This window comes from Ornithinibacillus liuyingii, from assembly GCF_055550225.1.
In genome coordinates this window covers 287,658-345,328 of record NZ_JBPWOS010000001.1, presented here as the reverse complement: position 1 = coordinate 345,328, position 57,671 = coordinate 287,658, and the positions used below count along the sequence as shown (strand labels likewise).

Annotated in this window: 51 protein-coding genes and 1 other annotated feature (2 of these 52 cut by a window edge); of the genes, 2 read left to right on the top strand and 49 right to left on the bottom strand. The window is 36.9% G+C overall.

The window, feature by feature from the left end; translation table 11 throughout:
* From pknB to ACSKT4_RS01670, 11 genes are all read right to left on the bottom strand, one after another.
* Positions 1-793: the 5' end (the start) of a Stk1 family PASTA domain-containing Ser/Thr kinase gene (gene pknB, locus ACSKT4_RS01720; protein WP_186868627.1), read on the bottom strand. The gene continues 1,229 nt to the left of window position 1, outside the view; 793 of the gene's 2,022 nt are visible here — the first part of the coding sequence; the start codon lies at positions 791-793; the stop codon falls past the left edge of the window.
* A complete protein-coding gene (locus ACSKT4_RS01715; RefSeq protein WP_186868626.1) occupies positions 787-1,548 on the bottom strand; it encodes a Stp1/IreP family PP2C-type Ser/Thr phosphatase in 762 nt (253 codons plus the stop codon). The genes pknB and ACSKT4_RS01715 overlap by 7 nt, the downstream gene beginning before the upstream one ends.
* A 121-nt stretch (positions 1,549-1,669) precedes the next feature.
* Entirely contained in the window at positions 1,670-3,019 is a 1,350-nt protein-coding gene (gene rsmB / locus ACSKT4_RS01710) for a 16S rRNA (cytosine(967)-C(5))-methyltransferase RsmB (protein WP_186868625.1), read from the bottom strand.
* A 1-nt stretch (position 3,020) separates the two neighbouring features.
* Positions 3,021-3,962, bottom strand: a complete 942-nt coding sequence (gene fmt, locus ACSKT4_RS01705) for a methionyl-tRNA formyltransferase (protein ID WP_465822725.1) — start codon at positions 3,960-3,962, stop codon at positions 3,021-3,023.
* 14 nt (positions 3,963-3,976) lie between these two features.
* Positions 3,977-6,385, bottom strand: a complete 2,409-nt coding sequence (gene priA, locus ACSKT4_RS01700; protein WP_465822724.1) for a primosomal protein N' — start codon at positions 6,383-6,385, stop codon at positions 3,977-3,979.
* Positions 6,382-7,593 (bottom strand): bifunctional phosphopantothenoylcysteine decarboxylase/phosphopantothenate--cysteine ligase CoaBC, encoded by a 1,212-nt coding sequence (gene coaBC, locus ACSKT4_RS01695; RefSeq protein WP_186868622.1) that lies wholly within the window; start codon positions 7,591-7,593, stop codon positions 6,382-6,384. Before coaBC ends, priA begins: the two co-directional genes overlap by 4 nt.
* Before the next feature lie 107 nt (positions 7,594-7,700).
* Complete coding sequence (gene rpoZ, locus ACSKT4_RS01690; RefSeq protein ID WP_186868621.1) at positions 7,701-7,901, bottom strand: DNA-directed RNA polymerase subunit omega; 201 nt, start codon at positions 7,899-7,901, stop codon at positions 7,701-7,703.
* On the bottom strand, positions 7,898-8,518 hold the full coding sequence (gmk, locus tag ACSKT4_RS01685; protein WP_186868620.1) for a guanylate kinase: 621 nt from the start codon (positions 8,516-8,518) through the stop codon (positions 7,898-7,900). The genes rpoZ and gmk overlap by 4 nt, the downstream gene beginning before the upstream one ends.
* Positions 8,519-8,543: 25 nt before the next feature.
* On the bottom strand, positions 8,544-8,804 hold the full coding sequence (remA, locus tag ACSKT4_RS01680) for an extracellular matrix/biofilm regulator RemA (RefSeq protein WP_186868619.1): 261 nt from the start codon (positions 8,802-8,804) through the stop codon (positions 8,544-8,546).
* A 73-nt stretch (positions 8,805-8,877) separates the two neighbouring features.
* Entirely contained in the window at positions 8,878-9,747 is an 870-nt protein-coding gene (locus tag ACSKT4_RS01675; RefSeq protein ID WP_465822776.1) for a YicC/YloC family endoribonuclease, read from the bottom strand.
* Between the two features lie 581 nt (positions 9,748-10,328).
* Positions 10,329-12,986: a calcium-translocating P-type ATPase, SERCA-type gene (locus ACSKT4_RS01670; RefSeq protein ID WP_465822723.1), complete on the bottom strand. Its 2,658-nt coding sequence runs from the start codon at positions 12,984-12,986 to the stop codon at positions 10,329-10,331.
* A 114-nt stretch (positions 12,987-13,100) separates the two neighbouring features.
* On the opposite strand from ACSKT4_RS01670, the gene ACSKT4_RS01665 reads away from it, so the two are divergent.
* Positions 13,101-14,804: an Rqc2 family fibronectin-binding protein gene (locus ACSKT4_RS01665; RefSeq protein WP_465822722.1), complete on the top strand. Its 1,704-nt coding sequence runs from the start codon at positions 13,101-13,103 to the stop codon at positions 14,802-14,804.
* 225 nt (positions 14,805-15,029) lie between these two features.
* On the opposite strand, the gene ACSKT4_RS01660 is transcribed toward ACSKT4_RS01665, so the two are convergent.
* The 38 genes from ACSKT4_RS01660 to ACSKT4_RS01475 form a co-directional block, all read right to left on the bottom strand.
* Positions 15,030-15,890, bottom strand: a complete 861-nt coding sequence (locus ACSKT4_RS01660) for a LysR family transcriptional regulator (protein WP_465822720.1) — start codon at positions 15,888-15,890, stop codon at positions 15,030-15,032.
* 77 nt (positions 15,891-15,967) lie between these two features.
* Positions 15,968-16,588, bottom strand: a complete 621-nt coding sequence (gene pyrE, locus ACSKT4_RS01655; RefSeq protein WP_465822719.1) for an orotate phosphoribosyltransferase — start codon at positions 16,586-16,588, stop codon at positions 15,968-15,970.
* The gene (pyrF, locus tag ACSKT4_RS01650; RefSeq protein WP_465822718.1) at positions 16,579-17,292 is read right to left on the bottom strand and encodes an orotidine-5'-phosphate decarboxylase; all 714 of its coding nucleotides are present in this window, start codon (positions 17,290-17,292) and stop codon (positions 16,579-16,581) included. Before pyrF ends, pyrE begins: the two co-directional genes overlap by 10 nt.
* Positions 17,289-18,203, bottom strand: coding sequence for a dihydroorotate dehydrogenase (locus ACSKT4_RS01645; RefSeq protein WP_465822717.1), 915 nt, complete (start codon positions 18,201-18,203; stop codon positions 17,289-17,291). Before ACSKT4_RS01645 ends, pyrF begins: the two co-directional genes overlap by 4 nt.
* Entirely contained in the window at positions 18,200-18,955 is a 756-nt protein-coding gene (locus ACSKT4_RS01640; RefSeq protein ID WP_465822716.1) for a dihydroorotate dehydrogenase electron transfer subunit, read from the bottom strand. The genes ACSKT4_RS01645 and ACSKT4_RS01640 overlap by 4 nt, the downstream gene beginning before the upstream one ends.
* Positions 18,952-22,152 carry a carbamoyl-phosphate synthase large subunit gene (carB, locus tag ACSKT4_RS01635; RefSeq protein WP_465822715.1) on the bottom strand — a complete coding sequence of 1,067 codons (3,201 nt, stop codon included), beginning with the start codon at positions 22,150-22,152 and terminating at the stop codon, positions 18,952-18,954. Before carB ends, ACSKT4_RS01640 begins: the two co-directional genes overlap by 4 nt.
* Positions 22,145-23,248, bottom strand: a complete 1,104-nt coding sequence (carA, locus tag ACSKT4_RS01630) for a glutamine-hydrolyzing carbamoyl-phosphate synthase small subunit (RefSeq protein ID WP_465822713.1) — start codon at positions 23,246-23,248, stop codon at positions 22,145-22,147. The genes carB and carA overlap by 8 nt, the downstream gene beginning before the upstream one ends.
* Positions 23,235-24,527 carry a dihydroorotase gene (locus ACSKT4_RS01625; protein ID WP_465822712.1) on the bottom strand — a complete coding sequence of 431 codons (1,293 nt, stop codon included), beginning with the start codon at positions 24,525-24,527 and terminating at the stop codon, positions 23,235-23,237. Before ACSKT4_RS01625 ends, carA begins: the two co-directional genes overlap by 14 nt.
* Positions 24,502-25,404, bottom strand: coding sequence for an aspartate carbamoyltransferase catalytic subunit (locus ACSKT4_RS01620; protein WP_211741523.1), 903 nt, complete (start codon positions 25,402-25,404; stop codon positions 24,502-24,504). The genes ACSKT4_RS01625 and ACSKT4_RS01620 overlap by 26 nt, the downstream gene beginning before the upstream one ends.
* A gap of 152 nt (positions 25,405-25,556) precedes the next feature.
* Positions 25,557-26,096 carry a bifunctional pyr operon transcriptional regulator/uracil phosphoribosyltransferase PyrR gene (gene pyrR, locus ACSKT4_RS01615; protein WP_339217989.1) on the bottom strand — a complete coding sequence of 180 codons (540 nt, stop codon included), beginning with the start codon at positions 26,094-26,096 and terminating at the stop codon, positions 25,557-25,559.
* A gap of 171 nt (positions 26,097-26,267) precedes the next feature.
* Positions 26,268-27,173 (bottom strand): RluA family pseudouridine synthase, encoded by a 906-nt coding sequence (locus tag ACSKT4_RS01610; RefSeq protein WP_465822710.1) that lies wholly within the window; start codon positions 27,171-27,173, stop codon positions 26,268-26,270.
* The gene (gene lspA, locus ACSKT4_RS01605) at positions 27,170-27,640 is read right to left on the bottom strand and encodes a signal peptidase II (RefSeq protein WP_186868604.1); all 471 of its coding nucleotides are present in this window, start codon (positions 27,638-27,640) and stop codon (positions 27,170-27,172) included. The genes ACSKT4_RS01610 and lspA overlap by 4 nt, the downstream gene beginning before the upstream one ends.
* 241 nt (positions 27,641-27,881) lie before the next feature.
* Positions 27,882-30,638 carry an isoleucine--tRNA ligase gene (gene ileS, locus ACSKT4_RS01600; protein WP_186868603.1) on the bottom strand — a complete coding sequence of 919 codons (2,757 nt, stop codon included), beginning with the start codon at positions 30,636-30,638 and terminating at the stop codon, positions 27,882-27,884.
* A gap of 155 nt (positions 30,639-30,793) precedes the next feature.
* Positions 30,794-31,021: a binding site (T-box leader), on the bottom strand.
* A gap of 58 nt (positions 31,022-31,079) precedes the next feature.
* Positions 31,080-31,583: a DivIVA domain-containing protein gene (locus ACSKT4_RS01595; protein WP_186868602.1), complete on the bottom strand. Its 504-nt coding sequence runs from the start codon at positions 31,581-31,583 to the stop codon at positions 31,080-31,082.
* Positions 31,584-31,746: 163 nt separating this feature from the next.
* The gene (locus ACSKT4_RS01590) at positions 31,747-32,526 is read right to left on the bottom strand and encodes a YlmH family RNA-binding protein (protein ID WP_186868601.1); all 780 of its coding nucleotides are present in this window, start codon (positions 32,524-32,526) and stop codon (positions 31,747-31,749) included.
* A gap of 10 nt (positions 32,527-32,536) precedes the next feature.
* Entirely contained in the window at positions 32,537-32,821 is a 285-nt protein-coding gene (locus tag ACSKT4_RS01585; protein WP_186868600.1) for a YggT family protein, read from the bottom strand.
* Positions 32,822-32,829: 8 nt separating this feature from the next.
* A complete protein-coding gene (locus tag ACSKT4_RS01580) occupies positions 32,830-33,252 on the bottom strand; it encodes a cell division protein SepF (RefSeq protein WP_186868599.1) in 423 nt (140 codons plus the stop codon).
* 10 nt (positions 33,253-33,262) lie between these two features.
* Positions 33,263-33,940: a YggS family pyridoxal phosphate-dependent enzyme gene (locus tag ACSKT4_RS01575; protein WP_186868598.1), complete on the bottom strand. Its 678-nt coding sequence runs from the start codon at positions 33,938-33,940 to the stop codon at positions 33,263-33,265.
* A 24-nt stretch (positions 33,941-33,964) separates the two neighbouring features.
* A complete protein-coding gene (pgeF, locus tag ACSKT4_RS01570; protein WP_246521360.1) occupies positions 33,965-34,774 on the bottom strand; it encodes a peptidoglycan editing factor PgeF in 810 nt (269 codons plus the stop codon).
* A 23-nt stretch (positions 34,775-34,797) separates the two neighbouring features.
* Complete coding sequence (locus ACSKT4_RS01565) at positions 34,798-35,055, bottom strand: YlmC/YmxH family sporulation protein (protein ID WP_186868597.1); 258 nt, start codon at positions 35,053-35,055, stop codon at positions 34,798-34,800.
* 472 nt (positions 35,056-35,527) lie between these two features.
* Positions 35,528-36,307 (bottom strand): RNA polymerase sporulation sigma factor SigG, encoded by a 780-nt coding sequence (gene sigG, locus ACSKT4_RS01560; protein ID WP_186868596.1) that lies wholly within the window; start codon positions 36,305-36,307, stop codon positions 35,528-35,530.
* Between the two features lie 120 nt (positions 36,308-36,427).
* Positions 36,428-37,147, bottom strand: coding sequence for an RNA polymerase sporulation sigma factor SigE (sigE, locus tag ACSKT4_RS01555; protein ID WP_186868595.1), 720 nt, complete (start codon positions 37,145-37,147; stop codon positions 36,428-36,430).
* Positions 37,148-37,163: 16 nt separating this feature from the next.
* The gene (gene spoIIGA / locus ACSKT4_RS01550) at positions 37,164-38,084 is read right to left on the bottom strand and encodes a sigma-E processing peptidase SpoIIGA (RefSeq protein ID WP_186868594.1); all 921 of its coding nucleotides are present in this window, start codon (positions 38,082-38,084) and stop codon (positions 37,164-37,166) included.
* A gap of 570 nt (positions 38,085-38,654) precedes the next feature.
* Positions 38,655-39,782, bottom strand: a complete 1,128-nt coding sequence (ftsZ, locus tag ACSKT4_RS01545) for a cell division protein FtsZ (RefSeq protein WP_186868593.1) — start codon at positions 39,780-39,782, stop codon at positions 38,655-38,657.
* 66 nt (positions 39,783-39,848) lie between these two features.
* Complete coding sequence (ftsA, locus tag ACSKT4_RS01540; RefSeq protein ID WP_186868592.1) at positions 39,849-41,138, bottom strand: cell division protein FtsA; 1,290 nt, start codon at positions 41,136-41,138, stop codon at positions 39,849-39,851.
* A 208-nt stretch (positions 41,139-41,346) separates the two neighbouring features.
* Positions 41,347-42,138: a cell division protein FtsQ/DivIB gene (locus ACSKT4_RS01535; RefSeq protein WP_186868591.1), complete on the bottom strand. Its 792-nt coding sequence runs from the start codon at positions 42,136-42,138 to the stop codon at positions 41,347-41,349.
* A gap of 153 nt (positions 42,139-42,291) precedes the next feature.
* A complete protein-coding gene (gene spoVE / locus ACSKT4_RS01530) occupies positions 42,292-43,389 on the bottom strand; it encodes a stage V sporulation protein E (RefSeq protein WP_186868818.1) in 1,098 nt (365 codons plus the stop codon).
* 107 nt (positions 43,390-43,496) lie between these two features.
* On the bottom strand, positions 43,497-44,846 hold the full coding sequence (gene murD / locus ACSKT4_RS01525) for a UDP-N-acetylmuramoyl-L-alanine--D-glutamate ligase (protein ID WP_186868590.1): 1,350 nt from the start codon (positions 44,844-44,846) through the stop codon (positions 43,497-43,499).
* Positions 44,843-45,823, bottom strand: a complete 981-nt coding sequence (gene mraY / locus ACSKT4_RS01520) for a phospho-N-acetylmuramoyl-pentapeptide-transferase (RefSeq protein ID WP_425516478.1) — start codon at positions 45,821-45,823, stop codon at positions 44,843-44,845. The genes murD and mraY overlap by 4 nt, the downstream gene beginning before the upstream one ends.
* A 50-nt stretch (positions 45,824-45,873) precedes the next feature.
* Entirely contained in the window at positions 45,874-47,232 is a 1,359-nt protein-coding gene (locus tag ACSKT4_RS01515; RefSeq protein WP_186868589.1) for a UDP-N-acetylmuramoyl-tripeptide--D-alanyl-D-alanine ligase, read from the bottom strand.
* 3 nt (positions 47,233-47,235) lie between these two features.
* A complete protein-coding gene (locus tag ACSKT4_RS01510; protein ID WP_186868588.1) occupies positions 47,236-48,711 on the bottom strand; it encodes a UDP-N-acetylmuramoyl-L-alanyl-D-glutamate--2,6-diaminopimelate ligase in 1,476 nt (491 codons plus the stop codon).
* Between the two features lie 165 nt (positions 48,712-48,876).
* Entirely contained in the window at positions 48,877-50,829 is a 1,953-nt protein-coding gene (locus tag ACSKT4_RS01505) for a stage V sporulation protein D (RefSeq protein WP_465822707.1), read from the bottom strand.
* 102 nt (positions 50,830-50,931) lie between these two features.
* Positions 50,932-53,208 (bottom strand): penicillin-binding protein, encoded by a 2,277-nt coding sequence (locus ACSKT4_RS01500; RefSeq protein WP_465822706.1) that lies wholly within the window; start codon positions 53,206-53,208, stop codon positions 50,932-50,934.
* Positions 53,209-53,221: 13 nt separating this feature from the next.
* Positions 53,222-53,590 (bottom strand): cell division protein FtsL, encoded by a 369-nt coding sequence (gene ftsL / locus ACSKT4_RS01495; protein WP_186868585.1) that lies wholly within the window; start codon positions 53,588-53,590, stop codon positions 53,222-53,224.
* The gene (gene rsmH, locus ACSKT4_RS01490) at positions 53,590-54,567 is read right to left on the bottom strand and encodes a 16S rRNA (cytosine(1402)-N(4))-methyltransferase RsmH (protein ID WP_186868584.1); all 978 of its coding nucleotides are present in this window, start codon (positions 54,565-54,567) and stop codon (positions 53,590-53,592) included. The genes ftsL and rsmH overlap by 1 nt, the downstream gene beginning before the upstream one ends.
* Before the next feature lie 27 nt (positions 54,568-54,594).
* Positions 54,595-55,026, bottom strand: a complete 432-nt coding sequence (gene mraZ, locus ACSKT4_RS01485) for a division/cell wall cluster transcriptional repressor MraZ (protein ID WP_186868583.1) — start codon at positions 55,024-55,026, stop codon at positions 54,595-54,597.
* A 228-nt stretch (positions 55,027-55,254) separates the two neighbouring features.
* A complete protein-coding gene (gene bshC, locus ACSKT4_RS01480; protein WP_211741530.1) occupies positions 55,255-56,868 on the bottom strand; it encodes a bacillithiol biosynthesis cysteine-adding enzyme BshC in 1,614 nt (537 codons plus the stop codon).
* Between the two features lie 113 nt (positions 56,869-56,981).
* On the bottom strand, positions 56,982-57,362 hold the full coding sequence (locus ACSKT4_RS01475) for a DUF3397 family protein (protein WP_186868581.1): 381 nt from the start codon (positions 57,360-57,362) through the stop codon (positions 56,982-56,984).
* A gap of 184 nt (positions 57,363-57,546) precedes the next feature.
* Here ACSKT4_RS01475 and ACSKT4_RS01470 point away from each other — a divergent pair, with 184 nt between their 5' ends.
* On the top strand, positions 57,547-57,671 hold the 5' end (the start) of the coding sequence (locus ACSKT4_RS01470; RefSeq protein ID WP_343221434.1) for an N-acetyltransferase. It continues 355 nt past the right edge of the window; only the first 125 of its 480 coding nucleotides appear in the window; its start codon is at positions 57,547-57,549; its stop codon lies beyond the right edge, outside the window.

The following is a 57,671-nucleotide window of genomic DNA, read 5'->3' as shown; positions in this document are numbered from 1 at the left end:
CTTCCATATCATAAACGGTTTCAAATCGATGAAAAGGATCCTTCGCTGTCGCTTTTAGTACGATATTCTCGACACTTTGTGGAACCTCAGGGCTAAATCTACGAACGGATGGTGTTTCACTTTGTAAATGTTTCAGTGCAATAGAAACCGGGGATTGTCCAGAAAAAGGCAATCTACCGGTAAGCATTTCAAAAAATACGATTCCTAATGAGTAGATGTCTGATTTTTTCGTAGCCATTCCGCCTCTTGCCTGTTCAGGAGATAAATAGTGTACAGAACCTAAGACAGAATTAGTTTGCGTTAGTGATGTTGCACTTAACGCCATCGCAATACCAAAGTCTGTTACTTTAATATGACCATATGTATCAATTAAAATATTTTGCGGTTTTATGTCACGATGAACAATCCCATTCTCATGTGCGTGGGATATGGCTGCTGTGATTTGCTTCATAATTTCGATTGCTTCTGGTACATCAATCGGACCATACCGCTGAATAAATTCTTTTAATGTCATCCCGTCAACGTATTCCATCACCATATATAAAATTTGGTCCTCTTCACCAACATCATAAATGGTTACGACATTCGGATGTGATAGGCTCGTGGCAGACTGTGCTTCACGATCAAATCTAGCAATAAATTCTTCATCATTGGCATATTCCAATCGCAGCACTTTAATAGCTACTTTTCGATCTAATATGATGTCGTCGGCTAGATAGACATCTGCCATTCCGCCTCCGCCAATTTTTACTTTTATTTGATAACGCTCACTTAGCAAACGACCATTTAGCATGGTGGTTCACCTTCTTCCAACGATGTTTCATGCTGTAAGATGATAAGAGAAACATTATCCTCCCCACCACGTTCATTTGCTAAATCAACTAATCGTTTGCCAACCTCTCCAATATCATCAGTAGACTTTAAATAATCAGCAAGCTCTCCGTCATGTACTTTATCTGTTAAGCCATCCGAGCACAGTAATAGTCTGTCTCCGGCTTCCCAATTAATGGTTTGGATATCAGGTTCAACTAATTCATTCGTTCCTAAAGCTCTAAGAACGACATTTTTTCTCGGGTGGTACATCGCATCATCCTTTGAAATTTGTCCCGATTGAACAAGTGCATTGACTAACGAGTGGTCTTCTGTGATTTGTTTAAAACTAAAATCATTGAATAAGTAGCATCTACTATCACCAATATGAGCAACCGTAATAAATTCCCCTGTACAGACAGCAACAACAACGGTAGTACCCATACCTTGGCATTCTTCCTTTTCTAGTGATAGTTGATATATAGACGTATTTGCATCCAGTAGAGATTGTTGTAACCATTCTTCTACTTCCTCTGGGGAATCAAAGCCTTTGATTTCTTTCCATTTATTCTCCAAAATCGTCGTCGCCATATCACTTGCAACATCTCCTGCTTGATGGCCACCCATACCATCAGCAATAATTGCCAGATATTGTCCGTGACTGTTTGAGAATATTCCACCAGAGTCTTCATTATGTGCTCTCACTTGACCACGATCAGTCAAAAAATGTCCTTCCATTTCTACCACCCCTTTTCCTTAGCATCATTCTACTTTTGTACATAAGTATTACACACTTTTCAAATTAAGAATATCCTTTTCTAGTACTTTATACTGTCAGCTTATCCATTCTAAATATTTTTTAGGATTTTCTAACCATTCTAGTTAAGAAAAAACCGTCTGTTTGATAGGTTTGCGGAAAAATCTGTAACCCATATTGTGTGATACCTGGTGAAGCGTTCAATTCAGTAGGCAAATCCTCATAAAACCCCTCATCGATTTGGAAATTATTATTTTCTCTTAGAAAATCTTTCACTACTTCTTCATTTTCTCCAGGATCCACCGTACAAGTACTATATACTAATAGCCCACCAGTTTTTAGCAATGGAGCAACGGTTGATAAAATATCCTTTTGAATGATAGCAAGTCTTTCAATATCTTCCTCGCTTTTATTATACTTTATATCTGGTTTTCCTCTCATAACACCTAAACCGGAGCACGGCGCATCTACTAATATACGATCGAAGGTTTCTGGTTTATATCGTTCTGCTAATTTCCGAGCATCTAGTTGTTCAGCTTTGATATTGGTCAGATTTAATACTTGTGCCTTCTCTTCTATAAGCTTTATTTTTTTCTTATGCAAATCATGGGCATACACAACGCCATTATTCTGCATCTTTTCCGCTATATGAGTGGCCTTCCCACCAGGAGCACTACAGGCATCCAGTACTGTTTGACCTGGCATAGCCTGAATCATTTCACCAACTAGCATCGAACTTTGGTCTTGAATCGTAGCCATTCCTTCCATAAACAAGGAAGATTTTAAAACATTTCCTTTTTGTACGATAATTCCTTGTTCAGAAAACGGTGAAGTTGAAACAACATAGCCCTCATCCACTAATTGTTTCATTGCTTCGACTCTTGAAATTTTCATTGGCTGAATCCGTATCGAAATGGGCTTATGTTGTAAATTCGCTTCACACATTTCTTTTGTCGTCTCATAGCCATAATGATCTATCCAGCGTTTGACCAACCATTCTGGATGACTTGTAGCAATACTAAGACGCTTTGTAGGATCCTCTATGTTTTCGATTTTTGGGACACCATTCCGTTGTATATTCCGAAGAACAGCATTGACTAAGGAGGCTATTCCTTTGTGGCCTCTTTGCTTGGCTATTTCAACCGCCTCATGAATAATGGCATGGTCTGGAACTTTATCTAAATACACCATTTGGTAAATAGACATCCTTAACAGCATACGAACCCATAGTGATAGCTTCTTCTTTTTATCAATAAAAGAATCGATATAAAAGTCCAATGTCATTTTATACTGAATGGTTCCGTAAACAAGCTCCGTTAATAAACCCTCATCCTTTGGAGATATATGCTTGGCATTAATCTCATGACCTATTAATAAATGACTATAACCACTATCTTGTTCAATTCTGATTAATAACTCTATTGCTGTATTTCTAAGAAGATATTTTTCCATATTATTCACCCATTTTAGTACCGATTTGGATACGATCACTGGAGCCTTGTAAATAATCTTTTACAGTCATTCGTTTCTTCCCAGCTGGCTGTATTTCGGTAATTCGTATTCCTTTATGATTTCCACACACAACAATAAAAGCTTCATCATTCTCTTTCGCCACAATCTCACCTGGCTCCCCATTAAGAACCTGCTCTACTGGTTCACCCCACCATATTTTCATGGTTTGATTAGTATAAGTTGTAAAGGCTACTGGCCATGGATGAAGACCACGTATTTGATTATAAATTTCTGTATGTGATTGATGCCAGTCAATCTTTTCTTGTTCACGTTTTATATTAGATGCAAAACTAGCCTTGGAGTCATCTTGTTTAATTGGTTGAATTTGCCCTGCAAACAATTTAGGCAAGGTTTCCATTAATAATTGTGCACCAACAACGGAAAGCTTATCATGTAGTGAGCCTACATGGTCATTTGTTTCAATGGGAATACTACTTTGTGAAAGGATATCGCCAGCATCTAATTTTTCAGCCATATACATGATGGTGATCCCTGTCTCCTTCTTTCCTTGAATAATGGCATAATGTATAGGTGCACCACCACGTAATTCAGGAAGTAAGGAGGCATGGACATTAATACAGCCATATTGTGGCCCTTCCAAAAGCTCATTCGGTAAAATTTGACCATATGCAGCAGTCACAATAATATCCGGATTTACATCTAAGATTGGTTGATAATCATGGCGAATTTTCTCCGGTTGAAATACAGGGATACCATGTGCTTCTGCTTCTACTTTTAAAGGTGGAGGAGTTATAACCTTTTTTCTCCCTTTTGGTCGATCTGGTTGCGTTACGACAAGAACGACTTCATATTCCGATTGAACAAGTTCTCTTAATATAGGGACAGAAAAATCTGGTGTTCCCATAAAAACGATTCGTTTCATAACATTACCTCTTTCTACATCAGGTGATATGGTTGCATATCGATTGTAATTAATAAGTCCTCTTTGCGAGCTTCATCAGCAAATTGGTCGATTATCTTTTTTAAATACTTTCTTAAATTAGGTTCATTTCTGTATTTTATCATGCATTGATAGCGATATCTATCTTTGATCCTAGTTATTGGTGAAGCGGTCGGCCCGAGTACAACGGTATCCTCATTTACAACTTTTAGAAGTAATTGAACAATTCGTTGTGTAATTTTTACCACTTTCACGTGATTAGGATGGGAAACAGTTACCAATGCTAGATATACATATGGAGGATAGCGAAATGTCTTTCTTATTTGCATTTCTCGTAAAAAGAATTGATTAAAATCATATTCACTTGCGAGTTGAATACTATAATGATCTGGTGTATAGGATTGTACGATTACTTGTCCAGGAAGCTCATGTCTACCAGCTCTACCACTAACCTGGGTTAATAGTTGAAATGTCTTTTCACTTGAACGAAAGTCCGGTAAATGCAGCATAGAATCTGCGGTTAACACACCCACTAACGTCACATTGGCAAAATCTAACCCTTTGGCAATCATTTGTGTTCCTAATAATATATCTGCTTCTTTATTGGCAAAGCTTTTAAGCAGTCTTTCATGAGCTCCTTTTTTTCTCGTAGTATCCACGTCCATCCGAATAACTCTAGCATGGGGCATCAACTCATGTAACGATTCCTCCACACGCTGTGTCCCTGTTCCGAAATATCGGATAGCATCACTAGTACATTCCGGGCATTGATTTGGCATTGGTTCCTCATATGAACAGTAGTGGCATTTTAATTGATTCGATCGTTTATGATAAGTCAGTGCGATATCACAATATGGACATTGCTTTACATGACCACAATCTCGGCACATCACAAAAGTAGAATACCCTCTCCGGTTCAGCAATAGAACAACCTGTTCCCCGCGATTGATTGCACTTTCCATACTTTCTTTTAACCTAGTAGAAAACATAGAACGATTCCCATTATGCAATTCCTCTCGCATATCGACAATTTCGATATCTGGCATTTCCTGTTTATTAGTACGTTCGTTAAGGGTAGCAAGTTGGTATACACCCCTTTTTGCACGGGCATAGGATTCTAATGTTGGTGTTGCACTACCTAGTACTACCGGACAATGATGATACTGTCCACGTTTTATGGCAACATCTCTGGCATGGTAGCGTGGTTGATCCTCTTGTTTATACGTTGTTTCATGCTCTTCATCTATAATAATAATCCCTAGATTTTCAAACGGTGCAAATATTGCTGACCTAGCACCTACTACGACCTTAACCTCTCTAGATTGGATTTTACGCCATTCATCATATTTCTCCCCGTTAGACAACGCACTGTGCATAACAGCGACTTTTTCACCAAAGCGTCCTTTAAACCGACTAACCATTTGTGGGGTAAGGGAAATTTCCGGAACTAATACAATAGCTTCTTTACCTTGTTCTAGAACTTCTTGAATTGCTTGTAAGTAAATTTCTGTTTTTCCACTACCGGTCACCCCATGAACTAAAAATACATCATGTTCTTTTTGCTGTATTTTCCTTTTGATAGGTTCTAGTGCTTTCTCCTGTTGTTCTGTTAACGTAAGTGGATACGTTTTTTGAAAGGAGGCCTCCTCATAAGGATTACGGTATACCTCTTTTTTATACTCTTTTAATAACTGTTTTTCGAGTAACGCCCTTATTACGGTTCGATTAGCATTCGTTAATTTAAAGAGTTTACTTTGTTCTATTGGTTCAGGAAATTCTATAAAATACGAAAGAACTTGCTTTTGCTTTTTGGCATTATGTGATAGTTCCATGAACGCCTCTTCTAATAAATATGCCTCTTTATTCGGTTCGATATAGGTAACTTGCTTTTTCGTAACCTTTGACTTCACGACATAATTAATGGAAATCGTTGTATCATGAAGGGCTCGCTGTAATTTTGAGTATGGAATACTAGAATGCTCAAATTCTTCAAAATCTATCACATCTCTGCCAGCAAAGAGATCCTCCATTACCGGAATGAGACGTTCTCCTGTGTTTCGTATTAATTCTTTCTTATATTGTGCTTTTAAAACTTGTGGAAGCATGGCCTGATAAGCTGTAATATATAATGTTAACGTATCTTCCGCAACCCATTTTCCTAATTCTATTAATTCGTTTGTAAGAACCGGCTGGATATCTAATACGTCAAGAATTGGTTTAAGCTTAATAAATTCGGATTCTTCTTTTATTGCTACAACAAATCCGGTTATCTTTCTAGGACCAAAAGGAACAATAACTCGCATTCCTTCTTTAATAATATCTTGAAACCGTTCAGGAACAAGGTAATCAAATGTCTGATTGATTGTTTTTGCTTGGACATCCACTATAACCTTCGCAATACTCACGCCTTCTCATCCTTCATATCACGTAATATATATTGCAATATTTGGATTGCTACTTCTTTCTTTGATGCTTTTGGAATTTTGTATTCCTCTAAGTTTTTATTTAAATAGGTCACGATATTTGTATCACTACCAAACCCTGCTCCCTGTTGTGATACATTATTCAACACGATGGCATCTAAATTCTTTCGTCTCAACTTATCCTGACCATATTCTTGTAACTTTTGTGTTTCGGCAGCAAATCCTACAAGATATTGATTTGTCTTTATTTCTCCAAGTGCTTTTAAAATATCTTTCGTTCGCTCTAATTCTATATGTAGATTACCGTCTTGCTTTTTCATTTTTTCATCATAAGTAACTTTTGGACGGTAATCCGCGACAGCGGCTGCTTTAATTACTATATCTTGTTTTGCAAAATTATCCATCATTGCTTGATACATATCTTCTGCAGTGGTGACATGAACCAATTTAATGGAACCTACTCCTGATTCTAAATGGATATGAACTGGTCCAGACACTAAGGTTACATCGGCTCCTAATTCATAGGCTGCTTCTGCTAATTTATATCCCATTTTCCCTGTAGATCGATTAGAAAAGAATCTAACTGGGTCTACCTTTTCCCTAGTTGGTCCAGCAGAAATTAATACTTTTTTGCCAGCTAATAACCTAGTATCTTGTTGATGGGCTTTAATTACTTCAATGATCGTTTCTGGCTCCTCTAGTCTGCCTTTTCCAATCCAGCCACACGCAAGGTATCCTGCACCTGGCTCAATAAAATGATAACCATACTCTGTTAAGGTTTGCATATTTTTGATTACTGCAGGATGCTCGTACATATTGACGTTCATCGCTGGTGCAATATAGACTTCCGCTTTGGTAGCAAGTATGGTAGTGGATAACATATCGTCCGCTATACCATTTGCTATCTTGCCAATTACATTTGCTGTGGCAGGTGCTAGGACGATAATATCAGCCCAATCTGCCAGTTCAATATGAGCAATTTTTTTAGGGTCTTTTTCATCAAATGTATCCGTATATACCGGATTACGTGATAATGCTTGGAACGTAAGTGGAGATACGAACTTAGTTGCAGACTCTGTCATCATCACTTTAACATTAGCACCTTGTTGTGTTAATTTACTCGTTAAGGCACATGCCTTATAAGCAGCAATCCCACCTGAAACACCTAGCAATATATTTTTATTTCGCATAGTAACATACACCTTTCCAGTCATGAATAAATCTTCTAGTCTAGTTATACCATAATTTCGACATAAAAAATAATCCCTCGCATTCTAAATGCAAGGGATTATACGTTTTACTGTTCATCTTCTAATTTTAGTTCCTCTGCAGCAATCTCTTCTAGTGCCATACCAACAAATTTATGTGACTTTGGACTTTCAATTCGCAGATTTTTTAATTCACGTAGCTGTCTAGCTCTTTTCGCAGATAATGTCACAAGGGAATATTTTGATTTTACCTTTTCTTGTAATTCATCAATAGACGGTTCTAACATCATGATAGTTCATCCTCCAATAACTTTTTATATTGTGCGGCAATGCGTTCTCTCTTACAATGTTCACTTTGAATAATGGATTGGATTTTATCGACTGCCTTGTCAACATCATCATTCACGACAACATAGTCATAGGCATCCATCATTTCAATTTCATTGCGCGCTTCCTTTAATCGATTAAGGATTACATCCTCTTCTTCTGTACCACGATTAGTTATTCTATTTTTTAATTCCTCTAAACTAGGAGGGAATAAGAAGATAAATACGCCTTCAGGGAAGTTTTGCTTTACTTGCATGGCACCTTGAACTTCAATTTCTAGAAACACATCATGCCCTCTATCCAATGTTTCCAGTACATAGTCCTTTGGTGTACCATAATAATTATTGACAAATTTAGCATACTCTAACAGTTTTCCTTGTTCAATTAGTTTTTCAAACTCATCATTTGTCTTATAAAAATAATCTACTCCATCTACTTCACCAGGACGTTTTTCCCTAGTAGTCATAGATATCGAATAGCGTAATTCGGTTTTACGCTTAAAAACTTCTTTTCTAACAGTCCCTTTTCCTACACCTGATGGTCCTGAAAGAATAAATAAAATGCCTTTCTCTTCAATCAAATTTTTTCCTCCTAATTACCCGCGTTTATTCATCAGCGATTTCTTCATGACTTAGTACTCGTTGTCCAACTGTTTCTGGTTGTACAGCAGAAAGCACAACATGATCACTGTCGGTAATAATAACCGCCCTTGTTCTTCTTCCATATGTAGCATCTACTAATTTATTGTTATCCCGTGCAACGGTGATAATTCTTTTTATTGGTGCTGATTCAGGTGATACAATAGATATTACTCTATTCGCTGAAACAACATTTCCAAAACCAATATTAATTAATTGTAAACCCAACTTACCTTCCCCCTTAATCATTCTAAACTATTATATAGGCTTTTTTATGAAAATAAAAGTGTCAGAAAAAGTTTTACTCCATGTTTTGAACTTGTTCTTTAATCTTTTCAATTTCGCTCTTTAAGCCTACGGTCCATTCTCCGATCTTATGGTCATTCGATTTCGACCCAATCGTATTGGCCTCTCGATTCATTTCCTGTACGATGAAGTCAAGTTTTCTTCCTATTGGTTTATCACTTTGACATAACTCTTCCATTTGGTCTAAATGACTATGTAGTCGTGTCAGCTCTTCCGTAATATCTCCCTTTTCTGCTAATAAGGCTATTTCCTGATGGATACGACCATCTTCTATTGAAATTTGGTTATTAACATATTCAGAAATACGTTTTTTTATACGTAAGCGATACTCCTCGACAACCGCTTCTCTTCGTCCTTCTAACAATAGTACCATATCTCGAATAATGGATACTCGTTTAACGATATCATCGACTAAGTGCTTCCCTTCTTCTACACGCATTTCCACAACTTGCTGACAGGCTTGTTCTACATGAGCTAATAATTGTTCCTGAAGTTGACTAGGCTTTTCTTCATTTTCCTGAACTGTCATTAAGTCTGGGAGGACAGTCAACATAGAGAGGGGAATGTCACCAGGTAGCGAATAGCGATCCTTAGCGATTTGTAATTGTTGCAAATATTGATCCATTAAATCCCAATCCGTCAGAATGGACTTATTAACAAAACCCTTTCCATCCATATCGATATGTATTTCAATTCGGCCTCGGTTAAAGTAAGATTTTATAATCCGTTTAATTTTATCTTCCAGGAATAAAAATGTTCTCGGATACTTTGGTACAATATCCAAAAATCGATGGTTTACCGATCTTATTTCTACTGTAATGGATGTATTCTCTAAATTGAATGTGCTTGTTCCATAACCAGTCATACTTTTCACCAAAAACATCACCTACTTCAATTAACTTATCATTAATTATAGCATATCTTGTTATCATCCTACGATTATTGGACTTTGAATAGTGAATACAATTTGTGATGGAAGCAACTTATACGGGGGTGAAATAGAACGGTAAAGTTACAATACTAGCCAAATTATAAGTATTCTCTTTGCTCAAGAAATACAAAAAAAGGCCGGGGACAAAACTAAAACAATGGTAATAAAAAACGAACCATCACCGCATTAGCCCCGGAAATATACGGAGACTCCTGTGGGAGGAAAGGCATCGGTGAGACCCCAGAGGAGCGTTAGCTCTGAGGAGGCTCACCAGCCGCCCGACGGTAAAGAAGACACTGCGAGGTTCTCTCGAGCAGATGTCGCACTTATGCTGTGATAAAGTATAAAGAAGACACTGCGAGGTCTTTTCGAGCAGATGTCGCCTGTACTGGAAGCAACCGCAAGTATATTTCCGGGGCGGATTTGATGCGCTAACTTTCATGTTCGGTTTATCTTATGTTAGAAATAGTTTTGTCTAAAGCCTCTAAAGATTAGACCCTTTCCTTCTAGCTGAATTACTTCCTAGTAAAACCAAATAGGACAGTTGGTATTGCACCTAGACCTAAGATTAACAACCAGTCACGTAATCCTAATGATACGGTATGGAATATCGGCTGTAATGGTGCCCAGTAGATAACGACTAATAATAGAAGGACTGAAGATAACACAGCTAGTACTAAATAGATATTCCCAAAAGGATTTCGGTCAAAGACAGAAACTTCACTACGGCAGTCAAAAACGTGGATTAACTGGGCTATAACTAGTGTTGTGAAAGCAACTGTTTGAGCATATACAAGGTTTTCAGGATTATTCTGGTACGTAACCATAAACGCAATTAACGTAACGATACCAATTAAGATACCTCTTGTTATAATTTTATAGCCTAAGCCCCTAGCAAAGATTCCTTCATTCGGACTTCTTGGCGTACGTTTCATCACATCATCTTCAGGCCTGTCTAAGCCGAGTGCCATCGCAGGTAATCCATCTGTTACAAGATTAACCCAAAGGATTTGTACTGGCACTAATGGTAGTGGCATACCTAATAACATAGCAAATAGCATAACTAATATTTCTCCGACATTTGATGCCAACAAATAACGAATAAATTTTCGAATGTTCTCGTATATATTACGTCCCTCTTGAATAGCTGCTTTTATCGTAGCAAAGTTATCATCCATAAGAACGAGGGAAGATGCTTCCTTCGTTACATCTGTACCACTAATTCCCATACTAATCCCAATATCACTAGCCTTAATTGCTGGTGCATCATTAACACCATCCCCTGTCATCGCAACGATATGCCCCCGAGATTGAAATGCCTTTACAATTTTCAACTTATGCTCTGGGGTTACACGGGCAAATACATAGACATCTTCAATTATTTCTTCTAGTTCTTCCGTAGACATTTGATTTAGCTGACTTCCCTCTAACACCATTCCATTTTCTGGTAAAAGATTAAGCTCTTTTGCGATCGCATGAGCTGTTTTTACATGATCCCCTGTAATCATTACAGTTTTAATACCGGCTTGGCGACACTCTTCTATTGCTGCTTTAACCTCTTTGCGTGGAGGATCTATCATGCCATATAAACCGATAAACGTTAAGTCTTTTTCAAGAAATGCCGTTTCGAGTGACGTTTCTTTAGATAGAGTCCTTATACTTATCGCAATGGTTCGTAATGCCTTATTGGCCATTCCATCTATAGCACGTTCTATTTTGTCCTTATCCTGTTGCTTTAAAATTCTTCGATTGTCTTTGTCTAATACATAATTACAGCGTGGTAATAAGACATCAGGTGCACCCTTTGTAATTAGAAACCGTTGCCCACTATCATCATCAACCACTATACTCATCCGCTTGCGATCTGAATCAAAGGGGATTTCTTTCACAATATGAAAATTATCTCTACTTAAATGATTTAGACCAATTTTTCTAGCCGCAACTAATAATGCACCATCTGTTGGATCTCCATCAACCATGTATTTACCCTTTTTTACTAGTAGCTCTGCATTATTACATAACTGCCCATATAGGAGCATCTTCTCTAAATTCGGATACTCATCCGTTAATTTCTTATTACCTATTAAGAAGCTACCTTCAATATCATACCCATCACCAGTAACGGTAATGGATTCACCATTTACGTACATCTCCTTAACAGTCATTTGATTCTCTGTCATCGTTCCTGTCTTATCTGAACAAATAACCGAAGCACATCCCAATGTTTCTACTGCGGATAATTTGCGTACAATTGCCTTCTTGCGAATCATGCGTTGGACACCTAATGAAAGGGCAACGGTAACGATGGCAGGTAACCCTTCTGGAATTGCTGCAACCGCAAGTGATACCCCTGCAAGAAACATATTATAAACAGGATGACCTTGTATTACCCCAAGACCAACAACTAAGATAGTTAGTAATATAGCAACAACAATTAATATCTTCCCTAATTCTGCAAGCTTTCTTTCTAATGGGGTTGGAATTTTTTTTGTATTAGACATAAGAGAAGCAATTTGACCCATTACAGTGTTCATACCCGTTCCAACAACTATTCCTATACCTGACCCACGGGTAACTAAGGTACCCATAAAACCCATATTCACTTGATCTCCGGCATCAAGACCATCCCTAGTAATAGCAGTAGCATGTTTCATAACTGGTAAAGATTCTCCAGTTAATGCTGACTCCTCTGTTTCTAAACTATTGGATTTAACGATGCGAATATCTGCCGGAATACGATCACCACTAGTCACTTTAACGACATCACCAACCACAAGCTCTCGTGATAAAACCCTTTCCCATTTTTGATCACGATAGACATGCGCTAATGGTGCAGACAATTCTTTAAGCTTTTCCAGTGACTTTTCTGCTTTTTGTTCTTGAAAGAATCCGATAATCCCATTTACTAATACAATGACCATAATCGCAATCGCATCAACGAATTCACCTAACATACCTGCAATCAAGGTAGCAGCAAGTAAGATGAGTACCATAAAATCCTGAAATTGCTTTAAAAAGATTATCCACCTCGATTGCTTTTTGGCCGATTCCAAAACATTATAGCCATACTGCTTATGCCGTTGATCCACTTGTTTTGAACTAAGTCCTCTATTGGTGGTTACTTGAAGCTTTTGTTCTACTTGTTCTACATCTAACTGATACCACTTTTTCATGACGCATTCCTCCACGCTTAACCTCTTTAGCATTTCAAAACGATAAATCTTATAGTGATATCTATGCAGACTTGTCCTATTTAATGCTATAATTTGGATTGTGAGGTGAGTCAAATGCCATTTGACGGAATAGTAACAAGAGCTGTGACAAAAGAATTGTCCGACATACTTGTCCCCGGAAAAATAACAAAAATATATCAACCTACGGATACGGAAATTATTATGACCATTCGTAGCCAAGGAAAAAATCATGTTTTATTATTATCGATTCATCCTACCTATTCACGAGTCCATCTTACAAAGGACTCTTTTCATAACCCTGCTGATGCACCAATGTTCTGTATGGTACTTAGAAAACATTTGTCTGGTGCTATCTTAGAAGCTATTGAACAGGATGGAATGGAAAGAATCGTAACATTCTCTATTAAAACGAGGAATGAAATCGGCGATATATCTTATAAAAAGCTGGTTATCGAATTAATGGGCAAACATAGTAATCTAATGCTAGTAGACAATGAAAAAGGACATATCATCGATAGCCTGAAGCATATTACAATGGCACAGAACCGACATCGAACTGTACTACCTGGCTCTGTTTATGTCCTGCCACCACAACAGGATAAGTTAAATCCATTAGAAGTAGATGGAGAGACATTTATTAGAAAAATTGACTTTAATGCAGGGAAACTGGATTCTCAAATCGTTCGATTATTTGTTGGATTTTCTCCATTTATTGCCAAGGAATTACTGAATCGTGCAAGCCTCGGTACTAATGAAAAATTCATGGAAGAATTTGTTAGACTTCAAGAGCAAATAGCTGATAATCGATATCAACCAGTGATTTACCGGGGGAGTAAAGAAGAATTCCACGTAATTGAAATGAACGATTTTCAAGGTGACAAAGAATATTTTTCAACAACGAACCAAATGCTTGATACATTTTATTCTGGAAAAGCAGAACGAGATCGAGTCAAACAACAAGCGAAAGACTTATATCGTTTCATTCAAAACGAACGGGATAAAAATGAACGGAAGCTAAAGAAACATGCTCGTACACTTAAAAAAGCGGAAAGTGCTGATAAATACCAAAAACTCGGGGAATTACTGACAGCGAATATGCATGTGGTAAAACAGGGAGATACTTCTGTAACCGTAATCGATTACTATGACCCGGAACAAGCCGAAGTTACAATTGATTTAAATCCGAACAAAACCCCAAGTGAGAATGCGCAAGGTTACTTTAAAACCTATCAAAAATTGAAAACCTCTAAAGTGAAGGTAGAAGAGGAAATGGTCAAAACGAAGGAAGAAATCTCATACTTCGACCAGCTCTTGCAACAAATAGATGTTGCTGGAGTTGAGGATATAGAAGAAATCCGTGAAGAGCTTCGTGAAGAAGGCTATTTGAAAAAACAAAAAATCGGAAAGCGCAAGAATAAGCAATCGACACCTAAACCAGAAGAATATATCGCTTCCGATGGTACGACCATATTAGTTGGTAAAAATAATAAACAAAATGAATATTTAACAATGAAGCTTGCCCATAGGGATGAGATTTGGCTACACACGAAGGATATCCCAGGGTCTCATGTTGTGATTAGAGCAAAAGATCCAAGTGATGAAACGATTACAGAAGCAGCACAATTAGCGGCCTACTATAGCAAGTCGCAAAATTCTTCGTCTGTTCCGGTTGACTTTACGAAGGTTAGACATGTTAAAAAGCCAAACGGTTCTAAACCTGGCTTTGTTATTTATGATAATCAACGAACCATCTATGTTACACCAGATAAATCCGTAGTGGATAAATTAAAAAAATAATCTATCTTTTAGCGTGTAAAACAGAATGGATGAAAATATGTCAGAATTCTAGCAACTTGGTCGACCTGTTTCCTGATGGAGTCACTGAAACCAGAAGTAACTTCATACCGTTTCGTTCTCTAAAATAACATAAAGGGAAAATGCGATGATTTATTCACATTTTCCCTTTTCCTATTCATTGAAAGAACCTTCTATTAAAAATAATGATTATTCCTTAAGAAAAGCTTACAAGAATGTTTCTCTAGTTAGCATGTTAATAAATGCATTAACTTGCGGTAATTCTAGTATTCCCTCTTGATAAGACACCCAAGTATATCTCGTTACCGGCTCTCCATCCAGTTCTAACGCTACATTAGGGAACTCATCCATTAAGGAATCAGATACGCTTTTAGGAAGAACAGCCATACCAATCCCTTGTTTCATAAATTGCTTACATGTTTCTATTTGATCTACGGTCATAGTGCGTACAGGTTTAATTTGATGCTGATGATGATAAAGCCAATTATCCACTAATTCATGCATACTATCATCACTTTTAAATGAAATCAACGGGCGTTCTTTTAAGGAATCTTTGGGAAATGGTTCTGTATCAAATATGTAAAGTGGATCATCGAACAAACGTATACTTGTGGATTCTTTCAGCTTTTCTCCACGCGTGATACATACATGATAGTCCTTATGGTTTCTTCGTATATCTTCGCTAATTCCGGTTACGAGATTAATGGTTACATTGGGATAAAGGTTTGTATATTCACCTAATATCTTCGGTAGGAACCGTTGACTTATGACAGATGAACAGGCAATGGATAAGGTACCATGTACTTCGTTACTAGATTTCGACAGCCTATTCTTTAATAACTGCTCTTGTTTGATCACTTGTTTGGCATGATCTAAAATAATTTCCCCACTCGGTGTTAGCACAAGACTTTTCGGTGTTCGAATGAAAATCGTTTCTCCAAAATAATCCTCAATATACTTTAATCTCTGGGTAACAGCCGGCTGTGAGATAAGGATTGACTTCGCAGTACCTCTGATTGTTCCTATTTCATTTAGTTTTAAGAGTAATTCATAATCCTCAATTTTCATCTGTAACAACCTCTATATAGATAATTAATGTTTATGTAGTTCCATTATATAATAATTATCTAATGATGACACTGCTTTTACGATTCTAAAGCATTACGCCAATCCAACAAAATAGATTTTTCTCGATTGGTGAGTTTGCCATCTTCTACTAAAGCCTGAAGTAATGCATCATAATTTGTTAGACTTTGATAGGAGATATTCGCTTTTTCGAAATTATCATAGGATGATGGTAATCCGTATGTGAAAATTGACATCACCTCTAGAACTTCAGCACCAGCTTTACGAAGGGCTTCGACTGCTTCTAGGGAAGATCCACCAGTTGATATTAAATCTTCTATGACTACTACGTTCTTTCCTTGAACACTTCCCCCTTCAATTTGATTTCCTTTCCCATGGGCTTTCGGCTTAGAACGAACATAGACCATTGGAAAATTTAACCGGTCTGCTAGCCATGCAGCATGTGGGATACCTGCTGTGGCACAGCCGGCAATCACATCCGGTTTTATTGCCATTTGACTTACCCTTTTTTCAAATGCAGCTGCTATTTTTGTACGAACTTCAGGATAGGACATCGTAATTCGATTATCACAATAGATTGGTGATTGGATTCCAGAAGTCCACGTAAAATAATCAGTTGGATTAATCTGTACGGCTTTAATTTGTAACAATTCTCTAGCTAATTCACTACTTAATTGCATGACGCTTCCTCCCATTCCCTAACAGCTTGTTCATAGTTTTCTCTTGGGTGATCAGACTTTGTTATACTTCTTCCTATCACTAAATAATCTGCACCATGTTGACGAGCGAAACCTGGTGTTGCAATACGTTTTTGATCATCTGCTGTGGTATGACTAAGGCGTATCCCTGGTGTTACCGTAAGAAATTCTTCTCCGCAAGCTTTTTTAATGGCGGTTGCCTCATGTACAGAACATACGACACCATCAGCGCCATTGGTATTCGCTAATTTTGAAAAGTGAACAGCTGCTTCCGTTACGTTATCCGTTAGCTTTAATTCCTGATGTAGCATTTGTTCGTCCATCGATGTTAAGATGGTGACAGCAATCAGTTTGGTATCATAGGTTGGATTACCATTTCTTAACCCTTCTTTAGCTCTTTGGATCATTTCACTTCCACCCAAGGCATGAATATTCACGATATCTACCTCTAATTTCGATAGGACATGCATTGCCTTCATCACGGTTGTAGGGATATCATGTAGCTTTAGATCCAAAAAGATACGATGATTATCCTTCTTTAATTTCTCAATGACTTTTAATCCTTCCTTATAAAATAATTCCATCCCGACCTTCACAGGGACACCTTTTAAATCATTTCTTTCCAAAAAGGTGCTCGTCTCTTGCCAGTTCGGGAAGTCTAATGCTACATATATCGAATTTGTCATGCTATTATCCCCTTTCCAATCGCTTCTTGCACCGAGGAAAACCCATAGCTTTCTAATACAATCGGTAGATTATCGATAATTTCCGAACAAATATATGGATTTTGAAAATTAGCTGTTCCGATAGCGACTGCACTAGCACCAGCTAATAGAAATTCAAGAACATCTTCTGCAGTTTTTATCCCTCCCATACCTATGATCGGAATATCTACCTGTTGGCTTACTTCGTAAATCATTCTTATGGCTACGGGTTTGATTGCAGGACCTGATAATCCGCCAGTTTTATTGGCAATGATTGGCCTTCTAGTTGGCAGATGAATTTGCATCCCTGTAATGGTATTAATCATCGATAAGCCATCTGCGCCAGCAGATTCAACAGACTTTGCCATTGCTACAATATCCGTCACATTTGGGGATAACTTCACATAGACTGGTAGATTACTAGCTTTTTTCACGGCTTCTGTCACACGAGCTGCCATAATAGGATCCGTACCAAACTGAATTCCACCTTCTTTAACATTGGGACAAGATATATTTAATTCGAGTGCATGTACCTCATTGGTGTTATTAAATGTACCAGCCACTCTCACATATTCCTCTAATGAACTTCCTGCAATATTTGCGATAATACAAGTATCAAAATTAGCTAAAAACGGTACCTCTGTTTCGATAATTTTAGCGACTCCTGGATTTTGTAGACCAATAGCATTCAGCATCCCACCAGTTGTTTCAGCAACCCTCGGTGTTGGATTGCCAAATCGTTTGTTTTCGGTTGCGGCTTTCATTGTTACCGCACCTAGTTTACTTAAATCATAGAATTGACTATATTCCCGTCCAAACCCGAAACACCCTGATGCTGGGATAATTGGATTCTTTAATGCAAGACCTGGTAACTCTATTGCTAGATTTGTCATATTTGGACCTCCTCTGAGGCAAAAACCGGACCATCCTTACATATCTTCTTATAGCTATTGCCTTCTTTTGTTGGTAAAACACAAGCAAAACATGCTCCTATCCCACAGCCCATTCTCTCTTCTAAAGAAATATAGCCTTTCTTCCCTTCTAGCTTTGTGGTTAACGCTTTAAGCATTGGAAGTGGGCCACAGCTATAGTAGTAATCATATGTGCTAACCCTGCTTAACATATCGGTCACCACTCCTTTATGACCATAGGAGCCATCATCTGTGACAATATACAATTCTCCTAGGTTTGAAAACTCCTGTTCATAGAAGACATGCTCCCTTTGCTGAAATCCTAGGATAGAAATAATCGTAGCTCCTTTTTCCTTCAATGTTTTACCTAAATAATACAAAGGTGGTACACCTATACCTCCTCCTACTAATAAAATAGTAGAAGGTATATCTGTTTCAATTGGAAACCCATTCCCTAATGGTCCTAGTGTATCTACTAAATCTCCAGGTTCATAAGCAGCTAAGCGCTTCGTACCATCTCCATTTATTTTAAATAAAATAGTGATTGTTCCTGTATCCTGGTCACAGTTTGCAATAGAGATTGGTCTTCTCAACGTATGATTTTCAACTTGAATATGCAAGAACTGCCCAGGCATTGCATGTTTACTAATAGGTTCATTGTGTAAAACCATTTTTATCGTATTGAACGCGATGACTGTCTTGGATAAGATCTGCATTTTTTCCTTTTTTATCATAAAAGAACAACCTCTTTTGTTTGAACTGGATTCGCACTAAATGTTGTAGAATCGATTACATTTAGAATGGCATTTGCTGTATCTAGGTTAGTTAAACAAGGAATACCTCTTTCAACGGATACTCTTCTAATCATAAAACCATCTGATCTAGGTTGTTTTCCAGATGTTAATGTATTCATGACAAATTGTACTTTACCTTCCTCAATAATGGATAATACATTAGGTTCATTTGCCCCTAATTTTGCCACTTCGATAACTGGAAGATTTGCGCCATTTAAGAAGGATGCTGTCCCTTCTGTTGCATATAATTGGAAGCCAAGTTGATGAAAGCGTTCTGCAATTTGTAGCATTTCAACTTTATCCTTATCTGCTACGGTAATTAATACGGCCCCTTCACTAGGAACAGATATTCCAGCTGCAAGTAATCCTTTATATAAAGCTTTTTCCATTGTTTTATCATAACCAATGGCCTCTCCAGTAGATTTCATTTCGGGTCCTAATATAGTATCGACACTACGCAATTTTTCGAATGAAAAAACTGGTATTTTAACAGATACTAATTTGTTTTCTGGAAGGATACCAGATGTATAACCTAAATCCTTTAGCTTTTCGCCGAGAATACACCTTGTAGCAAGATTTGCCATCGTTACGCCCGTTATCTTACTAAGGAATGGTATCGTCCTACTTGCTCTTGGATTTACTTCTAAAACATACACATCATCATCACAAATAATAAATTGGATGTTGACTAAGCCTTTCACTTGTAGCGCCTGTGATATTTTCCAGGTTGCTTCAAAGCATTTTTCCTTTACCTTTTCTGATAATCGTTGTGGGGGATACACGGCTATCGAATCTCCAGAATGAACACCGGAACGTTCTATATGCTCCATTATTCCTGGAACGATAGTTGTCTCACCATCACTAATGGCATCTACCTCTACTTCAATTCCCGTAATATACTTATCTACTAGAATCGGGTGACGGTCTGTGATATGGCCAGTTTTTTGCAAATAAGCTTCTAGTTCGTCTTGGTTATAGACAATCTCCATACGACTGCCTCCGATAACGTATGAAGGACGAACTAATACTGGATAGCCGATGGAATCTGCAACATCGATTGCGTGCTCTATTCGTTTAACCGCTTTCCCTTCTGCTCTTAATAATCCTAGCTCTTCTAATAATAATTCAAATTTATCTCTGTCTTCCGCTTTATCGATTGCCTCTAGTGCTGTACCTAAGATTGGAACACCTCTTCTTGCAAGACCTTCTGCTAAATTAATTGCCGTTTGGCCTCCGAATTGGACAATAACTCCTTCAGGTTTCTCTAGATTAATAACATGCATAACATCCTCTAAAGTAAGAGGTTCGAAGTATAATTTATCGGATATACTAAAATCGGTAGACACTGTTTCAGGATTATTATTCATGATAATAGCTTCATAACCCATCTCTTTAATGGCAAGTACGGAATGCACTGTAGCATAATCAAATTCTACCCCTTGACCAATTCGGATTGGCCCTGATCCTAACACTAAAACTTTTCGATTAGCTGTTGGTATCGACTCATTTTCTTCCTCATAGGAACTATAAAAATAAGGTGTTTTAGAATCAAATTCTGCAGCACACGTATCCACCATTTTAAATACAGGGAAAATATTTTCTTGGATACGAAACTTATAAAGCTCATCAACGGTACTATTCCAAAGTCTAGCAATTTGATTATCGGAAAATCCTTTTTGTTTTGCTTGATAAAGTATTTCCGCAGAAAAAACATTACTACTAATAACGGCTTCAAAGTTTACTAATTCTTGTAGCTTAGTTAAGAAAAACGGATCAATCTTCGTCAAGTTAAATACTATATCGAGCGATACTCCTCTACGGAATGCTTCCGCAATAACAAATATTCTTTCATCATCTGCAACTTTTAGTCGATATAAAATATCATCCTCATCCAGAAAGGCTAAACTAGTTAACCCTAACTCTTCTGTCCCAATATCCATGGAACGAATTCCCTTTAACAGTGATTCTTCAAAGTTCCTTCCGATAGCCATGATTTCTCCAGTTGCCTTCATCTGCGTACCTAATTTACGATCTCCTGTAACAAACTTATCAAATGGGAATCGAGGTAATTTCGTCACGACATAGTCTAATGCAGGTTCAAATAATGCATAAGTTGTTCCCGTGATTGGATTCATTATTTCATCTAGTGTCAGTCCAACCGCAATTTTAGCTGCCATTTTCGCTATCGGATAACCTGTTGCTTTCGATGCTAGTGCAGACGAACGGCTCACCCGTGGATTAACTTCAATGACATAATAAGCAAAACTAGTTGGATCTAAAGCTAGCTGAACATTACATCCTCCTTCAATTTCGAGTGCGCGGATAATCTTAAGGGAAGCATTTCGTAGTAACTGATATTCTCTGTCACTTAATGTTTGCGAAGGAGCAACCACAATAGAATCACCTGTATGAATACCAACTGGGTCAATATTTTCCATATTACATACGACAATCGCTTGGTCATTTTTATCTCGCATTACCTCATACTCAATCTCTTTAAAGCCCGCGATATTTCTTTCGATTAAGCACTGATTCACTGGTGATAACGCTAGTCCATTACGGGTAATTTCTCGCAAATCATCCTCGTCATAACACATCCCTCCACCAGTACCACCTAATGTATATGCTGGTCGAACAATTAATGGAAAACCAATTGTCTCCGCGAATTCAACGGCCTCCTCTACTGTATTAACAATACGACTTTCTGGTACAGGCTCATTGATTTCTTGCATCAAGTCACGGAACTTTTCACGATCTTCTGCTTTTTGGATTGCTTCTAACGATGTACCTAATAGGGCAACATTATATTGCTTAAGGATTCCAGTTTTATCTAAAGCTACTGCTAAGTTTAAGCCTGTTTGCCCACCTAATGTCGGTAATAATGCATCCGGTTGCTCCTTACGAATAATTTTAGTTAAAAATTCAACCGTTAATGGCTCCATATATACTCGGTCTGCTACCGTTTGATCTGTCATAATGGTAGCTGGATTAGAGTTTGCTAAAATAACTGTGTAGCCCTCTTCTCTAAGCGCCTGACAGGCTTGTGTCCCCGAATAATCAAATTCTGCTGCTTGACCAATTACGATTGGGCCTGATCCAATAACAAGTATTTTCTGAATGTCTGTTCGTTTAGGCATAGACTTTCTCCTCCTGCTGTTTCGTTATCGTTTGATCCATTAAGCGTAAAAAATCATCGAATAAATAGTTGGAATCTTCCGGTCCAGGTGAACTTTCTGGATGGTACTGCACGGAAAATGCTGGGAATACTTTATGCCTGATTCCTTCAACAGAATGATCATTTAATGCTATTTGTGTTAGTTCTAAATCCGTATTAGCTAATGAAGCTGTATTTACCGCATAGCCATGATTTTGCGAGGTAAGAAATGTTTTTCCATGAATTATATCCTTTACTGGATGATTTCCACCACGGTGACCAAACTTCATTTTTTCTGTTTTTGCACCACAAGCAAGCGCTAATAATTGATGGCCTAAACATATTCCAAATATCGGGATTGCACCAATAACACGTTGAATTGTTTCAATAGCTTCCGGTACATCCTGTGGATCACCAGGACCATTTGTAAGCATAATTCCATCTGGTTTTAACCGTAAAATATTATCAGCTGAATAGTTATAAGGAACGACGGTTACATGACAATCACGTTTCGTTAATTCTCGTAAGATACCATGCTTCATTCCAAAATCAATTAATACGATCCGACGACCTCTCCCGGGAACAATATATGGTTTAGAAGTAGAGGTTTGTTTCACTTGATCATGTCTTACCGGGATTTGCTGTAACCTTCTAATTATCTCATCATCTGGTACTTCTTCATTAGCAATGTAACCTCGCATTGTTCCAGCCTTCCGAATACATTTTGTTAGCTTCCGAGTATCAATTCCTGCTAGTCCTGGAATATTATGTGCTTTTAAAAAGCTATCGATTGTTTCATCACACCGAAAATTAGAAGGATATTCACTGTATTCTTTGACGATTAAACCATTTATAAAAGGGGCAACTGTTTCAAAGTCATCTCTGTTTATCCCATAGTTCCCAATAAGCGGATAGGTTAAGGTGACAATTTGCTCACAGTATGATGGATCAGAAATAATCTCTTGATACCCTGTCATACTTGTATTAAATACTACTTCTCCACTTATCTCACGATCACTACCAAACCCTGACCCAATAAATACTGTTCCATTTTCTAGTACTAGTTTACGCTTTAACATAGCTTTCCTCCTCATAGACGATGTTCCCTTCATATATCGTAACAACTGGTATACCCGTTACGTTCCAATTATGAAATGGTGTATTTTTCCCTTTGGAATAGAAGGTATGTTTATCAATCCTTGTCTCCCTAGTTAATTCAATTAATGTTACATCTGCTTTATCATTTTCTCTTAATCTTCCATAAGGTAAATCGAACACCTGTGCAGGTTTTATCGTTAACCAGTCTATAAGTTGATTTAAGGTTATTTTTCCTCGTTTAACTAAATTCGTATAGAGGAGTGGAAAGGCTGTTTCTAACCCTACAATTCCAAATGGTGCATGAAGCATCCCTTGGGCTTTTTCATCTACACTATGTGGCGCATGATCTGTCGCAATAAAGTCAATTGTTCCATCTAATAGACCTTCCAGTAATGCCTCTTGATCTGCTTTACTTCTTAATGGTGGATTCATTTTCCAATTACCATCATCTTGGGCAATGGAGTCTTCATTTAAAATTAAGTGATGTGGTGTCACTTCTGCCGTGACATGAATTCCTGCTTTTTTTGCATCTCGGATCACACGAACAGATTCCTTCGTGCTCACATGGCAAACATGATAATGACACCCTGTAGCTTCTGCTAACAGGACATCCCGAGCGATCTGGACGGACTCACTTATTGAAGGAATACCTGGTAAATCAAGACGCTCACTTACATCGCCATGATGAACGACACCACCATACACGATAGAGTTATCTTCACAATGGGCAACAATTGCTTTCCCTGCTGCTTGTGCTCTTTTCATTGCCGAGTACATCGCGTGAGCTGTTTGGATGCCTACACCATCATCAGTAAATGCAAATACATTATGTTTGGCTAACTCCTCCAAATCAGTTAGCTCCTTCCCTTTTAACCCTTTCGTAATCGATGCATAAGGTATGACCCTAATGAGAGCATCTTGATCTATTTTCTCTAGTAAACTAGTAATGGATGCTACATCGTCCGGTACTGGATTCGTATTTGGCATGGCACATACTGTGGTAAAACCACCTCTGGCAGCAGCCATTGTCCCTGTTTTAATCGTTTCCTTATGTTCTCCTCCTGGTTCTCGTAAATGAATGTGTACGTCGATAAATCCAGGTGTTACAAGCTTTCCCTCACAGTTAATCAAACGATCTACATCTTCATTTTCAATAGATTCACCAATTTGCTTTATTTTACCTTCCTCAATTAGAACATCACAGCTTTCTAGTACCCCATTCTCCATCAATCGGCTAGCATTCTTTAATAAGATTCTCATTTATAATCCCCCATTTTTGTAATACATGTGTTAAAATTGCCATTCTCATAAAGACCCCATTATTCATTTGCTTAAATATTCTAGAGCGGCTACATTCCACAAGGTCACTATCCATCTCTACTCCTCGGTTAACGGGAGCAGGATGAAGAATAATTGCCTTACTTAACATCCTTTGTTCCCGTTCTTTTGTTAATCCAAATTGTTCTAAATACTGTTTAGTATCATGCTTTTCAACATGTCTTTCATGTTGAATCCTTAACATCATCACAACATCACAAAATTCAACTGCTTCATCTATTGTGATATATGGGAAAGGTAGTGATTCATCTTCGTAGCCTGGTGCAGCACTTAAATAGACATTGGCACCTAATCGTTGAAGTGTATGCGCGTTTGAGTTTGCTACCCTGCTATGTTTAATATCGCCTACTATCACGATGTTAAGATTTTCGAACGTATTAAATTCTTGATAGATTGTCAGAAGGTCAAGCATTCCTTGGGTAGGATGCTCACGTGTTCCAGCTCCAGCATTTATGATCGGAATAGTGATGTGTTCTAATTCTTCTATCCATTGGTCTGCATCATGTCTAATAACTAGTGCATTTGCTCCAATCGATTCAAAAGTCTTCACGGTATCATATAGTGTTTCCCCTTTTGCTAAGCTAGAGGCTTCTGCGTGAAAGTCTAACACTTCTAAACCTAGCTTTCTTTCTGCTACAGTAAAGCTCATTTTAGTTCTAGTACTTGGCTCGAAGAATAAATTCGCTACAAAAAGTTGCTTGGAAATTTTCATTTTTTTCATTTGATACATTTGTGCATCCTCTAGTAACTGAAAAATCTCTTGCTTACTTAACTGGTCGATGGATATAAAGTGTTCCATTTACAGCCCTCCCATTCGTCTAAGGATTTTACCTAAATAAAAACACCTCTTTGCATTTTGGTCGCAAAGAGGTAGACGTGCAGAATTCTATCGCACGTAATCAAAGCAACCTTGTAAACCTCTCTGGATTTAATTAAAGGTCCTTTCATTATTTATTTTTCATAAATAGATACTAAATCGGTTTGGTCCGTTTCATTAAGTCGGACTACTATAATCTCCTTCTCTGATGTTGGTATATTTTTCCCTACATAATCTGCACGTATTGGTAGCTCACGATGCCCTCTATCCACTAAGACTGCCAGCTGTATTTGTGACGGTCTGCCAATATCCATTACAGCATCCATTGCTGCTCTAACCGTTCTCCCAGTATATAAGACATCATCGATTAAGATAACCTTTTTATTCGTAATATTATCTGGCAAATCGGTTTTGCGTATTTCTGGTTCATTTGAATCTATAGCCTTTGCTAGGTCGTCACGATATAATGTTATATCTAGTTCCCCAATTGGCAAGGTTAAACCTTCAATTCTTTTAATCTTTTCTTGTATTCTTTTTGCCAGTGGTACACCTCTCGTTTTAATCCCAACGATGACAAGGTCTTCTCCACCTTTATTTTTTTCAAGGATTTCATGGGCAATTCGGGTAAGTGCTCGGTTTATTGCCTGCTCGTCTAGAATTTCGGTTTTTTTGATCATATGTGTTGCGCCCTCCTAAATAAAAACCCCCTTTTCTCCATAAGGAAAAAAGGGGGAGTAATTACAAATATCCCGTAAAAGTCGTTCCCTTTTTAGCCTCTCTGGACTGAAAATTTAAAGGTTTCTATTCATTTGTTACATTATTTCAGAATTAACTCTTCTTGTCAACTACATTAATTCTAAATTAGTTAGTAATTCTTTAAAATAGGCAGGTGGCTCTACTTCAAATTCTAGCCATTCCCCTGTAGTAGGATGTGTAAACCCTATTAGTCTTGCATGTAATGCTTGACCATTTGTATCCAAAGTTTTTCTAGGTCCATATTTTGGATCGCCTACAAGCGGAAATCCAATATACCGCATATGAACACGTATTTGATGTGTTCTACCTGTTTCTAATTGACATGCAATATGTGTAAATTCATTAAAACGGTTTAGCACTTGAAAATGAGTGACTGCGGGCTTCCCATTTTCCACCACGCCCATTTTTTGACGATCTTTCGGATCCCTTCCTATTGGCGCATCAACCATTCCTGTGTCATGATTAATGACACCGTGAACAACCGCTTCATATTTTCGTTTCACATCTTTATTCGATAATTGTTCAGATAAACTGGTGTGAGCTTTGTCATTTTTAGCAACGAGCAATAAGCCACTAGTATCTTTATCAATACGATGAACAATTCCCGGACGCTCTATCCCATTAATTCCAGATAGATCCTTACAATGATATAGTAAACCATTCACTAATGTGCCAGATTGATGCCCTGCAGATGGATGGACGACCATTCCTTTCGGCTTATTAACCACTAATACATCCCTATCTTCATAAACAATCTCTAAAGGAATATTCTCAGCTTCAATATCTAATGACTCCACCTCAGGAATTCTCCATGTAATAACATCTCCTACTTGACACTTATAATTAGCCTTTACTACCTCATCGTTCACCATAACAAGCTCTTTCGTAATCCATCCTTGAACCCGTGAACGAGATTCATCAGGGTTTATGTCGGCTAATAGTTTATCGATTCGCATTTTATTTTGAGTTTCTGTAACAACATGTTGTAATGTCATTTATTTTTTCCTTTCTGCTTTTTCTCATCCAATATTGTAGCAATTATCACGAATATTACACCGATTGTCAGTGCCGAATCCGCAATATTGAAAATCGGGAAATCATATCCAAAAATTACAAAGTCGAAAAAGTCTACTACTTCTTGATGGAATAAACGATCAATAAAATTACCAATAGCACCACCTAAAATTAGGCCTAAAGCGATACCAAATAATTTGCTTTCTTTTCCAAATTTTTGTAGATAGTAAATGATTCCGATAATCACAATTATCGTTACTATATAAAAGAACCACATTTTACCTTCTAATATTCCCCAAGCTGCACCACTATTTCGATGCGAGGTTAACGAAAAGAAGCCATCTATAATCGATATTTGCTCATATAATTCCATATTTTTTACTACTAAGTACTTGGTAAATTGGTCTACTGCTATGACGAATACTGCTAAAATATAGTACCGATACATTCAGGTTACCCCTCCATATTGACTACTTCACTCTATTATTTGTATATAAATCCTTAGTTAATCTTATACCGTATCCTGTAAAAATTCAATGATTTGTCCATTATCATTCTGTATAACTGTCGGAAACGTATACGGATGAAAGAAACCCGAACTAATTCGTTGATATCAAGCGAATTAGTTCGGGTTATTCTAGTTTTATTGCCTTATAAGCTTCACGTTATTTTTATGCCAATTATAACACTTATGCAAAATAGTGTTTTTCTACAACATCGGCACAGCGGGAGCAAAGTGTTGAATGTTTTTCATTTTGTCCTACTGTATCTGAGGCAACCCAGCAGCGTTCACATTTTTCAGCTGGATGTTTTTCAACAAGAACATCGACATAACGGTATTCTGCTGCTTCCTCTGATTGTTCCTTAACAACAGCCTCTGAAACGATTAGAAGCTGATGAACATCGTTAATTGAATTTATTACTGTCTTTGTTTCTTCATCTCTTGGAACAACCGTAATCTTAGCCTCTAGAGACTTACCAATTACTTTTTCATTACGTGCCTCTTCAAGTGCTTTTAGTACATCATCACGGATGGCCATGAAATGATTCCACTTGTTCTCCAAACCATGAAATCCTTCGATTTCTCTTGGTTCTGGAATATCTGTCAATTGAGGGCTCTCTTCTTTAACCCCCGGAATATATTCCCATACCTCATCGGCAGTATGTGGGATAATCGGTGTTAACAATTGTACCAAGGTGGTTAGGATTTCATAATACCCCGTTTGGATACTACGACGACGATGATTATCTGCCGCTTCAATATAAAGAATATCCTTAGCAAAATCTAAATAGAAGGAGCTTAGATCATCTGCAACGAAGTTATGGATACGATGGAAAATAGGAGAGAACTCAAATTTCTCATAACTTTCCCGTACTTCTTTTACTAACTGTTGCAAACGATGTAACATGTAACGATCTACTTCTTCCATTTCTGCTTCCGGTACACGATCTGTTTCTGGATTATAGTCAGCTAAATTTGCTAACATAAATCGGAAAGTGTTTCGGATTTTACGGTACGCCTCAGAAGTTTGTTTCAGAATGTCATCTGAAATACGGACATCTGCTTGATAATCAACCGATGCCACCCATAGACGTAAAATATCTGCACCTAGCTGCTTTAATACTTTACTTGGCATGATAACATTTCCAAGTGATTTACTCATCTTACGACCATTACCGTCTAAAACAAAGCCATGGCTAATAACGTTTTTATATGGTGCTTTACCTGTAACAGCTACGGCCGTTGATAAAGAAGAGTTAAACCAACCACGATATTGGTCACTACCTTCTAAATAAACATCAGCTGGTCTTGTATGATCTTCTCTATTTAATAATACTCCTGCATGCGAAGACCCAGAGTCAAACCAAACATCCATAATATCCGTTTCTTTCGTGAATTCACCATTTGGACTATGCTCAGAAGTAAATCCTTCTGGTAATAGATCTTTCGCTTCTCTTTCAAACCAAATATTAGAACCATGCTCTGCAAATAATTTCGATACATGTTCAATTGTTTCATCTGTAATAATTGCTGTTCCATCCTCACCATAAAATACCGGAATTGGAACTCCCCAAGCACGTTGACGAGAAATACACCAGTCCTCACGATCACGAACCATATTGTATAGTCTTGTCTCTCCCCATGCTGGATACCAATTAACTTGTTTGATTTCATCTAAGATATCTTCACGGAAATCTTTGATTGAAGCAAACCACTGTGCGGTAGCACGGAAAATGGTTGGTTTTTTAGTTCTCCAGTCATGTGGGTAGGAGTGAGTAATAAAGGAAAGTTTTAATAAAGCACCGACTTCATCTAACTTTTCAGTAATTACTTTATTTGCATCGTCATAGAACATACCTTCAAATCCAGGTGCTTCACTAGTAAACACACCTTTATGATCCACTGGACAGAAAGCCTCAATGCCATATGCCTTCGAAACATAAAAGTCATCTTCCCCATGGCCAGGAGCTGTATGAACACAACCTGTACCTGCATCAGTCGTAACATGCTCACCAAGCATGACAAGAGATTCACGGGAGTAGAATGGATGTTTTGCTGTTACGCGCTCTAATTCTTTTCCTTTGAAGCTTTTCACTACTTGTAGATTTTCCCACTCTAGTTCTGTTATTAAAGATTCAAGTAGTGCTTCTGCCACAACAAATTTGTCATTATTAACTTTAACTAACACATAGTTGATATCAGGATGGACACTGATACCTAGATTAGCTGGAATTGTCCATGGAGTTGTCGTCCAGATGACAATTTTATCTCCAGAATCCAGAACTTCTTTTCCATCTTCTACTTCAAACGCAACATAAATAGAAGCAGAGCGTTTATCATAATACTCAATCTCTGCCTCAGCAAGCGCTGATTCAGAAGAAGGAGACCAATATACTGGTTTTAGTCCTTTATAGATATACCCTTTTTTGGCCATTTCACCGAATACTTTAATTTGAGCCGCTTCATAATCTTTCGTTAATGTTATATATGGATTATCCCAATCACCACGTACGCCTAGTTCTTTAAATTGCGAACGTTGACTATCGACTTGGGTTAATGCATATTCTGCACATAGCTGTCTAAATTCTGCTACAGATAGCTCTTTACGTTTCACTTTTTTATTCTTCGTTAATGCAGTTTCAATCGGAAGACCATGTGTATCCCATCCTGGAATATAAGGTGCATGGTAACCTGACATTGACTTATACCGCGTAATGAAATCTTTTAAGATTTTATTTAATGCATGACCAATATGAATATCACCGTTTGCATATGGTGGACCATCGTGTAGGATAAATGTTCGTCTACCTTTTGTTCTTTCCACTGATTTTTCGTATAGGTTCATTTCTTCCCATTTTTCACGACGTAATGGTTCTTTGTTTGGTAGATTCCCTCGCATTGGAAATTCTGTTTTTGGCATCAGTAATGTTTCTTTATAGTCCACTGATTAGACCTCCTTATGTTTTAACTTTACTTGATAATTATGTTTGGCTATTTTTTGATTTGTTGTATAGTTTCGCGGTTAGAACATAAGCTCGCTAAAATTAACCCAACTTCCCGAAAAACCATCATAAAATAAAAAAAGCCTCTCTGATCCCAGAAAGGGACGAGAAGACTCGCGGTACCACCCTTATAAATTTAAAATGATAACATTTTAAATTCACTCGATATTCGTAACGTGAACAAGACGTCCAATTTTACTTGATTTATTTCAAATTGGATACTCAAGAGTGATTTTCTAAAAACGTGCTGTACTAGGCTTTCACCAGACCCTAGCTCGCTCTGACAAGCAACTAGTTTTTATACTGTCTCTATCATCGTATTTGCTATTATTTTAACCTATTCGTGTAAGCATTATATGTAAATTTTAATAAAACGTCAAGGTTTAAGATTCATTATTAGCTAATTCTAAATCTTTACCAACCGCTTCCTCAAATAAATCTTCCCAATCATCTGATCCAATCATATCTAATTGAGCTTCCACAAGCATTCTTAGACGAGTACGGAAAACTTTAGCTTGTTTCTTTAACTCTTCGACTTCCATTGAGATTTTGCGAGACTTACTTAGCGCATCGTTAATAATACGGTCAGCATTTTTCTCTGCCTCTTTAATGATGAGTTTCGACTCCTTTGAAGCATTCCCTTTTAATTCTTCAGCCGTTTCTTGAGCAATAAGGATTGATTTATTTAATGTTTCTTCTATATTGGTGAAATGGCTTAACTTTTCATTCATTTGTTCAATCTTTTCTTTTAATTCTTTTCTTTCTCTAATTACCATTTCATAATCCTTAATAACCTGATCTAAAAATTCATTTACTTCATCTTCATCATATCCACGAAAACTTCTCGTAAATTCTTTATTATGAATATCTAATGGTGTTAATGGCATAACGGCTACCTCCCTATGATTTTATAAAAATATTAGTCCATTTTCAGTATACCAGTATATTTCGACAAAAAATATGTATTTCCTGCAATTTATGCTTACATTTCTAGAAAAAAGTCAAAAAGCAACTATTCGATATCATTATATATCAAATAGTCACTCTTTACTATACCTGTAATAATGCAGTTGTAACTTTTATTTTTTCCTTTTTGGTTTGCCCATTGACAGCGATGAGCTTGCTTCTACCTTTTCCTCTTAGAGAAATCATATCGCCTTCTCTTAAAATGAATTTACTATCCTCAACCGTACGATAGTTAACTTTAACTAATCCTTTATCAATAAGAGTCTGTGCCTCTTTGCGGGATAAAGAATAAATTTCTTTTAACATCGTATCCAGTCTTAAGGAAGAAACAATTTTCTCAGAACGAAACCAAATAGGTTCTTGTTCAATTAAATCCGAAAAAGGTTTTTCTTCGAATGTAATTGTAGATTTCCTGATCATCGTCATATTCATCTGGATATAAGCGGAAATATCTTTATCTAGAAAAAGTTGAACCTTGCCTTTACCAACATAAATATCTCCTACTTTTTTTCGTTTCATTCCTAATGATAAAAAGGCACCTAACACATCTCGATGAGTAAGCGAGACGAATTTTTCATGGTAGGTAGCCTGTAATAACGATATATTAAAGGAATCCTCGTCAATCTCTTCATAAAGAGGAGCAATAATCGCTCTTTTTCGCTCAGAGTAGGTTCCTCCACCAAAAAATAACAATTTTAACTCATCATTTGAAGTTCCAATTAACATTTCAATAATTTGTTGTTCCCTCGGGTCTAAGAAATCTGTCAATCGAGGTAAATAAGAGCGCTCCACTTGTTCCATCCATGATAATACTTGATCAATGAAGCTATGCTCTTCTTTACGAAAATGTTGATATATATCCATCTACCTGTAATCACCCAATTACCAATCGTACTAAAATATCATATATAGCCCACAACCCAGCCCCTGCTAGCTGTAACACAATAATCGCAACAATAGGTGAAATATCGATCATTCCTAGTGGGGGGATAAACTTACGGAAAGGTTCTAAATATGGTTCATACAATTTTGAAAGTATTTCCCCAAATGATGATTCTCTTGCTCCAGGAAACCATGACATGAAAATATAAATAATTAATCCGAAACTATAAACACGTAATACATTAGACAAAATCAAAAATAACGTATATAACGACATGATCTACTTTACCATCCTTTATTGAATTCTTCTTCGAAAGCTTCTGTGATAGAGCCAGAGACATCAACATTATCTGGTGCACAGAGGAATGTTTGTGAACCTAAACGTTGAATAACCCCGTTAACGGCATACACTGTCCCACTTAAGAAATCTATCATTCTCTTTGCCTCATAATGTTCTACACGTTGTAAATTTATAACAACGGTTCGTTTATTGACAATATTATCTGCAATTTGCTGTGCTTCATCAAACGTCCTTGGCTCACAGAGTACTACTTTGGAAGAACTTGTTTTAACACTTTTTAAGTTGATTACATTATTACTAGTAGCCGGGATTACGTTATTGGAGGAAGATGTAGCTACTTCTTCTTCAATGTATTCATATTCATCGTCCATAGCAAATAATGTCTTTAACTTGTTCTTAATACTCAAATTATCCACCTCACTTATTAGCCCCAACCAGCTTAGAACCGATTCGAATATGGGTTGCACCTTCCTCAATTGCAATATCATAATCATTGCTCATTCCCATGGATAAATACTCACATGGTGCAAAAGGATAGTTTCTCTCTTTAATAGTGTCTCGTAAATTTCTAAGTATACCAAATACTTGATGTAGTAGCTCTTTATCTTCTGTATGTGGAGCCATGGTCATTAACCCAACAATATGTATTTTAGTGTATTGAGAAATTTTCTCAACAAATTCCATTACTTCATCCGGATGTAGTCCGTGCTTGGAATCCTCACCACTAACATTAACCTGGATAAAACAATTAACAGTAGATGAGGCACGCTTTTCAATTTCTTTAGCTAATGACAGTCTATCCAAAGAATGAAGATAATCTACCTTATTTATTACATCTTTTACTTTCCTTGTTTGTAGACTACCAATAAAATGCCATGTAACATTGTCTTGTATTTGATCATACTTTTCTAAAAATCCTTCTTGACGATTTTCTCCAAGATCAGATATTCCAGCTTCGATTGCTTCCATCGTTCTTTCTATTGTAACATATTTCGTTACAGCAATGATGGTGATCTCATTTGGATCTCGATTTACCTTATGACTAGCTTCATTAATTTTTGTTTTAATTTCTGCTAAGTTTTGTGCTACATCCATGATGACATGTACTCCTCCTTACCACTAACCCGTAAAACCAATATATCCTAACATTCGACCGGTTTTCCCTTGATCCCGTCGATGTGAAAAAAACAAATTTTCATCTCGATACGTACAGTAAGATGTTACATCTATATTACTACGAAACACGCCAGCTTGTACAAGAATTTCGACATTTAATTGTTTTAAATCTAACAAATAGTGGTCATGACCTGTCTCGATCAAAACCACATCATGAAACTCCTGTGGTATGCGATTTTTTACATAGTTATCTACCTCGTAATTTTCAGTAGATATAGAAGGACCTATCGCTACACGTATATCTTTAGGAGCCGAACCAAGTTGGATAAATTTCAGGATCGTTTTCTCAGCAATTCTAGCAACCGTTCCTTTCCACCCTGCATGGGCAATACCTACGTATTTTGTTACCGGATCAAAAAAGAATAAAGGTACACAATCGGCAAAAAAGGCTGTACAGAGGATTCCTTTCTGGTTACTGATCAATCCATCTATTCCTATTAGAGACGATTCTACAGTAATTGCTCCTCTACCAGCATCTTGAGAATCAACAATATGTACTTCAGAATGATGGACCTGCTCACCACTTACCCAGTTATCTAGTGGAATATGTAAAGTTGTAGCTAATCTTTTTCGATTTACAAGTACGTCTTCTACATCATCAAAAACATGTAATCCCATATTATTTGTATGAAAGGGTTGCTTACTAACACCACCATGACGAGTCGTAAAACCGACTGTTAAGTTTGGTTCCATTTCCATCCACTTATTTATATGAAGCAATGAATTTCCATCATATTGGAATATGTCTTGCAACGTAATTCCCCCTGCTAGAATAATTATTCAAGATATAATTTAGCCCCGTCAACATCTTTTACTAAAATCACGTCGGAACCAATTGTGACGATTTGCTCCCAATATATCATTAATTCATCAGGTTTTCCAAAGAAACCTCCCTTTTTTTCGCGAATATAAATAACTAATGCAATTATTCTTCCGCGATCAGGATCAATCTCTAGATCGGAAATATGCCCTAATCTTCTTCCGTCATTAATAACGATCAGTTCTTTTGCTTGCAAATCAGATAATGTAATCACCCGTCTCACCTACCCTTACTAGTGATATATATGCACTAGTTTAAGAGTTCATTCAGGGCTTAGCCAACGAAAAATTATTTACTCCCGCTTAAGATTTTCTTACATGAAATAGAGGCTGGAGCAAAACGAAAACAAAGGTAATAAAAAACGAACAAATTACCACATTAGCCCCGGAAATATACGGAGACCCCTGTGGGAGGAAAGGCATCGGTGAGACCCCAGGGGAGCGTTAGCTCTGAGGAGGCTCACCATGCGCCCAACGGTAAAGAAGACACTGCGGGGTCTTTTCGAGCAGATGTCGCACTTATACTGCGATAAAGTGCAAGGTAGACACTGCGAGGTTCTCTCGAGCAAATGTCGCCCCTGTACAGGAAGCAACCGCAAGTATATTTCCGGGGCGGGTTCGATGCGCTAACTTTAATGTTCGGTTTATCCTATGTTAGAAATAGTTTTGTCCCAGCCTCATATATCACTATTCAAACATTTGCTTATTCATTTGACTAATTGCAGCTTTTTCCAATCTGGACACTTGCGCTTGGGAGATTCCGATTTCGTCGGCAACCTCCATTTGTGTTTTCCCTTGGAAGAAGCGTTTATTAAGTATCATTTTTTCTCGCTCATTTAGTTGATGCATTCCTTCCTTCAAGGAAAGCTTGTCTACCCAGGTATCATCCCTATCTTTATCATCACTAATTTGATCGACTACATATATCGGGTCGCCACCATCATTATAAATTGGTTCAAATAGAGATACCGGATCTTGTATTGCATCCATTGCAAAAACGACATCCGAATGTGGTACCCCCATCTCTTCAGCAATTTCAGCTGGAGTAGGTTCTTTTGATGTTTTATTAATTAATTTCTCACGTACCTGAAGTGCTTTATACGCAATATCTCGTAAAGAACGAGATACACGTATTGGATTATTGTCACGTAAATACCTACGAATTTCACCAATAATCATCGGTACGGCATAAGTAGAAAATCTCACATTATGACTTAAATCGAAATTATCAATAGATTTCATTAGTCCGATACAACCAACTTGAAACAGGTCATCTACGTATTCACCACGATTATTAAATCGTTGGATTACGCTTAACACTAAGCGGAGATTCCCATTAACCAATTCTTCTCTTGCGTAGATATCCCCCTCTTGCATTTTAATAAAAAGCGCTCGCATTTCTTCGTTTGTTAAAACAGGTAACTTAGATGTATCTACACCGCATATTACTACTTTATGTCTAGTCATTCTGTACCCTCCCAGTTGGAGATGCTGTTCATGGACAGTATCTCCTAGGAAGGAAAAAATTATGCAGTGTGAATCATTGATTTAAAATATATCAACCCCATTAATTCTTGCTATATCAAGCTACACCATCTTATTAAATTCTTTTTTTAACCTACGAATAATTTTCTTCTCTAATCGAGAGATATAGGATTGAGAAATACCTAACATATCCGCTACATCTTTTTGTGTTTTTTCTTCCTCACCTATAAGACCAAATCTCAATTCCATTATTTGTTTTTCTCTAGCATTTAATTGTGATAAAGCATTTTGCAATAGATGCTTATCAACTTTTGTTTCTAAATTTTTCGTAATAACATCTTCCTCTGTGCCTAACACATCAGATAATAGTAGCTCATTCCCATCCCAATCAATATTCAATGGCTCATCAAAGGAAATTTCCGATTTAAGCTTATTGTTTCTTCTTAAATACATGAGAATCTCGTTCTCAATACAACGAGAAGCATATGTTGCAAGCTTTATCTTTTTCTCTGGATTAAACGTGTTAACTGCTTTAATTAATCCAATGGTGCCTATACTAATTAAGTCCTCTATATTAATCCCCGTATTCTCAAATTTCCTTGCAATGTATACGACTAAACGAAGATTTCGTTCGATGAGTACAGATCTTGCTGACGAATCTCCTTTGGTTAGTAATACTAATAATTCGCTTTCCTCTTCCTTAGATAACGGTGGAGGCAATGCTTCACTACCACCTATGTAATAAATTTCTTTTGGTTTAAAACCTAATTTAACTAATAACTTATACCACCAAACCCGAAATTTTAATTTTAATTTTTCCATTTGTATCGCTCCTTTTTTATGCTGAATGAATAGTTGCTAATTTTATTAGTTGCGGGTGTAATAAACAATGATAGCTTTTGTCATCTGTTAAATCAGAAAATTGGATGCCGATTAATAGTTTACTAGCAACAATTTGTTGTTCCCCATAGTAAATAGTTAGATTGTCAGGCTTTAATGCAAAGAGAAAATTACTTCTACCTTCCACACCGTGAAAAGGAACAACTTGCATATAGCTAGCCCAGTTCACAGGGATATCTTCCATATTTAAATTCTCGTAGGCCTGCCTTAATTTGATCCAATCGTCGTGTTGAAACCATTGTTTTAAAAAAGACTCATCACAAATGACCACAGGTCTTTTCGTTAATGGATCGACTAATTGATTACCACTATCAATAAATCCAGTAGTTGTAAAGCTTTTATTATTAATCGTTAAGCAAACTTCATAGAGTTGATCATATCGAATTTTTTCTACCACGTGCTTGTCCATACGATTCTTTGTAAACCAAAGAGCAATCGGAAATCCAATGACAACAAATAGCCAACTAACCGGATCACCATAGCCAGTACTAAATGACAAAAATCCTGAAGCCGAAAGAGCAATCGGGTTTTGTAATACATAATGTGCCGCGAACAGTCCCCCACCGATTGTAAACGTTACAAAATAAAACAATAAAAGCTGCTTCATCATTTGTTTTACAGATACAAAACGGAATGTAACTGCGATGATGAGAATAGAATAAAGTATCTTACCAAATAACGTTGAGATATATGCATTTGGAAAATAAAGTGTTATTGGTACAATGAAAGACGCAACAATGGCTCCTAAGACTAATCTCCCTTTAGGGGTATACACTCTACTTAATGCTTGTGTTAACATCAAAAGCATTAAATCTAAAAGGAAATTCAACACCCAAACTGCGTCAAGGTAAATAGTCATACTATTCTTCCTTTCTAGAGCTTGAAAAGAGTAGATTGGTTATGACATTTAAGGGATTCACTCCTTACTTTTAATCAGAATCGTGTATAGTAGAAGCTTATATAATGGATTCATTGGTAAGAATAACGTATTAGAAAGACTCGCATTCTCCCAATCTCTAGCAAATGCGTTAGCTTTTCTAAAACTAGTTGGGAAAGTTTTTCATACTTTCCTATCTGCTAAAAAGAAGTATAAACTAGTTATCAAGCGAAGTCTGTCAGTTCTTGTATGCAAAAATAAGCTAATTTCAACTAGTTATGTCGAGGGTCTTAGTCAATAATTCGTAATTCACCTCGGGTATATTTATGAGCGGAAACCTCTGATGAATCGACGTGGTAAGTGGAATTACGGTGCAACATGTCATTATATATTAGCCATTTAGAGTGAGACATGTCATTTCTATTGAAATACTTATGTAGGATATCGACTCAACAAAAAAATCTCGTACCACCTATTTCGTGATACGAGATTATTTATTATCGTCAGTTAAATTAGACTCCCCTTTTAGAAAGTCTCTCTATTAAGAAATTCTTAGCGATTACGATTTCTGTTACGTAAAAACGTTGGAATGTCTAACACATCTTCTTCTTGACGAGGACGTGCTTGTTGTGGTTGTTCTTTGGTTACTTCTTCATTCACTCTAGTTGCTGCATGCTGTGTTTGATTTACAGTAGGACGTTGTCTGGTTGGTTGCTCAGGTTTTTTGTTTTCATCAAATCCAGTCGCAATAACGGTAACAATAATCTCATCTTTAAGATCTTCATTTATGACGGATCCAAAGATAACGTTAACCTCTTCATCTGCAGCATTTGTTACGAGGTCCGCAGCTTCTTGTACTTCATATAAACTTAAATTAGTACCACCAGTAATATTCATCAGGATACCATGTGCACCATCAATTGAAGTTTCTAATAATGGTGAAGAAATAGCTTTTTTAGCTGCTTCTGTCGCACGATTTTCACCAGTTGCAACACCAATCCCCATTAGTGCAGATCCTTTATTAAACATAATCGTTTTAACGTCAGCAAAGTCCACGTTAATAAGACCTGGTTTAGCAATTAAATCGGAAATACCTTGTACACCTTGACGAAGAACATTATCTGCTTCTCTAAATGCTTCTAACATCGGTGTGTTTTTATCCACAATTTCTAGTAATCGATCATTTGGAATAACAATTAATGTATCCACATTATTCTTTAATGCATCGATTCCAGAAACAGCTTGGTTAGATCTTCTTCGTCCTTCAAATGAGAATGGGCGAGTTACCACACCTACTGTTAAAGCACCTAGATCTTTTGCAATTTGTGCAATAACTGGTGCAGCACCAGTGCCAGTACCGCCACCCATACCAGCTGTTACAAAAATCATATCTGCACCTTGTAATACTTCTTCTAGTTGTTCTTTGCTTTCTTCAGCAGCCTTTTTACCTACTTCCGGATTGGCACCTGCCCCAAGTCCTCTCGTAAGTTTCCCACCAATTTGTAATTTCGTTTCCGCTTTTGATAAATTTAATGCTTGTGCATCTGTATTAACTGCTATAAATTCAACACCTTCAACACCATGGTCAATCATTCGGTTTACAGCGTTATTTCCGCCTCCACCGACACCAATAACTTTAATCGTTGCTAATTGGTCAATACTTGTATCAAACTCTAACATTTTTCGTTCCTCCTAATATGCAAATTACAAGATTTCTAGAAGCTAATTTTAATGTGGGAACGCTGATTAATCGAAGAAATACTTAAATAAATTAGCAATTCCAGACTCTTTTTTATTATTCTCTTTCGTTTTCGTTGTTGTAGCTTGTGTAGGTTGTTTTTTGGTCCGTTTCGGTTTTGGTTCTTCCATTGATACAGTGATCGCAGGGAATAATTCTTTCCCTTGAATCTTTGCATTATGATATGCAAACTGTAATATCCCAACCCCTGCTGTAAATTGTGATTCACGAACACCGATATAATCCGGGATTGCAATTCGAACATTTGCTTGAAAAACGTCTCCAGCAAGTTCTAGTGCACCAGGCATTTTCATCGTACCACCAGTTAGAACATATCCACCTGGTAACTCATGATAACCCATTCTTCTTATTTCTCGCTCTGCATACGCATAAATTTCTTCTAGTCTAGCTTCAATCATGTCAGCAATCTGAAGCTGATTAAAGGTTTGCTTCGCATTACTTCCAATAATCGATGCTTCAAACACTTCCTCTTCTTGGGCGTCATTATAGAAAGCATGACCATGATTTAGCTTAATGTCTTCAGCTTCTTCAGTCGTTGTTCTAAGGCCTATTGACAAATCCTTTGTGATATTATCACCACCAAGCGGCACTACACTAGTAGAAGCAATATGGTCATTTTCAAATACAGAAACTGTTGTGCAGCCACCGCCGACATCGATTAATGCGACACCTAAGTTCTTTTCATCCTTAGAAAGTGCTACTTTACCTGCCGCAAGAGGTTGCAAACAAATGTCTGCCACTTTTAAGTTAGCACGTTCCACACATTTTAGAATGTTATGTAATACGGTTTTTGAGCATGTAATAATGGTACCTTCCATTTCCAAGCGAACACCAATCATCCCTCTTGGATCGGTAATTTCATCAAGCCCATCTACAATAAATTGTTTCGGAATAACGTCGATGATTTCCCGTTCAGGTGGAATAGAGATTACTTGAGCACCATCAATTACACGTTTAACATCCTCATTCGTAATTTCACGATTTTCACTTTGAACAGCCACTACACCATGACATGGTTGTAATTGAATATGATTTCCAGTGATTCCAACTACTACACTTTCAACTTGCATTCCTACCATTCGTTCTGCTTGCTCTACTGCATTACGAATAGAATGAACTGTCTGATCGATATCTACAATAGCACCTTTTTTCATTCCGTTTGATTTTGCTGTACCAACACCAATAATGTTCAATGAATCATTTAAAACTTCACCAATAATAACTTTAATATTTGTTGTACCTATATCAAGACTGACCAATATATCATTGTTGTTCAACAAAGGCACCTCCTATTTCAGAAGCATCAAAAAACGACTATATTTCTTAATGCGATGTTTGTATCAATTATTTGTGTTTAACTATACTATAATCTATTATTTTAAAGGATTTTCTCTAAAAAAGAAATAAATATTGGATATTTTCTCGAAAATCTATTGATTTTTAAGAGAATCTACCATCCATTTCATAAAATCTTCACCACGTACCCTATTCGTCACCATCTGTTGAAATAATTTCTTCTTCTGTTATTTCTTGGTTGAATGGCTCAAAATAGGCACCTACACCTATATGGATAATGCCTTCGCTGCCTGGTTCAAGCTGAGATGCAATGGATGGATATACCTTCATCTTTTCTGAGAAATTTCGTATGGAGGACTGGACCATGAACCCATCAGTCATATAAAGTGTGATGTCGTTCTTATTCTTATCTGTAGGTGTCCAATGTATTTCAGAAATGATGTTTAAAATATTACTAGGTAGGTTACTCAATTCCTTCGACATTTCCACTAACACATCTTCTTGTGAGAAGCTTAGTAGTAATGGGGCATCTCCTGATAAACGTTTTATTTTACTTTCTTCTAGAACGGTTCCATTCCCTAGAACTGGATAGTATTCATTTTCCTTTTTTATGTAACCAACCCGTTCATGTTCTATTAAATGAATTTCAACCGTCCAAGGTAGTTTCGTTTCTACTTCCGCATTCTTAATTAATGGGTCGTTTTCAAGAGTTTGAATGATTTCCTCTTTATTTATTGTCCATATATTTGTACCCTTCGCGATACCACTTTGCTCAATCACCTCATCTTCTGGATAAAAAGAATTGCCAGTTACAATTATTGATTTCACATGGCTTAATGGTGACTGAAGATAGACAATGATAGCTATTAAGAAGAAAAAAATAGATAAGTAAAATATAAGGCGCCGGTTGGCCTTTTTTTTACGTGCTTGTTTCAATTTAGGTATACGATCCTCTATTGAAACAATCTTTTCTTTTTCCATTCCTATTCTTTCCTTTTTGTAAAATTAACACATGAAAACGGCATGCTGGATGCCGTTTTTGTTGAGTTAATTAAATTATAACACAACCTGTCCTAAAACATATAGTCCGCAATCAAATAGTTTGACAATAAAATTTTTCTATATAGAAGAATGCTATACTTTAGCACTACGACTTATATTTAATAATATCCCTACTGAACATAAGGTTAGCGTTAAGGATGAACCGCCATAGCTTAAGAACGGTAACGTTATCCCAGTAACTGGAATTAATCCAATCACGACACTAATATTGATCATAACTTGAACAATTAACATCGACACTATACCTAAAGCTAAGAATCTACCAAATCCATCTGGTGCTTCTATCGCTATTCTTATCCCTCGCCAAAATAATAACCCAAATAATAATAAGAGTATTGTACCGCCAATAAATCCAAGCTCCTCACCTAAAATAGCAAATATGAAGTCAGTCTGTGGTTCTGGTAAATAAAAGTACTTCTGTAAGCTATTCCCCAATCCTACTCCCATTAAACCACCTGGACCAATAGCATAGAGTGATTGAATAATTTGGAAGCCATCCCCTAATGGATCCTCCCAAGGATTGAGAAAAGCAGTGATTCTGCTTATCCGATATGGTGCCGATAGAATGAGTAACGCAAAACCAGCTAAACCAAGCAAGCCTAAGCCAACAAAATGCCAAATTCTCGCACCTGCAACAAAAATCATGATCATACAAGTTAATACTAAAACCATACCTGTACCTAGGTCTGGCTGTAACATAATTAATCCAAAAGCGGTGAAAACAAGTATTAAAGCTGGAAAAAAACCCTTTCTAAATGAGGTAATATACTTCTGATTTACCGATAAGTATACAGATAAAAATATAATCAGCCCTAATTTCATAAATTCCGATGGTTGAATACTAAAAGCCCCAACACCTATCCAGCTTTGGGCACCTCCGCGTACTAGTCCAACACCAGGAATTAGTACAAGTAATAAAAGGGAAAAACATACGATTAATATGACTTTGGAATACTTCGCCCAATTACTATACGGAATATACATAAAAAACAACATTCCTACTACTCCAACACCTGAAAAAAGCAACTGCCTTTTAACAAAATAGAATAAATCATCATATTTATATTCAGCCCATATATACGAAGAACTGTACACCATTACGATTCCTATTATTAACAACAATATAATGACACTAAATAAGAAATAGTCTGGCTTGTCCTTAACTGACATCTCTTTCTTAAACAAAAAAAACACCCCTTACATCCATTATGAGTTAGGGGCATTTCCAATAAAAATAACCTTATTAAATTCTATTGTACGTATCACTTAAACCGCCCCTACTTAATTGTATGCACGGCTTGTATAAACATGTCTCCTCTTTCTTCAAAAGTCTTGTATTGGTCCCAGCTTGCACAGGCTGGTGATAAAAGGATGACATCACCAGGCTCTGATATTTCATAGGCCTTTTGTGTTGCATCTTGTACGTCTATTGCGCGAGTTATGATAGAAATACTAGCCTTCTGTGCAACTTCCTGTAATTTCTCCGCTGTTTGACCAAAAACAACCATAGCCTTTACATTCTCAAGATACGGAATTAACTCATCAAAATCATTTCCTCGATCCAGTCCACCTGCCAAAAGAATTGTTGGTTGGCTAAAGGCATTTAATGCTTTCTGGGTCGCAAGAATATTAGTTGCTTTAGAATCGTTATAGAATAAACGACTATTTATCTTTTCTACAAATTGGAACCTGTGCTTCACTCCTACAAACGATGAGAGAACACGATATATCCCTTGATTACTTGCTCCACTCAATTTAGCTGCACTAACTGCGGCTAGTATATTTGCTAAATTATGCTCGCCAACTAATACGATATCCTTTAAAGCGATTACTCTATCCCCATTAAAGTATATATAGTCTTGATCTACCCAGGCCCCCTCTTCTAATTTTTTCGAAACAGAAAAAGGAACCTTGATTGATTTAGCATCCTTAACAACGTCCACAACATTAGGCTCATCTGCATTATAAATTAGATAATCATCTTCTACTTGATTGTAAAATATATTCGCTTTTGCCTGTTTATAATTATCAATCGTTTTATGATAATCAAGATGTGCTTCAAAAATATTAAGTAAGACAGCTATTTTAGGTCTAAAGGATTGAATACCCATTAACTGAAATGAAGAAAGCTCCAACACCATCTTTTCATTCGGTTGGAGTTCTCTTGCTATATCTGTTGCAACGATACCTATATTACCTGCAAGCTTTGCTGGAACCTTACTCTGCTTCAGCATTTCGTATATTAAGGTCGTTGTGGTCGTTTTACCATTAGATCCTGTTATACCAATTATAGGGCCATTAGCTAATATACCAGCTAATTCAATTTCAGTAACAATTGGTATTCCCTCATTACTGGCAGCTTGTAAGATCATATTTTCATATGGTATACCAGGGTTTTTTACAATAAGGTCAATATTGTCAAGGACAGACATCGGGTGAGAGCCTACAATTACTTCAGCTCCCAATTCCTGTAAGTATCGAACACCTTCATCGTTTTCATTTGCTTTTAAATCATTAACACGAACCCTTATACCATTTTCAAGTAAAACTGTAGCTGCGGCTGTACCGCTTTTGGCAAGCCCTAAAACTAGAACATGGGAATAAGGAAAATCAACTAATTTATTCAACCTAACCACACCTCAATGTAAATACCTAGAGCAGCAAAAACAAGCCCCATAAACCAAAACGTGGTCACGACTCTCCACTCAGACCAACCAACTAGTTCATAATGATGATGTAGAGGGCTCATTTTAAATACTCGTTTGCCGGTAGTTTTAAATGACACTACTTGAATCATAACAGATAGAGTTTCTAAAACGAAAACTCCACCGATAATTACTAATAAAATTTCTAACTTGGTTAATATCGCTACTGCTGCTATAGCACCGCCTAGTGCAAGTGAACCGGTATCCCCCATAAACACTTTAGCCGGGTGAGCATTAAATACTAAAAATCCTAATAACGCACCTACCACAGCTAAGGAGAAGATAGCTACTTCATTTTGCGGCGTGCCATACCAGGCAAGAATGCCAAAAGCACCAAACGCAATTGCAGCTGTTCCAGATAATAATCCGTCTAGGCCATCTGTTAAATTTACACCGTTTGAAGCACCTACCAACATAAATACAATTAAAAATGCGTATCCAATCCCTAGATCCCACTGAATATCAGTACCTGGTATTTGAATATATGTTGGGAACCCTTGATTCCTTAGAATAATATAAAATATAATTGCAATAATAATTTGGCCTAACATTTTTTGTTTAGAGGTTAAGCCTAAATTCCTCTTTAATGCAACCTTAATAAAATCATCTAAAAATCCTAATAAACCATATCCCAATAAAACAAATAATAATAATCCTAGTTCATAACCGAACCCACCATACTTACTTGCCATAACAATGGATGTGATGACGATACTCAGTACAATCATAATCCCCCCCATTGTAGGGGTACCAGTTTTTTTCATGTGAGACTTAGGTCCCTCTTCCCGTATGCTTTGTCCAAACTTTAAACGCCTTAAAAAGGGAATTAAAATTGGGGACAAAAGGACGGTAATCAGAAAAGCTATAGCTATTGTTATTACTAGTCCAAGAATATTCACGAATTTTCCTCCTTTATTACCAACCGTCCAACCATATAACTTTATTAAATTTATTTAATTTCTTCAATTATCGATTCAAGTTTCATTCCCCTAGATGCCTTAAATAAAATTAAAGTATCTTGATTCAAGTGCTGCCTCAACTCTGGTAGTACCTCTTCTTTTTGAGAAAAATGCTTCACTATCATTTCTGGGTATTTCCTTTTAACCGCACGACCAATTACGGCTGAGTCTTCTCCTACGGTGTAAATGTACGAAATCGATTCATTTACTGCATCTGCAACCGTTTCATGTAAGCTCTTGGAGTCTGCACCCAACTCATAAATATCGCCAAGTACTAATACCTTATTACTAAAACCATTCATCTTCTGTACCACTTGAATAGCAGCCATCATGGAAGTAGGAGAGGCATTATAAGCATCATTAATGATAGCAACTCCGTTTTTACCTGTCAGCATTTCCAATCGCATTCCTGTAAGTGTAAGAGAATTTAGCGCATGTTGAATCTTATCCTTATCAATTCCAATTAATTCACCTAATGCAATACCAAAGCCTGCATTTTTAGCATTGTGAGAGCCTAATAATGATACAGTATACGCTATTCCATCTGAACCTGTAAAAGAGGTCTTTTCGCGTAATAACTCAATATTAGAAATGATAAAGTCATTATGTTCACTGAAACCAACTTTTACCACATTTTCATTCTGATGAACATGGGATAGTAGTGCTTCATCTCCATCTATAATTAGTTTACCGTGTTTTTTTAGTCCACTTACTATCTCTAATTTAGCCTTGGCAATACCTTCTCTCGAACCTAGGTACTCAATATGAGATTCGCCAATATTCGTAATAATTGCGTAATCCGGTTTCGCTATATTCGAAAGTAATTCAATCTCTCCAAAGCTACTCATCCCCATTTCTAATACGAGCATCTCGGTATCTCGTTGCATGGATAATATTGTAAATGGTAGACCGAATTCATTATTAAAATTTCCATCTGTAAAATGCGTTTTATATTCTTCTTTCGCAATGGCAGCGACAATGTCTTTCGTTGTCGTCTTCCCATTAGAGCCTGTAATTCCTACAACTATAGGATTCACTTCATCCCGATAACAACTAGCTAAATGTTGTAAAGCCTTCGTTGTATCGTCTACATAAAAAATCAAGAAATCTTCTGGTAATCCTTCTGGAAGCTGTTTGCTTTTATCCCATAGGCTTGCTATCGCACCATTCTCCAATGCTTGCATGATAAATTCATGCCCATCAAATTTCTCCCCAACTATGGGTATAAATAATGCATCCTCTGATACAATTCTACTATCTGTAAAAAAGGTTTTAATTTGTTTATCTCCATCCATCTTTCCTTTAACATTTGGAAAGACATCAGATAGCCAATTACATGTAAATAACATAATTCAATTCTCCTTAAGTAACAATGCTTCTTTGGCCGCTTCACGATCATCAAAGTGATACTTTACAAGGCCAATTTGCTGATAGGTTTCATGCCCTTTTCCTGCAATTAATATAATATCATCTTTAGCCGCTTGATGAATAGCTTGATGAATAGCTTTGCGACGGTCAACGATAATTTGATAATGACCATCTGTAGGGGTTAATCCATTAACCATATCATGTAGTATCATTTCAGGTTCTTCTGTACGAGGATTATCGGAAGTAAATATCGCTTTATCAGCGTATCTCAATGCTATCTTAGCCATTATCGGTCGCTTTGTCCTGTCTCGATCACCACCACAACCGACAACTACATAAACCTTACCCTTAGCTAATTCTTGGATTGTCGTTAACACATTTTCCAACGAATCAGGAGTATGTGCGTAATCCACTATCACAGAAAAGGATCGGGAATGTGGTACTAATTCAAATCGACCATTCACACCAGGAATGGTTTCCAGTGCACTTTTGATAACCTCCAAAGGGATTCCATTCGATAGAGCAGCAGCAGTTGCAGCTAACATATTGGAAACATTAAATTTACCAATTAGTTTACTATTAATCATAGTATCCCCATCTGGGGTACATAATAAAAAGGTAGTTCCTGTTGATGTTAATGTAATCGATTTGGCCATAACCATGGCATCACGATCAATTCCATAGGTGATAACAGACTGGGCAGTAGAACGAATTAACTTCTTAGAGGCTGGGTCATCCTGATTAATTATGGCAAATTTCTTAGCTTTACAATCATACCTATTCCCTAATTGGGCAAATAGAAGACTTTTAGCCCTTAAGTAGTCATCCATAGAATCATGATAATCTAAATGATCCTGGGTTAAATTTGTAAAGATAGCCGTGTTATAATCACATCCATAAACCCTACCTTGATCTAACGCATGGGAGGATACTTCCATGATTACTTGTTCTACTTCTTGGTCAATCATTTCCCTAATTGTTCGTTGTAAAAATAAAGCGTCGGGGGTTGTGTTATCTACAGGATACACGTCCTCCCCAATTTTCATTTGTATGGTTCCTATTACACCAGTTTTCTTTCCACATTGCTTAAAAATGTTTTCTAGTAAATAGGTAACAGTTGTTTTGCCATTCGTACCTGTTACCCCAATTAGCGATAACTTACTAGTAGGATATTGATAAAAGCATGAAGCTGCCATTGCCAAAAATCGCACTGTATCTTCGACCACGATTACTGGAACCGTTGCTTCAACATTCCTCTCGGCTACAACAATAATAGCACCCTTCTCAATAGCTTCTTCGATATAATCATGACCATCTACAGTAAAGCCATTAATACAAACAAACATATCTCCGTTAGTAATCTCTCTTGAATCCATTTTTATAGCGTTAATTTCTATGTCGTAAAGTGCAGAGAATTGATTAGCGAATGGATGAAAAGAAAGAATTTCCTTTAATCGCATAAAGAATCTTCCTTTCTCCAATAATATTCTCTAAGTTGACGTGAATTAAGAGGGTTGATACCCTCTATATGACATTCACACCCAATATATTATAACAAAAGAATAAGCTATCCTGAATCTTTTTCTTTCCAAATCATTCATTTTAGATTAATGTCTACTTCACTATTATTCTTCTTCATCTTCATGTGTTACTTTTTCATCAGATAGATAGATTCTAACGGTTGAGCCTGGTTCTACTTTTGTACCAGCAGCAGGTTCTTGATCAATAATGTAGTCTCCCGTACCACTTGATTCAATGGAAAGGTCTGACAAAATTTGCAGCAATTCATTTCTCTTAGTGCCGATTAATTCCGGAACCTCAACATTAGGCTGTTCAGGCCATAGATATTCTTTTTCTAGACCATCTTCTCGTGGCTTAACCCCCATTACTCGGAGACTATCCCCAATTATATTCCCTACAATAGGAGCAACAACTGTTCCACCAAATTGTTGAACACCTTTAGGATTATCCACCGCGACATAGACAACAATTTCCGGGTCATCTGCCGGTGCAAAACCAATGAACGAAACGATATGATTATTTTCTAAATAGCCACCATTGGGACCGACTTTTTGTGCAGTACCTGTCTTTCCACCTACTCGATAACCATCTACATATGCAGGTCTACCGGTTCCCTTTGCTACAACACTTTCTAAAGCAAGTCGTATTTCTTTAGAAGTCTCTTTTGAAATCACCCGATGTTTCAATTTTGGTTCTGTTTCAGAAACTATTTCATTTGTTTGAGGGTCTACCCATTGCTTCGCAATAAACGGTTCATATAAATAACCACCATTTATTGCAGCAGATACAGCCATTACTTGTTGGATAGGCGTAACCGATACACCTTGACCAAATGCGGTTGTGGCAAGTTCTACCGGTCCAACATTTTCAGGCTTAAATAAAATCCCAGATCCCTCACCTTGCAAATCGATTCCCGTTTTCGTTCCAAAACCAAATTTCTTAATATAAGAGAATAACTTTTCCTTACCTAACTCTTGACCTAAATGAACAAAACCAGGGTTACAAGAATTTTGGACGACCTCTAAAAACGTCTGATCTCCATGTCCTCCTGCCTTCCAACAACGAAGTCTAGCACCACCAACTTCAATGTAGCCAGGATCAAAAAAACGATCTTCATGAAGGTCTACAGCTTTCTCTTCTAGTGCTGCAGCTAATGTAATAATTTTAAACGTAGAACCAGGCTCATATGTACTCCAAATTGGTAAATTACGATTATACACAGAAGGATCTACTTCCTGATAATTCTCTGGATTAAAATTTGGTCTCGCTGTCATTGCTAGTACACCACCTGTCTTTGGATCAACTGCAATAGCTAATGCTCCATCAGGGTTATACTTCGCAACTGCCAAATCAAGCTCGCGTTCCACTATAGTCTGTATTTTTGAATCAATGGTAGTAACTAAATCATATCCATCCTGTGGGGCTTTGTACACATCAGCTAACTGATCAAGCCTTCTTCCTTTAGCATCTGAGTAAAAGGATAAACTCCCCTGCTTTCCTTTTAACATTTCATCATAATATAGTTCTAGCCCCATAAGACCTTGATTATCGATTCCTGCAAAACCAAGAACATGTGATAAATCATCCCCAAAAGGATAATGTCTAGAAGAATCCTTTGCTAAATAAACTCCATCCATATTTAATGTGCGAATTGCCCGTTCTTGCTCTTCAGATATCTTTCTACCCTCCGGATGAAGATTTACTGAGCTAGCAGATCTTGTTACGTATTCATATGCCTTTTCCTTAGACATGTCCAAAATTTGTGCCAATTTATTAGCCGTATACTCAGGGTCATTAATTTGTCTTGGGACAACAACTATAGAAGGTGCTGTAACATTTTCTGCTAGGATAGTCCCATTGACATCTAGGATCCTCCCTCTTTCTGGTTGAAATTTGACATTCCTGCTCCAAGACTCGTCCGCTTTTTCCACTAGTTCCTCACCTAAAACAAATTGAACATAACCTAAGCGAAAATCAATTATCCCCAAAACCATGATACCAATAAGAAAAACAGCGACTAATCGTTTTCTAACTGTAACAGTTGATACACGTTTCATAGTCCATCTCCTTCACATAGGTAGGCTTGTATCAACTATATGTAGTTAAAATTTGATTAGAACACTGTTTTTTATCTTATTTTTGTAAAATTAGCCACTTACTTATTCAAAACTGTCAGCAGATTCTTCCTCTTCAGCTTCCTGTGCTTCAGAACTCTCGTCACCTTTTATTTCCATTTCTTTTAGTTCTTTAGGTGTTTTAAGCTCCACACCAAGGTAAGCACCTTTGCTTAAATCACTGCCTGGTTCAATACCTTGGGTGATAACAAAACCATTCCCTATAGGTTCTGTTTCTAAATCCATCATCTCACTAAGCTTCAATACATCTCTAAGGGACCAACCAACAATATCAGGCATGGTAGGGTGATCCGTTAATATCAATAGACGTTCATTTGGTAATACTTTTGTTCCTTCTTCTACACTCATCCCCACTACCTTATTTCCTGAACCGATGACAGTATAATTCACTCCGATTTTTGTTAAAGTTTCCTTCACTGAAGATACGGATTTCCCTACTAAATTCGGAATCTCAGAAGCTATAACATTAGTAGTGGATTCCCCTCTATCAGGATCAATATTTAAATAATGCAAAGCGTTTTCCATTACATTATTAAAAATAAAGGATACAGGAGCAGAACCAGGTTCAATACCAGATTCAAATTCTAATGTTGGCTGCTTAACAGAGACATACATCATCAATTCTGGATCATCAGCTGGAGCCATTCCTAGGAATGAAAATACATAGTTTTCACTCCCCGTTAAATATCCTGGTTGACCAGGGTTCGGGTTAGGAATTTGAGCAGTACCAGTCTTACCACCAACCGAATAGTCCTCTAAGTGAAAACGACTCCCTGTAGCCTGTTCAGATTGAACGGCAGAAACAAGTAATTCTCTAACTTGTTGAGCTGTTTCTTGTGATATTGGTTCTCCAACTACTGTCGTTTCATGGTTTTCTATTATAGTCCCAGTATCTGGGTCTACTATTTTATCAATAATATACGGTTGTAGCATTTTACCATCATTAGCAATAGCTGTCGCTGCTTTCATGATTTGAATTGGTGTAGCTGTACTTCCTTGCCCAAATGATGTTGTGATTTTTTCTAATGGCCAATTATACAGAATCTGCCCAGTAACTTCCCCAGGTAAGTCAATTCCTGAAGGCTTATCAAAGTCAAAGGCTTTTAAGTATTCTAAGAAGGTTTCAGGGCCCATAATTTCCCAAACTAATTTACTTGCAGCAACATTTGAGGATCTAGCAAAACCTTCATCATACGAGATTACTCCCCAACCTTTACCACCATTAAAATCCTTTACAGGCGTGATATTGTTACTGATTTGATATTGGCCAGATTTATATTTGTCACTACCCTTATAAACCCCTGATTCTATTGCAGCAGCCCATGTGAACATTTTAATTGTAGAACCTGGTTCGAATGGCGTTGATATCGCGTCATTATACCAATTCTCCACATTTGCTGGATTATTAGGATTATAACTTGGTCGATTACTCATTGCGATAATTTCACCAGTTTTTGGATTCATTACGATAGCTGTCATCCGTTCTGGGGCATATTTTTCATCCACCTGAGACAATACGTCCTCAAGTAAAGTTTGGATTTTTTGATCTATCGTTAAATACACATCATCCCCATTGTCCGGCAATTGGATAATTTCATTTGGTTTTAGTAATTTTTTATTATAGATATCTCGTTGATAGGATATAAAGCCGTTCTTGCCTTTTAATAATTCATTCATTTCACGCTCAATCCCGGCAACTCCCTCAATTTCTGCCTCTGCTTCCTCATCATCTTCTGGGTTCGTTTCTCGGGCAAACCCTATTATATGAGAAGCAAACATACCATTTGGATAGTATCGAATGTTTTCACGAACAAAATTAATCCCTGGTAATTTCAAAGCGTCTATTTCTTCCTTTGTTTGAATGGAGATACCCTTACCAATCGTTCCAAACTCTATTTGTTTAGCTTTTTCATTACTTAAACCATTATTTAAACGTTCCAATAGATAGTCTCTATCTGCATTTAACAAAGGAGCCAACTTATCTGCTGTTTCAACTGGATCAACAACATGCTGTGGCTCCTCTAGATTTTCTGAATATGCTTCATCTACAATGGCATACATTCGAAAGGTAGGCATATCATATGCCAACATCATGCCATTTTTGTCATAAATCTTACCCCGTTCGGCATCTAATGTGTAAGAGGTTGTTCTGACCTTTTTTGCCCATTCATCAAGTGATACGCCATCCACTTCGCCTGAGGCTTGGATATATAAAAAACGACCTGTAACAATTAAAAATGCCATGATGAAGACCACCATTAACACTCCAGCCATAGCATGAGTTGTACGGTTCTTATTCATTAGGAATCACCTTCTATTGGTTGAAAGCATTGGCTTGTTTAATTTCAGCAGCTTGAATAGTGAATCCATGCTCTTTTGCGAATTGGGTAATTCGCTCAGGTCTGCTTAGATCTTTTATTTCGAATAGCAAATTTTCATTTACTACTTGTTGATTAGCAATGGTTTGTTCTAAGTTTTGAATATTGCGATTAAGTGTATCCATTGAAGAGGAGTAGGAAACAACAAATCCCCCTGCAATTAAGAGACAAGTTGCTACAAACGAGTATAGCATCTTTTCACCTTTCGTTATCCAGCTCTTCTTCCGAATAACGACTTTTTTCTCCACTTGCGGCTGATAGGAAGTATATGATTGTTCCCAACTTCTTGCATGATTTGCTGCCATTATTTATTCCACCCTTCCCCATATTCAAAATCACTTGACCAATTACCTACTTTTTCTACAATACGTAACTTGGCTGATCTTGATCTACGATTTTCTTCTAATTCATTATCATTTGCAACAATTGGTTTCCGATTGATAAGTTTAAATGGCGCTTCGTACTCTTTCGGTATCACCGGTAAATTCTTAGGTGTTTGTTTATGAGTACTCCATTTTTTAAAAGCTTGTTTACAAATACGATCTTCTAAGGAATGAAAGGTAATAACTGCAATTCTCCCTTCTACACCAACCATTCTTGCCGCTTGATGGAGGGCATCGTGAAATGCTTGTAATTCATCATTTACAGCAATTCGAATAGCTTGGAAGATACGTTTTGCGGGATGTCCTCCCTTTCTCCGTGCTGGAGCAGGTATAGCATCTTTTATAATATCCACTAGCTGATAGGTGGTTTCAATCGTATTGGTTTTACGATATTCTTCAATTTTTCGAGCGATTTGCTTCGAAAACTTCTCTTCTCCATACTTAAAAAAGATGGAAACTAAACCATTATACGACCACTGGTTAACAATTTCAAAAGCCGATAATTCCTGGTCTTGATTCATTCTCATATCGAGCTTTGCATCATGCTGGTAACTAAAGCCTCGCTCCCCACGGTCTAACTGTGGAGATGAAACCCCTAAATCAAAAAGTATACCATCAACATGATCTATTTTATGGTTTCGTAATTCAACTTCTAAATTACGGAAGTTATTGTGAATGAATAATATTCTGTCCTGGTATAGCTTCAGACGTTCTTTAGCTGCTTGTAACGCATCACTATCTTGATCAAAGGCAATAAGCAGTCCATTTTCATTAAGCTGTGAGGCAATTCTTTCAGAATGTCCTCCACCACCTAATGTACAGTCCACATAAATACCATCTGGCTTAATATTTAATCCTTTTATTGATTCTTCTTTTAAAACTGTGTAATGATCAAACATGTGTACACCTCGTTAGCGAATTTACCATTAGATATCAAAGTCCATTAGATTTTCAGCAATTTCAGCAAAGGATTCTTCAGACTCATTAAAATAGTCTTCCCAATTTTCACTAGCCCAAAATTCTATTCGATTTGATACCCCAATTACCACACACTCTTTATCTAAACCAGCGTAATTCCGAAGAGGTTGTGGAATATTTATTCTTCCCTGCTTGTCTACTTCGCATTCGACCGCGCCAGAGAAGAAAAATCGCGTAAAGGCTCTAGCATCTTTTTTAGTGAGTGGGAGTTTTTTTAATTTTTCTTCAATAAGACTCCATTCAGACATGGGATAGGCGAAAAGACATTTATCTAATCCACGAGTAACCACAAAACGTTCGCCAAGCTCATCACGGAACTTGGAAGGGACAATAATTCGGCCCTTTGTATCAAAGTTATGTTGGAATTCACCCATGAACATGTAGTCCGCCCCCACTTTCATAAACTTATATTACCACATCCCCCCACTTTCCACCACTTGTTTTTCTAAAAAAGTTATCAAAACGATTAAATTAGGTATTTATAACTAAAAAAACACTGCCTCCCCTACTAACAGAAACTGCCTAGAAGCTTATATAACAAGCATTCCAAGGTATTTCTAGAAGATAGGAAAGACAGTATTTAAAAAAAGGTGGGAGGAAGTGGAGGATTAAATATACACAACGTAATGTTCTTCTTCAAATGAACAATCCTCGGCACTTATCTCTTGAAAGAAATGTAAACCATACGCATTGATGAATGGGAGTGGATTCCACACTCTTTCTTGTAATCCACCGGGATATAACATATTTTCAAGTAGTGTGAATTCGTTTAATTCTTTATGATATTGTTCTTCCAATGCACGTACCATTCTTTTCTCTAAAAACGCTACATCACGAATCAAATAATCTAAATTCTTTTCAGCTAGATCACGTATATCTGCACGTACCTGATGTGCAATCGTCCGAAGTGGTTCATGAGCTTCAGTTATCTTCTTCTTCAATTCCTCTACCGTTTCTTCAATTGGAGGATTAACCTTTTCTTTAAACCAAGCTTTTCTGATTCCACTTATCTCACCATTCAGTGCTAGTGCAGAGGATATATGATACTTGTTTAGTGTTTTCTCCGTTTTTCGATCCATATAGGTAAACGATAACCTTGGTACGACCGGTGGCATCTTCATTTCCATCGCATGAAAAGCCGGCTTCAACACAGCCCAATAACTAATCTCACCAGGTCCACCAATAAATGCTAAAGTTGGTAAAAGTAAGTCCTGCATTAGCGGTCGAGTTACGACATTGTTACTTAATTTCTCTGGTGTTTTTTTAGCCATTTCCATTAACTCATCTGTCGTAAAAATAACTTCTAGTTGCTTACCTACCCAATTCCCTTCTTGATTTTTCGTTAGAAGAATACGCTCTTCATCTTTATGATAAAATAAATTTCCGTTTTCTGGTGCTACATCTAACGCAATTGAATAATCATTTGATGTTAGCTGCTTATAGGCATGACACACACCATCGCTTATTTCTTGTTGCTTTGTAATCATTTCTACAAAGTAATCAGATTCGAGCCTTCTAATCTTTTCATTTCCTGAATCCATTAGAACAATACCATCTTCTTCAAACAATAAGAAAATTAACCTAGCAAAAAAATCAACATATGTAGTAGATTTATGTAAACTATCTACTATCAGTGAATAGATATCTTTTGTATGCTCTGTTTCGGCTAACTGTTCGAAAATGGACTCTAACCAATCTAATATAATCGGCTCTTCTAATTCAATCTTCGAAACAGATCGTTTATCCAGTAACCGTTGGCCAACTTTAAATTTCTTCATCATATTTTTCACCTGTAAATAAATATGATTAACTTCTTCAAAATCGTGATCCTCACCAGCTATCCAAAACAACGGGACGACTGGAATACCCAAATCTTTCTCTTGCTGTCTAGCTAATTGAATAATGGATATAACCTTGTTAACGGAGTATAAAGGTCCAGTTAATACTCCCGCTTGTTGACCACCTACAACCACAACACTTTGGTCATCCTTCAGACGCTCAATATTTCGAAACGTCTTCTCAGGTGCCCCCCAGCTTTGATTTAAGTGATAAAGTACCTCAACCAATTCTTCTCGCTTATATGTACGTTGCTTCAATTCCTGAAGTCTGCTTGCATAATCATTCATTCCATAATCAAAGAATTCCAAAATGGATTTATGTTGATTGCGATAATCACGCATTAATTTAGTTTGTTTCTGAATCTGTACTGGTTCAATTCGCATTCATTACGAACTCCTTTAGAGTTTTTTGTCTATATCGTATTGTACAAGAAAGATAGTATTATTTCATGTTTCCTGTTTCAAAAAATATAATTTAGCCGTATAAATACCTCATTTCATAATAGAATGTTTCGAATTACACCATATACTACCAACACTAAATACAATACAAAAAATAGTAAGAAGGATAATCGCCATAAGAATTTAAACGCCCTACGATAGTCAATTTCCGTATTTCTCCTCCACTGAATAATAATTAATATTGTTAGCATGCAAAGTAGAACACCAATACAATATCCAACATAAAAACCGCCAAATAATTCATTAAGGATTACATTTACTGCCGCTATGTATAAAGCGGTAGTCCAATTAATCGCCTGGTGAAATGCTTTTACAGGATTTTGATACAGGTATTTAAATAAGAAATACAATAAAATCGTCACTATAATTGGTATGGTTATGATAGATGCTACTATCATTAATACAATATCTAACATGACTTTATGAATCCCCTTTTACAACATATCGATTGAATCATTTCTTAATTGTAACAAAATAATAATTATTTGTGACTAACAATGGTGATTATTTTCATTGCTTTATGCGTTTTCATTATTTAGAAAGATGTATTATAATAGATACAAAATATATATTTTTCTGACAACAAAGGGGCTGAGGTACGTGGGGGAAGTAAAAGTAGAAAACCTATTAATCAATTATAAGACACTAGAAGAATTTACACGCTTTAAAGAATATGGACACCAAGAACTATCCATGTTAGAGGATTTACAATCTAATATCGTGGA

What these genes read in the sequence shown, in the direction of transcription:
- ACSKT4_RS01715 (WP_186868626.1), bottom strand. Translation starts at nt 1,548, where the DNA reads ATGGAAGGACATTTTTTGACTGATCGTGGTCAAGTGAGAGCACATAAT.
- rsmB (WP_186868625.1), bottom strand. Translation starts at nt 3,019, where the DNA reads ATGGAAAAATATCTTCTTAGAAATACAGCAATAGAGTTATTAATCAGA.
- fmt (WP_465822725.1), bottom strand. Translation starts at nt 3,962, where the DNA reads ATGAAACGAATCGTTTTTATGGGAACACCAGATTTTTCTGTCCCTATA.
- coaBC (WP_186868622.1), bottom strand. Translation starts at nt 7,593, where the DNA reads ATGCGAAATAAAAATATATTGCTAGGTGTTTCAGGTGGGATTGCTGCT.
- rpoZ (WP_186868621.1), bottom strand. Translation starts at nt 7,901, where the DNA reads ATGATGTTAGAACCGTCTATTGATGAATTACAAGAAAAGGTAAAATCA.
- ACSKT4_RS01675 (WP_465822776.1), bottom strand. Translation starts at nt 9,747, where the DNA reads ATGACTGGTTATGGAACAAGCACATTCAATTTAGAGAATACATCCATT.
- ACSKT4_RS01670 (WP_465822723.1), bottom strand. Translation starts at nt 12,986, where the DNA reads ATGAAAAAGTGGTATCAGTTAGATGTAGAACAAGTAGAACAAAAGCTT.
- ACSKT4_RS01665 (WP_465822722.1), top strand. Translation starts at nt 13,101, where the DNA reads ATGCCATTTGACGGAATAGTAACAAGAGCTGTGACAAAAGAATTGTCC.
- ACSKT4_RS01660 (WP_465822720.1), bottom strand. Translation starts at nt 15,890, where the DNA reads ATGAAAATTGAGGATTATGAATTACTCTTAAAACTAAATGAAATAGGA.
- pyrE (WP_465822719.1), bottom strand. Translation starts at nt 16,588, where the DNA reads ATGCAATTAAGTAGTGAATTAGCTAGAGAATTGTTACAAATTAAAGCC.
- pyrF (WP_465822718.1), bottom strand. Translation starts at nt 17,292, where the DNA reads ATGACAAATTCGATATATGTAGCATTAGACTTCCCGAACTGGCAAGAG.
- ACSKT4_RS01645 (WP_465822717.1), bottom strand. Translation starts at nt 18,203, where the DNA reads ATGACAAATCTAGCAATAGAGTTACCAGGTCTTGCATTAAAGAATCCA.
- ACSKT4_RS01640 (WP_465822716.1), bottom strand. Translation starts at nt 18,955, where the DNA reads ATGATAAAAAAGGAAAAAATGCAGATCTTATCCAAGACAGTCATCGCG.
- carB (WP_465822715.1), bottom strand. Translation starts at nt 22,152, where the DNA reads ATGCCTAAACGAACAGACATTCAGAAAATACTTGTTATTGGATCAGGC.
- carA (WP_465822713.1), bottom strand. Translation starts at nt 23,248, where the DNA reads ATGTTAAAGCGTAAACTAGTACTAGAAAATGGAACAGTATTTATTGGG.
- ACSKT4_RS01625 (WP_465822712.1), bottom strand. Translation starts at nt 24,527, where the DNA reads ATGAGAATCTTATTAAAGAATGCTAGCCGATTGATGGAGAATGGGGTA.
- ACSKT4_RS01620 (WP_211741523.1), bottom strand. Translation starts at nt 25,404, where the DNA reads ATGGAACACTTTATATCCATCGACCAGTTAAGTAAGCAAGAGATTTTT.
- ACSKT4_RS01610 (WP_465822710.1), bottom strand. Translation starts at nt 27,173, where the DNA reads ATGACATTACAACATGTTGTTACAGAAACTCAAAATAAAATGCGAATC.
- lspA (WP_186868604.1), bottom strand. Translation starts at nt 27,640, where the DNA reads ATGTATCGGTACTATATTTTAGCAGTATTCGTCATAGCAGTAGACCAA.
- ACSKT4_RS01595 (WP_186868602.1), bottom strand. Translation starts at nt 31,583, where the DNA reads ATGCCATTAACACCATTAGATATTCATAATAAAGAATTTACGAGAAGT.
- ACSKT4_RS01590 (WP_186868601.1), bottom strand. Translation starts at nt 32,526, where the DNA reads ATGGATATATATCAACATTTTCGTAAAGAAGAGCATAGCTTCATTGAT.
- ACSKT4_RS01585 (WP_186868600.1), bottom strand. Translation starts at nt 32,821, where the DNA reads ATGTCGTTATATACGTTATTTTTGATTTTGTCTAATGTATTACGTGTT.
- ACSKT4_RS01575 (WP_186868598.1), bottom strand. Translation starts at nt 33,940, where the DNA reads ATGGATGTAGCACAAAACTTAGCAGAAATTAAAACAAAAATTAATGAA.
- sigG (WP_186868596.1), bottom strand. Translation starts at nt 36,307, where the DNA reads ATGACTAGACATAAAGTAGTAATATGCGGTGTAGATACATCTAAGTTA.
- sigE (WP_186868595.1), bottom strand. Translation starts at nt 37,147, where the DNA reads ATGGAAAAATTAAAATTAAAATTTCGGGTTTGGTGGTATAAGTTATTA.
- spoIIGA (WP_186868594.1), bottom strand. Translation starts at nt 38,084, where the DNA reads ATGACTATTTACCTTGACGCAGTTTGGGTGTTGAATTTCCTTTTAGAT.
- ftsZ (WP_186868593.1), bottom strand. Translation starts at nt 39,782, where the DNA reads ATGTTAGAGTTTGATACAAGTATTGACCAATTAGCAACGATTAAAGTT.
- ACSKT4_RS01535 (WP_186868591.1), bottom strand. Translation starts at nt 42,138, where the DNA reads ATGGAAAAAGAAAAGATTGTTTCAATAGAGGATCGTATACCTAAATTG.
- spoVE (WP_186868818.1), bottom strand. Translation starts at nt 43,389, where the DNA reads ATGTCAGTTAAGGACAAGCCAGACTATTTCTTATTTAGTGTCATTATA.
- ACSKT4_RS01515 (WP_186868589.1), bottom strand. Translation starts at nt 47,232, where the DNA reads ATGTTATTTACATGTAATTGGCTATCTGATGTCTTTCCAAATGTTAAA.
- ACSKT4_RS01510 (WP_186868588.1), bottom strand. Translation starts at nt 48,711, where the DNA reads ATGCGATTAAAGGAAATTCTTTCTTTTCATCCATTCGCTAATCAATTC.
- ACSKT4_RS01505 (WP_465822707.1), bottom strand. Translation starts at nt 50,829, where the DNA reads ATGAAACGTGTATCAACTGTTACAGTTAGAAAACGATTAGTCGCTGTT.
- ACSKT4_RS01500 (WP_465822706.1), bottom strand. Translation starts at nt 53,208, where the DNA reads ATGAATAAGAACCGTACAACTCATGCTATGGCTGGAGTGTTAATGGTG.
- ftsL (WP_186868585.1), bottom strand. Translation starts at nt 53,590, where the DNA reads ATGGCAGCAAATCATGCAAGAAGTTGGGAACAATCATATACTTCCTAT.
- rsmH (WP_186868584.1), bottom strand. Translation starts at nt 54,567, where the DNA reads ATGTTTGATCATTACACAGTTTTAAAAGAAGAATCAATAAAAGGATTA.
- mraZ (WP_186868583.1), bottom strand. Translation starts at nt 55,026, where the DNA reads ATGTTCATGGGTGAATTCCAACATAACTTTGATACAAAGGGCCGAATT.
- bshC (WP_211741530.1), bottom strand. Translation starts at nt 56,868, where the DNA reads ATGCGAATTGAACCAGTACAGATTCAGAAACAAACTAAATTAATGCGT.
- ACSKT4_RS01475 (WP_186868581.1), bottom strand. Translation starts at nt 57,362, where the DNA reads ATGTTAGATATTGTATTAATGATAGTAGCATCTATCATAACCATACCA.